62 protein-coding genes and 1 other annotated feature (1 of these 63 running past the window's edge) are annotated in these 57,671 nt (G+C 41.9%); of the genes, 44 read left to right on the top strand and 18 right to left on the bottom strand.

Features of this window, described 5'->3' with window-relative positions; translation table 11 throughout:
* The 9 genes from NST09_RS11235 to NST09_RS11195 form a co-directional block, all read left to right on the top strand.
* Positions 1–149 carry the final stretch of a sigma-54-dependent Fis family transcriptional regulator gene (locus NST09_RS11235; RefSeq protein ID WP_342493012.1) on the top strand. The gene continues 1,924 nt to the left of window position 1, outside the view, so 149 of the gene's 2,073 nt are visible here — the last part of the coding sequence; its start codon lies off the left edge, out of view; the stop codon is at positions 147–149.
* A gap of 125 nt (positions 150–274) precedes the next feature.
* Positions 275–1,168 (top strand): phosphate butyryltransferase, encoded by an 894-nt coding sequence (yqiS, locus tag NST09_RS11230; protein ID WP_008342231.1) that lies wholly within the window; start codon positions 275–277, stop codon positions 1,166–1,168.
* Positions 1,169–1,193: 25 nt separating this feature from the next.
* The gene (gene bcd / locus NST09_RS11225) at positions 1,194–2,288 is read left to right on the top strand and encodes a branched-chain amino acid dehydrogenase (RefSeq protein ID WP_007501155.1); all 1,095 of its coding nucleotides are present in this window, start codon (positions 1,194–1,196) and stop codon (positions 2,286–2,288) included.
* A 27-nt stretch (positions 2,289–2,315) separates the two neighbouring features.
* Positions 2,316–3,443, top strand: a complete 1,128-nt coding sequence (gene buk, locus NST09_RS11220) for a butyrate kinase (protein ID WP_026050108.1) — start codon at positions 2,316–2,318, stop codon at positions 3,441–3,443.
* Positions 3,433–4,857, top strand: coding sequence for a dihydrolipoyl dehydrogenase (gene lpdA, locus NST09_RS11215; protein WP_017357957.1), 1,425 nt, complete (start codon positions 3,433–3,435; stop codon positions 4,855–4,857). The genes buk and lpdA overlap by 11 nt, the downstream gene beginning before the upstream one ends.
* A gap of 17 nt (positions 4,858–4,874) precedes the next feature.
* On the top strand, positions 4,875–5,867 hold the full coding sequence (locus NST09_RS11210) for a thiamine pyrophosphate-dependent dehydrogenase E1 component subunit alpha (RefSeq protein ID WP_017367570.1): 993 nt from the start codon (positions 4,875–4,877) through the stop codon (positions 5,865–5,867).
* Between the two features lie 12 nt (positions 5,868–5,879).
* Positions 5,880–6,863 (top strand): alpha-ketoacid dehydrogenase subunit beta, encoded by a 984-nt coding sequence (locus NST09_RS11205; RefSeq protein WP_007501148.1) that lies wholly within the window; start codon positions 5,880–5,882, stop codon positions 6,861–6,863.
* A 19-nt stretch (positions 6,864–6,882) separates the two neighbouring features.
* Positions 6,883–8,139, top strand: a complete 1,257-nt coding sequence (locus NST09_RS11200; RefSeq protein WP_342493011.1) for a dihydrolipoamide acetyltransferase family protein — start codon at positions 6,883–6,885, stop codon at positions 8,137–8,139.
* A gap of 68 nt (positions 8,140–8,207) precedes the next feature.
* Positions 8,208–8,501, top strand: coding sequence for a YesK-like family protein (locus tag NST09_RS11195; protein WP_008342236.1), 294 nt, complete (start codon positions 8,208–8,210; stop codon positions 8,499–8,501).
* Positions 8,502–8,515: 14 nt separating this feature from the next.
* On the opposite strand, the gene NST09_RS11190 is transcribed toward NST09_RS11195, so the two are convergent.
* Positions 8,516–9,409, bottom strand: a complete 894-nt coding sequence (locus tag NST09_RS11190) for a YegS/Rv2252/BmrU family lipid kinase (protein ID WP_217815925.1) — start codon at positions 9,407–9,409, stop codon at positions 8,516–8,518.
* Positions 9,410–9,576: 167 nt separating this feature from the next.
* Between NST09_RS11190 and NST09_RS11185 the strand changes: the two genes are divergently transcribed.
* The 6 genes from NST09_RS11185 to NST09_RS11160 all read left to right on the top strand — a co-directional run bounded on the left by NST09_RS11185 (position 9,577) and on the right by NST09_RS11160 (position 14,096).
* Positions 9,577–10,014, top strand: coding sequence for a BrxA/BrxB family bacilliredoxin (locus tag NST09_RS11185; RefSeq protein WP_342493010.1), 438 nt, complete (start codon positions 9,577–9,579; stop codon positions 10,012–10,014).
* A gap of 196 nt (positions 10,015–10,210) precedes the next feature.
* The gene (locus tag NST09_RS11180) at positions 10,211–10,975 is read left to right on the top strand and encodes a transporter substrate-binding domain-containing protein (RefSeq protein WP_025207597.1); all 765 of its coding nucleotides are present in this window, start codon (positions 10,211–10,213) and stop codon (positions 10,973–10,975) included.
* A 119-nt stretch (positions 10,976–11,094) separates the two neighbouring features.
* Positions 11,095–11,754, top strand: a complete 660-nt coding sequence (locus tag NST09_RS11175) for an amino acid ABC transporter permease (protein ID WP_024718895.1) — start codon at positions 11,095–11,097, stop codon at positions 11,752–11,754.
* Positions 11,747–12,469 carry an amino acid ABC transporter ATP-binding protein gene (locus NST09_RS11170; RefSeq protein ID WP_017357952.1) on the top strand — a complete coding sequence of 241 codons (723 nt, stop codon included), beginning with the start codon at positions 11,747–11,749 and terminating at the stop codon, positions 12,467–12,469. The genes NST09_RS11175 and NST09_RS11170 overlap by 8 nt, the downstream gene beginning before the upstream one ends.
* 111 nt (positions 12,470–12,580) lie before the next feature.
* Positions 12,581–13,534, top strand: coding sequence for an aromatic acid exporter family protein (locus NST09_RS11165; RefSeq protein WP_007501130.1), 954 nt, complete (start codon positions 12,581–12,583; stop codon positions 13,532–13,534).
* Positions 13,535–13,586: 52 nt separating this feature from the next.
* Positions 13,587–14,096: a L,D-transpeptidase gene (locus NST09_RS11160; RefSeq protein ID WP_008342241.1), complete on the top strand. Its 510-nt coding sequence runs from the start codon at positions 13,587–13,589 to the stop codon at positions 14,094–14,096.
* Positions 14,097–14,135: 39 nt separating this feature from the next.
* On the opposite strand, the gene prli42 is transcribed toward NST09_RS11160, so the two are convergent.
* The gene (prli42, locus tag NST09_RS11155) at positions 14,136–14,228 is read right to left on the bottom strand and encodes a stressosome-associated protein Prli42 (protein ID WP_017357951.1); all 93 of its coding nucleotides are present in this window, start codon (positions 14,226–14,228) and stop codon (positions 14,136–14,138) included.
* 101 nt (positions 14,229–14,329) lie between these two features.
* Between prli42 and mce the strand changes: the two genes are divergently transcribed.
* The 4 genes from mce to NST09_RS11135 are packed head-to-tail and all read left to right on the top strand — an operon-like array spanning position 14,330 to position 17,825.
* Positions 14,330–14,752: a methylmalonyl-CoA epimerase gene (gene mce / locus NST09_RS11150; RefSeq protein ID WP_019743377.1), complete on the top strand. Its 423-nt coding sequence runs from the start codon at positions 14,330–14,332 to the stop codon at positions 14,750–14,752.
* On the top strand, positions 14,745–16,208 hold the full coding sequence (locus NST09_RS11145) for an acyl-CoA carboxylase subunit beta (protein WP_046343931.1): 1,464 nt from the start codon (positions 14,745–14,747) through the stop codon (positions 16,206–16,208). Before mce ends, NST09_RS11145 begins: the two co-directional genes overlap by 8 nt.
* A 16-nt stretch (positions 16,209–16,224) precedes the next feature.
* The gene (locus tag NST09_RS11140) at positions 16,225–17,346 is read left to right on the top strand and encodes a tripeptidase T (protein ID WP_342493009.1); all 1,122 of its coding nucleotides are present in this window, start codon (positions 16,225–16,227) and stop codon (positions 17,344–17,346) included.
* A 14-nt stretch (positions 17,347–17,360) separates the two neighbouring features.
* Positions 17,361–17,825 carry a chemotaxis protein CheW gene (locus NST09_RS11135; protein WP_008342245.1) on the top strand — a complete coding sequence of 155 codons (465 nt, stop codon included), beginning with the start codon at positions 17,361–17,363 and terminating at the stop codon, positions 17,823–17,825.
* Between the two features lie 129 nt (positions 17,826–17,954).
* On the opposite strand, the gene NST09_RS11130 is transcribed toward NST09_RS11135, so the two are convergent.
* Positions 17,955–18,734 (bottom strand): membrane protein insertase YidC, encoded by a 780-nt coding sequence (locus NST09_RS11130; protein WP_045034397.1) that lies wholly within the window; start codon positions 18,732–18,734, stop codon positions 17,955–17,957.
* Between the two features lie 64 nt (positions 18,735–18,798).
* Entirely contained in the window at positions 18,799–19,080 is a 282-nt protein-coding gene (locus tag NST09_RS11125) for a hypothetical protein (RefSeq protein ID WP_008342247.1), read from the bottom strand.
* A gap of 120 nt (positions 19,081–19,200) precedes the next feature.
* Between NST09_RS11125 and NST09_RS11120 the strand changes: the two genes are divergently transcribed.
* The 4 genes from NST09_RS11120 to NST09_RS11105 all read left to right on the top strand — a co-directional run bounded on the left by NST09_RS11120 (position 19,201) and on the right by NST09_RS11105 (position 23,925).
* On the top strand, positions 19,201–20,457 hold the full coding sequence (locus NST09_RS11120; protein WP_342493008.1) for a DNA polymerase IV: 1,257 nt from the start codon (positions 19,201–19,203) through the stop codon (positions 20,455–20,457).
* Positions 20,458–20,555: 98 nt separating this feature from the next.
* Positions 20,556–21,965 (top strand): NADP-dependent phosphogluconate dehydrogenase, encoded by a 1,410-nt coding sequence (gene gndA / locus NST09_RS11115; RefSeq protein WP_017357947.1) that lies wholly within the window; start codon positions 20,556–20,558, stop codon positions 21,963–21,965.
* Positions 21,966–22,281: 316 nt separating this feature from the next.
* Entirely contained in the window at positions 22,282–23,127 is an 846-nt protein-coding gene (locus NST09_RS11110; RefSeq protein WP_342493550.1) for a GRP family sugar transporter, read from the top strand.
* 12 nt (positions 23,128–23,139) lie between these two features.
* Positions 23,140–23,925 carry an SDR family oxidoreductase gene (locus NST09_RS11105; RefSeq protein ID WP_008342255.1) on the top strand — a complete coding sequence of 262 codons (786 nt, stop codon included), beginning with the start codon at positions 23,140–23,142 and terminating at the stop codon, positions 23,923–23,925.
* A 122-nt stretch (positions 23,926–24,047) separates the two neighbouring features.
* On the opposite strand, the gene NST09_RS11100 is transcribed toward NST09_RS11105, so the two are convergent.
* Positions 24,048–25,037 carry a hypothetical protein gene (locus NST09_RS11100; protein ID WP_342493007.1) on the bottom strand — a complete coding sequence of 330 codons (990 nt, stop codon included), beginning with the start codon at positions 25,035–25,037 and terminating at the stop codon, positions 24,048–24,050.
* A gap of 437 nt (positions 25,038–25,474) precedes the next feature.
* On the opposite strand from NST09_RS11100, the gene NST09_RS11095 reads away from it, so the two are divergent.
* The 5 genes from NST09_RS11095 (at position 25,475) to NST09_RS11075 (ending at position 29,783) form a co-directional block, all read left to right on the top strand.
* Positions 25,475–25,786: a PTS sugar transporter subunit IIB gene (locus NST09_RS11095; protein WP_008342261.1), complete on the top strand. Its 312-nt coding sequence runs from the start codon at positions 25,475–25,477 to the stop codon at positions 25,784–25,786.
* 3 nt (positions 25,787–25,789) lie between these two features.
* Positions 25,790–26,122, top strand: coding sequence for a PTS lactose/cellobiose transporter subunit IIA (locus NST09_RS11090; RefSeq protein ID WP_017357943.1), 333 nt, complete (start codon positions 25,790–25,792; stop codon positions 26,120–26,122).
* Between the two features lie 25 nt (positions 26,123–26,147).
* Positions 26,148–27,494 carry a PTS cellobiose transporter subunit IIC gene (celB, locus tag NST09_RS11085; protein ID WP_007501108.1) on the top strand — a complete coding sequence of 449 codons (1,347 nt, stop codon included), beginning with the start codon at positions 26,148–26,150 and terminating at the stop codon, positions 27,492–27,494.
* On the top strand, positions 27,478–28,884 hold the full coding sequence (locus tag NST09_RS11080) for a glycoside hydrolase family 1 protein (RefSeq protein ID WP_342493006.1): 1,407 nt from the start codon (positions 27,478–27,480) through the stop codon (positions 28,882–28,884). Before celB ends, NST09_RS11080 begins: the two co-directional genes overlap by 17 nt.
* Before the next feature lie 176 nt (positions 28,885–29,060).
* On the top strand, positions 29,061–29,783 hold the full coding sequence (locus NST09_RS11075) for a GntR family transcriptional regulator (RefSeq protein ID WP_017357941.1): 723 nt from the start codon (positions 29,061–29,063) through the stop codon (positions 29,781–29,783).
* A gap of 50 nt (positions 29,784–29,833) precedes the next feature.
* Here the strand turns inward: NST09_RS11075 and zwf are convergent, their stop codons facing one another.
* Positions 29,834–31,309 carry a glucose-6-phosphate dehydrogenase gene (gene zwf, locus NST09_RS11070; RefSeq protein ID WP_249668907.1) on the bottom strand — a complete coding sequence of 492 codons (1,476 nt, stop codon included), beginning with the start codon at positions 31,307–31,309 and terminating at the stop codon, positions 29,834–29,836.
* 222 nt (positions 31,310–31,531) lie between these two features.
* On the opposite strand from zwf, the gene rnz reads away from it, so the two are divergent.
* Positions 31,532–32,461, top strand: a complete 930-nt coding sequence (gene rnz / locus NST09_RS11065; RefSeq protein WP_035702824.1) for a ribonuclease Z — start codon at positions 31,532–31,534, stop codon at positions 32,459–32,461.
* A 139-nt stretch (positions 32,462–32,600) separates the two neighbouring features.
* Positions 32,601–33,908 carry an aminotransferase class I/II-fold pyridoxal phosphate-dependent enzyme gene (locus tag NST09_RS11060; RefSeq protein WP_035702826.1) on the top strand — a complete coding sequence of 436 codons (1,308 nt, stop codon included), beginning with the start codon at positions 32,601–32,603 and terminating at the stop codon, positions 33,906–33,908.
* A 44-nt stretch (positions 33,909–33,952) separates the two neighbouring features.
* Here NST09_RS11060 and NST09_RS11055 read toward each other — a convergent pair whose 3' ends face one another.
* Together NST09_RS11055 and namA are read right to left on the bottom strand one after the other, a co-directional pair.
* Positions 33,953–34,717: an alpha/beta hydrolase gene (locus tag NST09_RS11055; protein WP_046343924.1), complete on the bottom strand. Its 765-nt coding sequence runs from the start codon at positions 34,715–34,717 to the stop codon at positions 33,953–33,955.
* 119 nt (positions 34,718–34,836) lie between these two features.
* Positions 34,837–35,853 carry an NADPH dehydrogenase NamA gene (gene namA, locus NST09_RS11050; RefSeq protein ID WP_035390757.1) on the bottom strand — a complete coding sequence of 339 codons (1,017 nt, stop codon included), beginning with the start codon at positions 35,851–35,853 and terminating at the stop codon, positions 34,837–34,839.
* Positions 35,854–35,993: 140 nt separating this feature from the next.
* On the opposite strand from namA, the gene NST09_RS11045 reads away from it, so the two are divergent.
* Positions 35,994–37,607: a M20/M25/M40 family metallo-hydrolase gene (locus tag NST09_RS11045; protein ID WP_046343922.1), complete on the top strand. Its 1,614-nt coding sequence runs from the start codon at positions 35,994–35,996 to the stop codon at positions 37,605–37,607.
* Between the two features lie 117 nt (positions 37,608–37,724).
* A complete protein-coding gene (locus tag NST09_RS11040) occupies positions 37,725–38,216 on the top strand; it encodes a DinB family protein (protein ID WP_008342284.1) in 492 nt (163 codons plus the stop codon).
* 35 nt (positions 38,217–38,251) lie between these two features.
* Here NST09_RS11040 and proC read toward each other — a convergent pair whose 3' ends face one another.
* The gene (gene proC / locus NST09_RS11035) at positions 38,252–39,079 is read right to left on the bottom strand and encodes a pyrroline-5-carboxylate reductase (protein ID WP_008342285.1); all 828 of its coding nucleotides are present in this window, start codon (positions 39,077–39,079) and stop codon (positions 38,252–38,254) included.
* A 41-nt stretch (positions 39,080–39,120) separates the two neighbouring features.
* Positions 39,121–39,332 (bottom strand) — a binding site (T-box leader).
* A gap of 168 nt (positions 39,333–39,500) precedes the next feature.
* On the opposite strand from proC, the gene NST09_RS11030 reads away from it, so the two are divergent.
* Both NST09_RS11030 and NST09_RS11025 read left to right on the top strand, forming a co-directional pair.
* On the top strand, positions 39,501–40,463 hold the full coding sequence (locus tag NST09_RS11030) for an MBL fold metallo-hydrolase (protein WP_035390752.1): 963 nt from the start codon (positions 39,501–39,503) through the stop codon (positions 40,461–40,463).
* Positions 40,464–41,240, top strand: coding sequence for an SDR family oxidoreductase (locus tag NST09_RS11025; protein WP_025207582.1), 777 nt, complete (start codon positions 40,464–40,466; stop codon positions 41,238–41,240).
* A gap of 16 nt (positions 41,241–41,256) precedes the next feature.
* On the opposite strand, the gene NST09_RS11020 is transcribed toward NST09_RS11025, so the two are convergent.
* Together NST09_RS11020 and NST09_RS11015 are read right to left on the bottom strand one after the other, a co-directional pair.
* Positions 41,257–41,679 carry a VOC family protein gene (locus NST09_RS11020; protein ID WP_342493005.1) on the bottom strand — a complete coding sequence of 141 codons (423 nt, stop codon included), beginning with the start codon at positions 41,677–41,679 and terminating at the stop codon, positions 41,257–41,259.
* A gap of 8 nt (positions 41,680–41,687) precedes the next feature.
* On the bottom strand, positions 41,688–43,016 hold the full coding sequence (locus NST09_RS11015; RefSeq protein WP_035390747.1) for a CoA-disulfide reductase: 1,329 nt from the start codon (positions 43,014–43,016) through the stop codon (positions 41,688–41,690).
* Between the two features lie 188 nt (positions 43,017–43,204).
* Here NST09_RS11015 and coaA point away from each other — a divergent pair, with 188 nt between their 5' ends.
* Entirely contained in the window at positions 43,205–44,164 is a 960-nt protein-coding gene (gene coaA / locus NST09_RS11010) for a type I pantothenate kinase (RefSeq protein WP_039963997.1), read from the top strand.
* A gap of 228 nt (positions 44,165–44,392) precedes the next feature.
* Here coaA and NST09_RS11005 read toward each other — a convergent pair whose 3' ends face one another.
* The 4 genes from NST09_RS11005 to NST09_RS10990 form a co-directional block, all read right to left on the bottom strand.
* Entirely contained in the window at positions 44,393–45,628 is a 1,236-nt protein-coding gene (locus tag NST09_RS11005; protein WP_008343828.1) for an MFS transporter, read from the bottom strand.
* 231 nt (positions 45,629–45,859) lie between these two features.
* The gene (locus NST09_RS11000; RefSeq protein WP_017367544.1) at positions 45,860–46,204 is read right to left on the bottom strand and encodes a YolD-like family protein; all 345 of its coding nucleotides are present in this window, start codon (positions 46,202–46,204) and stop codon (positions 45,860–45,862) included.
* Between the two features lie 15 nt (positions 46,205–46,219).
* The gene (locus NST09_RS10995; RefSeq protein WP_342493004.1) at positions 46,220–47,452 is read right to left on the bottom strand and encodes a DNA polymerase IV; all 1,233 of its coding nucleotides are present in this window, start codon (positions 47,450–47,452) and stop codon (positions 46,220–46,222) included.
* A 141-nt stretch (positions 47,453–47,593) separates the two neighbouring features.
* Positions 47,594–48,043 (bottom strand): YfmQ family protein, encoded by a 450-nt coding sequence (locus NST09_RS10990; protein WP_024718948.1) that lies wholly within the window; start codon positions 48,041–48,043, stop codon positions 47,594–47,596.
* Positions 48,044–48,270: 227 nt separating this feature from the next.
* Here NST09_RS10990 and NST09_RS10985 point away from each other — a divergent pair, with 227 nt between their 5' ends.
* Together NST09_RS10985 and NST09_RS10980 are read left to right on the top strand one after the other, a co-directional pair.
* Positions 48,271–48,804 carry a GNAT family N-acetyltransferase gene (locus NST09_RS10985; protein ID WP_342493003.1) on the top strand — a complete coding sequence of 178 codons (534 nt, stop codon included), beginning with the start codon at positions 48,271–48,273 and terminating at the stop codon, positions 48,802–48,804.
* The gene (locus NST09_RS10980) at positions 48,801–49,775 is read left to right on the top strand and encodes a GNAT family N-acetyltransferase (RefSeq protein ID WP_342493002.1); all 975 of its coding nucleotides are present in this window, start codon (positions 48,801–48,803) and stop codon (positions 49,773–49,775) included. Before NST09_RS10985 ends, NST09_RS10980 begins: the two co-directional genes overlap by 4 nt.
* A gap of 17 nt (positions 49,776–49,792) precedes the next feature.
* Here the strand turns inward: NST09_RS10980 and NST09_RS10975 are convergent, their stop codons facing one another.
* Positions 49,793–50,500, bottom strand: a complete 708-nt coding sequence (locus NST09_RS10975; protein WP_035390737.1) for an expansin EXLX1 family cellulose-binding protein — start codon at positions 50,498–50,500, stop codon at positions 49,793–49,795.
* 213 nt (positions 50,501–50,713) lie between these two features.
* Here NST09_RS10975 and NST09_RS10970 point away from each other — a divergent pair, with 213 nt between their 5' ends.
* The 3 genes from NST09_RS10970 (at position 50,714) to NST09_RS10960 (ending at position 52,856) form a co-directional block, all read left to right on the top strand.
* Positions 50,714–51,040 carry an iron-sulfur cluster biosynthesis family protein gene (locus NST09_RS10970; protein ID WP_024718944.1) on the top strand — a complete coding sequence of 109 codons (327 nt, stop codon included), beginning with the start codon at positions 50,714–50,716 and terminating at the stop codon, positions 51,038–51,040.
* 12 nt (positions 51,041–51,052) lie between these two features.
* On the top strand, positions 51,053–51,292 hold the full coding sequence (locus NST09_RS10965; protein WP_008343836.1) for a YqkC family protein: 240 nt from the start codon (positions 51,053–51,055) through the stop codon (positions 51,290–51,292).
* 301 nt (positions 51,293–51,593) lie between these two features.
* On the top strand, positions 51,594–52,856 hold the full coding sequence (locus NST09_RS10960) for a tetratricopeptide repeat protein (protein ID WP_024718943.1): 1,263 nt from the start codon (positions 51,594–51,596) through the stop codon (positions 52,854–52,856).
* Positions 52,857–52,880: 24 nt separating this feature from the next.
* On the opposite strand, the gene NST09_RS10955 is transcribed toward NST09_RS10960, so the two are convergent.
* Entirely contained in the window at positions 52,881–53,810 is a 930-nt protein-coding gene (locus tag NST09_RS10955; RefSeq protein ID WP_079919587.1) for an alpha/beta fold hydrolase, read from the bottom strand.
* A gap of 119 nt (positions 53,811–53,929) precedes the next feature.
* On the opposite strand from NST09_RS10955, the gene NST09_RS10950 reads away from it, so the two are divergent.
* Positions 53,930–54,154 (top strand): YqkE family protein, encoded by a 225-nt coding sequence (locus tag NST09_RS10950; protein WP_008343840.1) that lies wholly within the window; start codon positions 53,930–53,932, stop codon positions 54,152–54,154.
* A 174-nt stretch (positions 54,155–54,328) separates the two neighbouring features.
* On the opposite strand, the gene NST09_RS10945 is transcribed toward NST09_RS10950, so the two are convergent.
* Complete coding sequence (locus tag NST09_RS10945) at positions 54,329–55,255, bottom strand: aldo/keto reductase (protein WP_065460652.1); 927 nt, start codon at positions 55,253–55,255, stop codon at positions 54,329–54,331.
* Positions 55,256–55,423: 168 nt separating this feature from the next.
* Here NST09_RS10945 and NST09_RS10940 point away from each other — a divergent pair, with 168 nt between their 5' ends.
* The 3 genes from NST09_RS10940 to NST09_RS10930 are packed head-to-tail and all read left to right on the top strand — an operon-like array spanning position 55,424 to position 57,598.
* Positions 55,424–55,981 (top strand): NUDIX hydrolase, encoded by a 558-nt coding sequence (locus NST09_RS10940; RefSeq protein ID WP_017367536.1) that lies wholly within the window; start codon positions 55,424–55,426, stop codon positions 55,979–55,981.
* Entirely contained in the window at positions 55,978–57,159 is a 1,182-nt protein-coding gene (locus NST09_RS10935) for a TIGR00375 family protein (RefSeq protein ID WP_035390730.1), read from the top strand. Before NST09_RS10940 ends, NST09_RS10935 begins: the two co-directional genes overlap by 4 nt.
* A complete protein-coding gene (locus tag NST09_RS10930; protein ID WP_008343848.1) occupies positions 57,146–57,598 on the top strand; it encodes a GNAT family N-acetyltransferase in 453 nt (150 codons plus the stop codon). Before NST09_RS10935 ends, NST09_RS10930 begins: the two co-directional genes overlap by 14 nt.
* The last annotated feature ends 73 nt before the right edge of the window (positions 57,599–57,671 follow it).

Raw genomic sequence — 57,671 nt, 5'->3', positions numbered from 1 at the left:
TAGAAGCATTTGAAGCGCAGTTGATCAAACAAACCCTTGAAAAACATCAATTCAATCGCACAAAAACAGCGAAAACGTTAGGGATCAGCATTCGAAATCTTTACTATAAAATGGATAAGTATCAGCTTGCAAAAGATAGCATGCAGTAACATGCACGTAACCTGCAAGAAATTGCATAATTTCTTTGCGGAAAGGCTTATTTTTCACACATTTCAAGCTGGCACGGAACTTGCATATAAAAAGAGGAACCGAGCACAAGGAAAGGTGGGCAAGTATGAAGCTTGACGATCTGATTATCAAAGCCTCGCAGCTGCAGAATAAAACAGCGGCTGTGGCTCATGCAGAAGACGAAGAAGTGCTTCATGCCATCAAAATGGCAATCGAACGAAAAGTCGCTCGCTTCCTGCTGGTTGGAAACAAACGCAACCTAAAGGAGCTAGTCAAACAGCATGAGATTAATGAAGACTGGATAGATATTATTCATTCAGATTCACCCGAAGAATCTGCCAAAATTGCCGTTCAGGCAGTAAGTGAAAATCATGCAGATATTCTCATGAAGGGGCATGTCCCGACAGCCGTACTGTTAAAAGCTGTCCTAAATAAAGAATATGGGCTTCGGACAGCGAGTGTCCTTTCACATGTTGCAGCCTTCGAAGTACCGGGCTTTGACCGTTTTATCTATGTGACGGACTCTGCGATGAACATTGCGCCTGATTTAAATATGCTGAAAGAAATTACGGTGAATTCCGTTCAAGTCGCACAAGCTGTCGGAAATGATATGCCCAAAGTGGCGGTATTATCAGCGGTAGAAGTCGTAAACCCAGCGATGGATTCGACGCTCACAGCTGCAAGTCTTGCGCAAATGAATCGAAGAGGTCAAATTTCTGGCTGCCTGATTGATGGGCCGCTTGCTTTAGATAATGCCATTTCTCAAACGGCAGCTTCTCATAAAAATATTACGAGTGATGTGGCTGGTCATGCAGATATTTTGCTTGTGCCGACCATTGAAGCAGGCAACATTCTTTATAAATCTCTCATCTACTTTGCTCATGCAAAAGTGGGAGCTGTGGTGGCAGGAGCGAAAGCACCGATTGCTTTAACAAGCCGGTCTGATTCAGCTGAAAGCAAGCTCTATTCAATTGCACTTGCCATCTGTACATCAAATTAAGTGAAAGTATTAGGAGGAATAGAAAATGGAACTTTTTAAATATATGGAACGATACGATTATGAACAGCTTGTATTTTGTCAGGATGAACAGTCTGGTTTAAAAGCCATCATTGCCATTCATGATACAACACTTGGGCCAGCACTCGGCGGAACAAGAATGTGGACATATGAAAATGAAGAAGCAGCGATCGAAGATGCCTTGCGTCTTGCAAGAGGTATGACTTATAAAAATGCGGCGGCAGGGCTTAACCTTGGCGGCGGTAAAACGGTCATCATTGGTGATCCGAGAAAAGACAAGAATGAAGAAATGTTCCGTGCTTTTGGCCGTTACATTCAAGGATTAAATGGCCGTTATATCACCGCTGAAGATGTCGGTACAACGGTAGAAGATATGGATCTTATCCATGAAGAAACAGACTTTGTCACAGGCATCTCTCCTGCATTTGGTTCTTCAGGAAACCCATCTCCAGTGACTGCTTACGGTGTATATAAAGGGATGAAAGCAGCTGCAAAAGCAGCATTCGGTACAGATTCATTAGAAGGAAAAACAATTGCCGTTCAAGGTGTTGGAAACGTGGCTTACAACCTATGTAAACACCTGCATGAAGAAGGCGCACAGCTTATCGTCACTGATATCAACAAAGACTCAGTTCAGCGAGCTGTAGAAGACTTCGGTGCAAAAGCGGTAGACCCTGATGATATTTATGATCAAGAATGTGATATTTACGCGCCATGTGCACTCGGTGCAACCATTAACGATGTGACGATTCCTAAATTAAAGGCAAAAGTCATTGCAGGTGCAGCGAATAACCAGCTGAGAGAAACACATCATGGAGATCTTATTCATGAAATGGGCATTGTGTACGCACCGGATTATGTGATCAATGCAGGCGGTGTGATTAACGTTGCAGATGAGCTTTATGGCTATAATGCCGATCGTGCAATGAAAAAAGTAGAAGGCATTTACCAAAACATTGAGCGAGTGATTGAAATCTCTAACCGTGATGCCATTCCAACTTATAAAGCGGCAGACCGATTGGCTGAAGAGCGAATTGAAAGAATGCGCAAATCAAGAAGCCAATTCCTGCAAAATGGTCAACATATTTTAAGTCGTCGCTAAATGGATGAATGAGTTGAAACGGAGGTTTTGTTTTTGCTGACAAAAGAATGGCGTATTCTCACGATTAATCCTGGCTCTACCTCAACAAAAATCGGTGTGTTTCATAATGAACGATCTATTTTTGAAACGACATTAAGACATACAGATGAGGAAATCAAGCAGTTTCCTCATATCATTGATCAATTTTCATTCCGTAAAGAAACCATTTTGAAAACACTGCATGAACAGGGGATGAACATCTCAAAGTTTGATGCAGTTTGCGCACGCGGTGGTCTTCTTCGTCCGATTGAAGGTGGCACATATGAAGTAAATGAGCAAATGGTTGAAGATCTAAAAGAAGGGTATGCTGGCCAGCACGCCTCTAATCTAGGCGGAATTATTGCCCGAGAAATTGCACTTGGCCTTAACATCCCAGCTTTTATTGTTGATCCCGTAGTCGTAGATGAACTACAGCCAATTGCTCGTATTTCAGGACTGCCAACAATTGAGCGGAAAAGCATTTTTCATGCGTTAAATCAAAAAGCAGTCGCAAGAAAAACGGCTGCTTCGTTTGGAAAGCGTTACGAAGATTTGAACATGATCATTACCCATATGGGCGGCGGAATTACGATTGGTGTACATCAAAAAGGAAAAGTCATTGATGTGAATAACGGTCTTCATGGCGAGGGTCCTTTCAGCCCAGAGCGGGCAGGAACTCTTCCAACAGGTGACCTTGTTAATTTATGCTTTTCTGGTGAATATTCGCAAGAGGAAATGCTCAAACGCATTATTGGCGAAGGCGGTCTTGCAGGCTATCTTGGTACGACAGATGCAGTAAAAGTAGAGCGCATGATCGAAGCAGGTGATGAGCGTGCGGCGCTTATTTATGAAGCGATGTGCTATCAAATTGCCAAAGAAATCGGTGCGGCTAGTGCGGTCTTAAAAGGAGCTGTAGACGTCATTGTGTTAACAGGCGGCCTTGCCTACAGCAAACAAATTACGTCAAGCATTAGAGGATACATTGACTGGATTTCAGATGTTGTTGTGTACCCAGGTGAAAATGAATTGCAATCCTTAGCAGAAGGGGCGCTTCGCATCTTAAAAGAAGAAGAATCACCAAAAGAATACCCAAATGATCAAAAGGCGGAGAAAGGAGTGACAAGTCATGGCAACTGAATATGACCTCGTCATTCTTGGTGGAGGCACAGGCGGCTATGTAGCGGCCATTCGTGCCTCTCAACTTGGATTGAAAACAGCAGTCGTAGAAAAATCAAAGCTCGGTGGAACATGTCTTCATAAAGGCTGTATCCCATCTAAAGCGCTGCTTAGAAGTGCAGAAGTCTATCAAACGGTCAAACGTGCCGCTGATTTTGGCGTTGAAGCAAGCGGAATTGCCTTACAATTTGCAAGCGTACAAAAAAGAAAAACAGAGATTGTCGACAAATTAGCAGGCGGCGTCAAACACTTAATGAAACAAGGAAAAATTGATGTATACGAAGGAATAGGCCGTATCCTAGGCCCTTCAATCTTTTCGCCAATGCCAGGCACCATCTCGGTAGAAATGGCGAATGGCGATGAAAATGAAATGCTGATTCCTAAGCAGGTCATCATTGCGACTGGATCAAGACCGCGCGTCCTGCCCGGACTTGAAGCGGATGGAACACACATCCTTACATCAGACGAAGCACTTGAACTGCAAGAACTCCCTCAGTCCATGCTGATTGTCGGCGGAGGCGTGATTGGGATCGAATGGGCTTCCATGCTTAACGATTTTGGCGTAAAAGTCACAGTGATCGAATTTGCAGATCGCATTTTGCCAACAGAGGATCAAGATATTTCTAAAGAAATGGAAAAGCTTTTAACGAAAAAGGGCATCACCTTAGTGACAAATGCGAAGGTTCTGCCAGATACTGCCGAAAAGCATGAGAATCTGGTCAAGATCCAAGTGGAACAAGGTGGAGACACTCAGTCGTTTGAAGCAGAGAAACTGCTTCTTTCAGTTGGCCGAGTGCCAAACGTGGAAGGCATAGGTCTTGAAAACACGGACATCCAGACAGAAAATCATGGCATTGTCGTGAATGAGCATTACCAAACGAAAGAGTCGCATATTTACGCAATAGGTGATGTCATTGGCGGTCTTCAGCTGGCGCATGTCGCATCACATGAAGGCATGATTGCAGTAGAACATATGGCTGGTCAAGATCCAAAGCCGCTTGATGAAACGCTCGTGTCTAAATGTGTTTACTCTCACCCAGAAACCGCTAGTGTTGGACTGACTGAACAGGCGGCAAAAGAGCAAGGCTACGAAGTCAAGATTGGGAAGTTTCCCTTTATGGCCATCGGAAAAGCGCTTGTATTTGGAGAGTCTGATGGATTTGTCAAAATCATTGCTGACCAAAAGACAGATGATATCTTAGGGATTCATATGATTGGTCCTCATGTAACAGATATGATATCTGAAGCTGGATTAGCCAAAGTATTAGATGCAACTCCGTGGGAAGTGGCGCAGACGATCCACCCGCACCCAACCTTGTCAGAAGCAATTGGCGAGGCAGCACTGGCTGTTGACGGAAAGGCGATCCATTTTTAATCAAGGAGGGAAACATGATGAGTAACATGCGTCATCAGGAATTAGGATTATCAGATGAACAAGCGATTGACATATATAGAACCATGCTTTTAGCAAGAAAAATTGATGAACGGATGTGGCTGTTAAACCGTTCTGGAAAAATTCCATTCGTCATCTCTTGTCAAGGACAGGAAGCGCAGCAAGTCGGTGCCGCTTTTGCCCTCAATAGGGAAGAGGATTACGTTTTACCTTATTACCGTGATATGGGGGTTGTCCTTGCATTCGGGATGACGGCGAAAGATTTAATGATGTCTGGTTTTGCGAAAAAAGACGATCCAAACTCAGGCGGGAGACAGATGCCAGGTCATTTTGGGCAAAGATCAAACCGAATTGTGACTGGATCATCGCCTGTGACAACACAGGTTCCTCATGCGGTTGGCATCGCACTTGCCGGGCGTCTAGAGCAAAAGAATTTTGTTAGCTTTGTGACGTTCGGTGAAGGCTCTTCAAACCAAGGAGACTTTCACGAAGGCGCCAACTTTGCTGCGGTGCATAAGCTGCCTGTTATTTTCATGTGTGAAAACAATAAGTATGCGATTTCTGTCCCGTATGACAAACAAGTGGCATGTGAGCGTATTTCAGATCGTGCAATAGGGTACGGAATGCCGGGTGTGACGGTTGATGGAAATGATCCGCTTGAAGTGTATGCAGCGGTCAAAGAAGCGAGAGATCGTGCGGCAAGAGGCGAAGGCCCAACATTGATCGAAACCATTTCTTACCGGTTAACTGCGCATTCAAGTGATGACGATGATTCTAGCTATCGAGAAAAAGAAGAAGTGCTCGAAGCAAGAAAGAAAGATCCGCTCATTCAATATGAAACGTACTTAATCGAAGGAAATGTCATGACTTCTGAAATGAAAGAAGAGATGACAAAAGAAATCATGCAAATCGTAAACGAAGCCACTGATGAAGCGGAAAACGCAGCTTATGCCGATGCAGAAAGCGCACTTCGTTACGTGTATGCGGAGTAAGGGGGAAGAAAAATGCCTGTTATGTCATATATAGACGCTATTACACTAGCGATGAAAGAAGAAATGGAGCGAGATCCGAAAGTGTTTGTGCTCGGAGAGGATGTCGGGAAAAAAGGCGGCGTATTTAAAGCAACAGCGGGTCTTTACGAGCAATTTGGAGAAGCGCGCGTCATGGATACACCTCTTGCCGAATCAGCGATTGCAGGTGTAGGTATTGGGGCTGCTATGTATGGAATGCGTCCGATCGCGGAGATGCAATTTGCGGATTTTATTATGCCAGCCATCAACCAAATCATTTCAGAGGCTGCAAAAATTAGATATCGTTCCAATAATGATTGGAGCTGCCCAATGGTCATTCGTGCTCCTTACGGGGGCGGCGTACACGGGGCGCTTTATCATTCACAATCTGTCGAAGCCATTTTTGCCAATCAGCCAGGCTTAAAGATTGTGATGCCTTCTACACCTTATGATGTCAAAGGGTTGTTAAAAGCCGCAGTGCGTGATCCAGATCCTGTATTGTTCTTTGAACACAAACGTGCATACCGTCTCATTAAAGGAGAAGTGCCTGAAGAGGATTATACGCTCCCTATTGGAAAAGCGGATGTGAAACGAGAAGGCGATGACATTACGGTCATTACATATGGCCTTTGTGTTCATTTTGCCCTCCAAGCAGCAGAGCGCCTTGCGAAGGACGGAATTTCTGCTCATATTCTCGATTTACGTACAGTGTACCCGCTTGATCAAGAAGCGATTATTGAAGCGGCATCAAAAACAGGGAAAGTACTCTTGTTAACAGAAGATACAAAAGAAGGAAGCATCATGAGTGAAGTAGCTGCCATCATTTCAGAGCACTGCTTGTTTGATTTAGATGCGCCAATTAAACGTCTAGCAGGACCTGATATCCCTGCAATGCCTTATGCACCGACAATGGAGAAATTCTTCATGGTTAATCCGGATAAGGTAGAAGCTGAAATGAGAGAACTAGCGGCGTTTTAAGAAAGAGGAGGGTTTCAAAGTGGCAACTGAACAAATGAAAATGCCTCAGCTTGGTGAAAGTGTAACAGAAGGAACCATTAGCAAATGGCTCGTTTCACCTGGCGATCATGTGAATAAATACGATCCGATTGCGGAAGTCATGACAGATAAAGTAAATGCAGAGGTTCCATCATCCTTTACAGGAACAATCACTAAACTAGCGGCTGCTGAGGGTGAAACACTTCAAGTAGGAGAAGTGTTTTGTGAAATTGAAGTAGAAGGCAGTGCGCAGCAGAGTGCGAAAATAGAAGAGACGCCTGCGCAAGATGAAGCACCAGAACCTGACCAAACAAATGTGGATCAGAGTCAAAAGAAACGATACTCTCCGGCAGTCCTGCGTTTAGCAGATGAGCACGGAATTGATTTAGCGACTGTTCAAGGAACGGGAGCTGGCGGCAGAATCACAAGAAAAGATTTGCTGAAGCTTATCGAAAGTGGAGGCGCACAAGAAACGGCAGCACCTGTGAGTGAAGGTACGGGTCAAACAGAACCTGCGAAGCCGTCACAAGCAAAAGCGGCTCCTTCCATCTCTTCAATGCCTGGAGATGTTGAACTGCCGGTCACTCCGATTAGACAGGCGATTGCCGCAAACATGCTAAGAAGCAAGCATGAAATTCCACATGCCTGGACGATGATGGAAGTGGATGTGACAAACCTTGTGACAAGAAGAAATCAGCTAAAAGATCAATTCAAAGCAAAAGAAGGCTTTAATTTGACGTTCTTTGCATTCTTTGTCAAAGCAGTGGCTCAGGCCTTAAAGGAATTCCCTGAAATGAACAGCATGTGGGCTGGTGATAAAATTGTTCAAAAGAAAGCGATCAATGTCTCCATTGCTGTTGCGACAGATGACGCTCTTTTTGTCCCAGTGATTAAAGATGCGGATGAGAAAACGATTAAGGGAATCGCCAAAGAAATTCATGAACTTGCTTTCAAGGTCAGACAAGGCAAACTGAAGCAAAGTGACATGGAAGGCGGCACTTTCACTGTGAACAACACAGGATCATTTGGTTCGGTTCAATCAATGGGGATTATTAACTATCCGCAAGCAGCCATTTTACAAGTAGAATCTATTGTAAAGCGCCCGATGATTGTAAATGGTATGATTGCCGCAAGAGATATGGTGAATCTTTGTCTTTCATTAGATCATAGAGTACTCGATGGTCTTGTATGCGGTAGATTCCTGCAAAGAATCAAACAAATTCTTGAAGGCATTGACGAAGAGACGTCCGTCTATTAAGCTCATTTATATGTCCCCTTCTCACAATGAGAGGGGGATTTCCACATCAATCAGAAAGGAGCGATGAGATGTCTGGACTAGATTTTTTTGCTTTTCTTACGATCGGTCTGATGTTTATCACAGCCATTGCGTTCGCTTTTCTTCGGTATATTTCCAAATCACGCAATCATCCTGAACGCTTACTGCTCATCATATCAATCGTTTCAATCATTCAAATCGCCTATTGCTTGTTGATGATAGGAGGATTTAAAGGAGTCGCCAATAGTTTATTAGGCATTTCCCTTCTGATAGGTACACTGCTAGGGTATGCACTTGAATATTTATACAGACGTTATATCAAAAAAACGCCCGCATCGAAATGATGCAGGCGTTTTCTTTATTCTGCTGGAACGATAAAGGTCAAATGCTGTTTTAATACTTCAAGGGAAGAAGGAGCAGTCATGTATACTTCTCCATCTGTATCTGCATCCATTTCCTCTTTAGTATGAATATGAATGCGGGATGCTTGTATAAGAGACAAGTCACCTTTAAAATCCTCTAGCTCTTCGCGGTTCATTGAAAAAATCTCTTTTAAAGCAGAGAAACTCGTATTTCTGCAAATTAAAATTTCGGCTTTTCCATCATCAATTGAAGCATTTGGCAGATCTATTTTATTTGTACCGATAAAGTGCCCATTCATGACAAGGACAATCACAGCTTCTTCTTCCCAGTTTTCCTCTTCCGTTTCAATGTGTACGTAGAAAGGTTCTGTCTGCTGAAGGGTTCGAAGAGCGCTCGTGAAGTAGCTGATTTTTCCGAGGACAGCTTTTTCTTTATCATTAATATTGTTTGAGGTATCTGCGATGAGACCAATCCCCCAAAAATTTAAAAGGTATCGATCCTCTGCTTTGATTAAATCGACCTTTTTTTCAGTGCCATCTATCACCATTTGAGCGGCCTTTGGCATCTGCTGAGGGATGCCCAGCGTTCTAGAAAAGTCATTGCACGTCCCGCCAGGTAAGATCGCTACAGTCGGCCTTTTTTCTAAACCGCCAATTCCATTCATACATTCATGGACGGTTCCGTCTCCACCTAGTATAATCAGCAATTCAACCGACTCATCCATCTCACGGCAGAAATGATAGGCATCATTCGGCTGTTTTGTAGGCTTAAGGATGAGTTCATCAATATGTAAAGAAAGAAGAGGCACTGTTTGACCTAGTGTTTTTTCCATGTTTTTTTGTCCAGCATTTCCGTTATAAATGAGTATCGCTTTTTTGAATTGTGCCATCACGCAGTTCTCCCTTTCATCACTTTATTATCACTTTTCCCCAATTCCACAGGTCATAAACGACGTTTGAAAAAAGTGAAGGGGGCGAAACAAGACATTTGCCCGCCGGCGTTTTCCTTGATATGATGTAGTTAAAATGGTTTGGTACGTAGAAGGAGTGGACGGTTATGAATATTGATTTTAATTTATTTATGAATGATATTGTGAAACAAGCACGAGAAGAGATTAAACAGGCAGGTTATACGGAACTGACAACAGCTGAAGAAGTCGATGAAGCGCTGACGAAAAAAGGAACGACACTTGTCATGGTGAATTCAGTGTGCGGCTGTGCAGGCGGTATTGCTAGACCAGCGGCTGGTTATTCTGTTCATTACGATAAGCGTCCAGATCAATTGCTCACAGTGTTTGCTGGACAGGACAAAGAAGCAACCGCAAAAGCACGTGAATACTTTGAAGGCTTCCCGCCATCTTCACCATCGTTTGCTCTATTAAAAGACGGGAAAATCATTAAAATGGTCGAACGTCACGAAATCGAAGGACATGAACCGATGGAAGTGGTGTCAAAACTTCAAGCCGCTTTCGATGAGTATTGCGAAGAAGTGTAACATGTTACTTTTGAATGAATCATTTAGAGGCAGTCCGGTCTTTTGATCGGTCTGTTTTTTTGTTTTATATGACATAAGAATCAAAAAAATTTTAGCAAAATACTATTGCATATCAAAAAGAAAGTGTTTAAAATACATTATAGTGAATAAATATTCAAATCTACTCATGATTTTAAATACTAGGAGGCATTATCATATGAAAAAGTGGTTATTATTACTTATGACAGCTGGTCTTGCAACTGCATTAGCAGCATGCGGAACTTCTTCTAATAATTCAAACGCATCAGGAGACGACAAAACACTCATTATGGCGACTTCAGCAGATTATCCGCCATTTGAATCAAAAGACGGTGATAAAATTATCGGTTTTGATGTCGACCTTGCTACAGCTCTAGCGAAAAAGAACGGCTACAAGCTAGAAATTCAAGATATGGACTTTGCAAGCCTCGTGTCAGCTCTTAAAACAAATAAAGCTGATATTGTGCTTGCAGGCATGACACCTACTGAAAAACGTAAAAAACAAGTTGATTTCTCAGATGTTTACTACAATGCTGAAAACTTGGTTGTATCAAAAAAATCTAGCGGTATGAAAACAGAGAAAGATTTAAAAGACAAAACGGTTGGCGTTCAATTAGGTTCTATCCAGCAAGATGAAGCAAACGGATTGCAAAAGAAATATAACTTAACAGTTGAAGATCGTAATAAAATTTCTGATATCATTCAAGAAATTAAAGCAGGCCGTTTTGATGCAGCTATTATTGAAGATAAAGTAGCGGCTGGCTACTTGAAAAAGGAAAAAGATTTCCAAGCATTTGGATTGAATAGCTCAAACGAAGGTTCAGCCATTGCATTCAAAAAAAATAGCGACTTAACAGCGAAATTCAATAAATCTTTAAAAGAAATGAAGGATAATGGCGAACTTGATAAACTCATTAAAAAATGGTTTGCTGATGAAAAGTAAGTCAGGAAAAGGATCAGCGTCATTCATGAAAATCAAGTAGAAAGCGCTGAAAAGTTCAACATGTGTTGAACTTTTTTCCTGTTTATTCTTTGATTTTATCTGATGGAAAAAAGGAGAATATCATGATGGATTTTAAAGATGTCATACCTCAGATGCCCTTTATTTTAGAAGGTCTTAAAGTAACGCTTTCTATTGTTGTGGTATCACTGTTTCTTGGTTTTATTTTAGGAATCTTATTAACGCTCTGTAAAATTAGTGTATTTAAGCCACTTATCTGGCTAGCCGATTTTTATACGTCAATCTTCCGAGGCACACCGCTTGTGCTTCAGCTTTTGATTATTTATTTTGGTCTTCCTCAGCTGCTCGGCTTTCAAATTGATCAATACTGGGCAGCTGTAGCCGCCTTTTCACTAAACTCGGCGGCGTACGTATCTGAAATCATTCGTGCAGGAATCAATGCCATTGATAAAGGGCAAAAAGAAGCGGCCGTTGCTTTAGGTATCCCGTATGCTAAAATGATGAAGGACTTATTGCTTCCGCAAGCATTCAAAAATATTTCACCAGCACTTGTGAACGAAACGATTACACTGACAAAAGAATCAGCGATTGTCACAGTCATTGGACTGGGCGATGTCATGAGACGAGCCTATCAAGCAGGTGCCGTCACCTATAACTATCTTGAACCGCTTATTTTTGCGGGTCTCATCTATTATGTCATCGTGCTTATTCTTACCTTCGTCGGCAAATCGGTGGAAAGGAAGTTAAAATCAAATGATTAAAATAGAGAAACTCACAAAATCTTTCGGTAAAAATGAAGTGTTGAAAGGGATTGATACCACAATTAAAGAAGGCGAAGTGGTAGCTGTCATCGGGCCATCTGGTTCAGGAAAATCAACATTTCTTCGCTGTATTAACTTACTTGAAAAACCGACTTCTGGAGTGATTACGATTCAGGGGACGGAAATTACCAATCCAAAAACAAATGCACTAAAAGTGCGCGAGAATATTGGTATGGTGTTTCAACATTTCCACTTATTCCCGCACAAAACAGTGCTAGAAAATATTACGTATGCGCCAATGAATGTAAAGAACCAATCGAAGGAAGACAGCATCAAGCAGGCAGAGGAGCTTTTAAAAAAGGTTGGACTTTTAGAGAAAAAAGATGATTATCCGAACCGGCTGTCAGGTGGTCAAAAGCAGCGTGTCGCCATTGCACGTGCCCTTGCGATGACACCAGACATCATGCTTTTTGACGAGCCGACGTCTGCTCTTGATCCAGAAATGGTAAAGGAAGTATTAGAGGTCATGAAAGAGCTCGCTCAATCTGGGATGACGCTGATGATCGTCACACATGAAATGGGCTTTGCAAAAGAAGTAGCAGACCGTGTGATCTTTATGGATGATGGGAAAATTGTAGAGGATGCCAATCCTGTAGAATTCTTTGAATCTCCGTCTTCACAGCGTGCTCAAGATTTCTTACAAAAAATATTATAATGAAAAAAACGAGGAGGAGACTTAACATCTCCTTCTTTTTTTGATTATAATGGGGAAAGTAAAAAAAGTTCATCATTTCACAAAAGTAGACAGAAAAGAGTGAATCACATCATGTTTAAAATCGGCTACCGAACGCTGAAAACAGCATTAGGAACAGCTCTAGCCATTTACATTGCACAAATGCTCGGTCTGCAAAACTATTCAGCTGCCGGCATTATTACGATTCTTTGTATTCAGGTGACGAAAAAAAGGTCACTCCTCGCATCTGGGGCCCGCTTTGCCGCATGCAGTCTTGCCATCTTATTTTCTTATTTATTTTTTGATCTGATTGGGTATCATCCTTTTGTCATTGGACTGATGCTGCTCGTCTTTATTCCAACAACGGTCTTGCTTCGGATTAAAGAAGGGATTGTCACAAGTTCAGTGATTATCCTTCATTTGTATATGTCTGGAGGCATTACGCTTCATCTCATCTGGAATGAGCTTTTACTCATCACCATTGGTGTAGGGGTCGCACTCATTATGAACCTGTATATGCCTAGCGTTGATAAAAAGCTGAAACAATACAGTGAACAAATTGAAGCGAATTTTGCGAAAATCTTTGAAGAAATCGAGCAATATTTAATGACCGGAAAACAAGACTGGACAGGAAAAGAAATTCCAGAGACGCATCAATTGATTAAAGAAGCGAAGGCTCTTGCATACCGTGATGTTGAAAACCATGTCTTAAGACATGAAAATCTGTATTATCATTATTTCAACATGAGACAAAAGCAATTTGAAATCATTGAGCGTGTGCTTCCGAAAATTACGTCCATTTCTGTTACAACGGAGCATGGGCAAATCATTGCAGAATATATTAGAGATTTACGAGAACATATTCACCCAGGGAACACGGCGCATAAGTTCTTAAGACGCCTGATTGATATGAAAGAAGAGTTTGATGCACTGCCGCTTCCGCAAACACGTGAAGAATTTGAAGCTAGAGCCGCACTCTTTCATTTTCTCGGGGAAATGGAACAATATTTGGTGCTGAAAAGTTATTTTAAAGGGATGAAAGAATAAAGACGCATGAGTTCCTCCTTCATTGGTCAATCTAATGAAAAAGGAGGAGCCTATGCGTCTTTTATTTTATACTGTGCTGACCATGTCCCTTTCACCCATCTGGCCGCTTGGGCAAAACCCGCTTCCAGGAGACCCGTATGTCATTATTAATAAACAAACAAACGAGCTTGCGTATATTGATCATGGGAAAATTCAAAAAGTCTACCCGGCTTCTACTGGCAAAACAGCTGATTTAACGCCAGAAGGTGAATTTACGATTATGATCAAAGCGAAAGATCCTTATTACAGAAGAAAAAATATTGAAGGCGGCGCAAAGAATAACCCACTTGGCCGAAGGTGGATTGGATTTGATGCGCGAGGAACCGACGGGAGAACCTATGGCATTCATGGAACAAGTGATGAGACATCGATAGGGAAATTTATTACGGCAGGCTGTGTACGTCTTCATAATCAAGATGTAGAACGGCTATTTGATCAGCTTCCAGTTGGTACAAAGGTATGGATCACGACATCAAGCGATGCATTTGAAAAACTGGCCAAAGACAAACAGGCCATTCGTTAAAAAACGAATCACCTGCTTGTCTGCTTTTTTATCAACACTTTATAAAAAGGCTGCCGCTCCTGCTAAAAGTGAAGAAATTAACAGTAAGCTAATCATGAGCAATACCATAAATTTCATGAATTTCTGAGACATATCGCACCCCTATAATCAAATGTTTTTGCGACGAGCGCACCTTTCTTTATTCTAGCTCGTTTTTACGCAGGCGACAAGTGATGTACAAAGGAAGTGAACGGATGAATCAAATCGATCATATAGCCATTGCCGTTTTTTCAATTCAAAAAACAGCACGTACGTTCTCCAGGCTGTTTAACTGGGAATTTTCAGACATAGAAGTACTTCCAAATCAAGGGGTCAAAGTATCTTTTGCTTCCCTAGGTGATCTGCACATTGAGTTGATTGAACCGATGTCGGATCACAGCACATTACATACCTTTTTAACAAAAAGAGGAGAGGGGCTTCATCATATTGCATTAAAGTCAGGTGACATTCAGGCTAATCTCAGTCAACTTGACAAGCTCGGCATGCAACTCATTCAAAAGGGCGCACAAAATGGTGCGAACGGAAAGCGCATTGCGTTTATTTCACCAAAAGAAACGTCAGGTGTGCTAATTGAATTGTGTGAGCCTTTGAAAGGAGAGAAACAGGAAGATGCATGAATCGTTCAATGACTTGTCTGAATGGCGCGAGAAAGCTTTAAGGGGCGGCGGTGAAAAACGAGCAGCGGCTCACCGAAACAAAGGAAAGCTGACTGTTCGGCAGCGGCTTCATGAACTTCTTGATGAAGGCAGCTTTATGGAAATTCAGTCATTTGCTAAAGGCTGCCGCTCAGAGCATTTAGGGGATGGCGTTGTCACTGGGACGGGACTGATTCATGGGAGACAAGTAGGTGTTTATGCACAAGATGCGACCGTGTACGGGGGTTCGCTAGGGGACATGCATGCGAAAAAAATAGCGGCTTTAATGGATTTGGCTGCTAAAAATCAAATGCCTGTTATCGGTCTAAAAGACTCAGGTGGTGCGAGAATTCAAGAGGGTGTGGTATCATTAGAGGGATACGGTCAGATTTTTAAACGGAATGTGCTGTACTCTGGTCAAATTCCGCAAATATCCGTTATTTTAGGCTCCTGTGCGGGAGGTGCAGTTTATTCACCTGCACTGACGGATTTTGTATTCATGACGGAGCAAACAGCTCATATGTTTTTAACTGGACCGAAAGTGATAGAAAAAGCAACAGGAGAGACGGTCTGTCCTGACCGGCTTGGAGGTGCAGCAGTTCAGCATCAAACAAGCGGGAATGTGCACTATACAGGGAAAGATGAGAGAGACGTGTTAAAAGCAGTTCGAACGCTTTTAACGTACATACCAACGAAACGACGGCCTGTCATTCATCGTAAGGTGCAAAAGCATGATGCGAGCGATCTTGGGAACATCTTGCCAAAGGAGCCATCACGTACTTATGATGTCAAACAAGTGGTGACAGCGATCACCGACCACGGCTCATTTTTTGAAACGCAGCGTTGTTTCTCCAAAAATATCGTCACAGGTTTTGCCAGATTACAAGGGTCTTCCATTGGTCTTGTAGCCAATCAGCCTAAGGTGCTGGCAGGAAGCCTTGACCTCGATGCTGCTGATAAAGCGGCTCGTTTTATTCGATTTTGCGATGCATTTCATATTCCCATTTTAACCCTTGTGGACGTTCCTGGATTTTTGCCAGGGGAGAAAGCCGAGCATGCAGGCATTATCCGCCACGGCGCAAAGCTTCTGTATGCGTATGCTGAGGCGACCGTTCCAAAAATCACTGTGATTTTGCGAAAGGCATTTGGCGGTGCATACGTTGCGATGAATAGTAAGGGCTTAGGTGCTGACTTTGTGTATGCATGGCCAGAGGCAGAAATTGATGTCATGGGAAAATCGTTTGCAGACGAAATTGTTCATCCTGCTTTGCGTGAGGTGGACAATGAACCTAGTGTCATGAAGGCAGCACAATTAGGATTAATCGACGATATTTTAATGCCAGATGAAACGAGAGAGCGGCTCATTCGCTCATTTGACCTGCTTCGCAGTAAGGAAGAAGATAGACCGTTAAAAAAGCATGGAAACATGCCGCTATAAGAGGAGGAGCTTCATCATGATCAATGAGAAACGCTTATTAGACGAATTTTTAGAACTTGTTCAAATCGATTCAGAAACAAAACATGAAGAAAAAATTGTTGAAGTCCTAAAAGAGAAATTTACTGATTTAGGGCTTAATGTAGTTGAAGATGATTCAAAAGAGACAACCGGCCACGGAGCAGGCAATCTTATTTGCACACTTGAAGGGAATCAAGAGGCAGATACGATTTATTTTACTTCTCATATGGATACAGTTGTACCAGGTAATGGTGTTAAGCCAGTCATTGAAGACGGCTATGTCAAGACAGATGGCACAACCATTCTTGGTGCTGACGATAAAACAGGGCTTGCTGCAATGTTTGAAGCGATCCGTGTCCTAAAAGAGAAAAATGTACCGCATGGCAAGATTGAATTTGTCATTACAGCTGGTGAAGAATCAGGACTTGTAGGAGCAAAAGCGTTAGATCCGAAACTGATGACAGCAAAATATGGTTATGCGCTTGATTCAGATGGCAAGGTCGGTACCATCATCGTGGCTGCGCCAACACAGGCGAAAGTACGTGCAACCATTTACGGAAAAACAGCTCACGCAGGTGTGGCACCTGAAAAAGGCGTCTCTGCGATTACGATTGCATCAAAAGCGATCGCCAGCATGCCGCTTGGCCGTATTGATGAAGAAACAACGGCGAATATTGGCCGCTTTGAAGGCGGAACACAAACGAATATTGTCTGTGATCAAGTGGATATTTTGGCAGAGGCACGTTCTTTAGAACCGGCAAAAATGGAAGCGCAAGTAGCGAAAATGAAAGAAGCCTTTGAAAAAACCGCTAAAGAAATGGGCGGAAGTGCCGATGTACAAATTGACATCATGTATCCAGGCTTTAAATTCTCACACGGCGATCAAGTCGTTGAAGTGGCGAAAAAAGCGGCTGTGAAAATTGGCCGTCCTTCAGAACTACAGACAAGCGGGGGAGGCAGTGATGCAAACGTCATTGCTGGAAATGGCATCCCGACCGTCAACCTAGCTGTTGGATATGAAGATATTCATACGAAAAATGAGAAAATGCCGATTGAAGAATTAGTCAAGACAGCTGAAATGGTTCTCGCCATTATCGAAGAAACGACAAATCCATCGTAAAGGCAGGAGACTCTGTGAGCACGCAAAAGATCATTATTTTCCAAGTGGGACAAGAGGATTTTGGTATCAGCGTAGAGCATATACGCTCGATTGAGAAGGTCCCTTATTTACAAGAAGTATCGAACCTTCCAAAAGAGATTAAAGGACTCATGTCGTTAAGAGGAGAGGTCATTCCAGTCAGTGACACAGGTGTCATGTTGCACGGAAAACCTCTGGATGTAACCGAACAGTCTAAGGTTCTACTATTTGAATTAAACGATCAAATGATTGGCTGCCTTGTTTCTGATGCAAAAGATATCATTGATATCGAGCTAAGTGAGATCAAGCCATTTCATATGAACACAAAAGCATCTGAATATTTCTTCGGCGTCGTTGAGAGAGAGAACAAGATGATTTTACAAGTGGACCCTAATAAGTTTCTAGGGAAAATTGAGGATCTTGATCAATTGCCTGAGCGATTGAAAGAGGAATTGGCATAAACAAAGGCCCCTTATCCATGGATAAGGGGTCATTTTGCGTGCCGGAGCTCACGTTGTTGCGCTCTACGTTCACGCTGAATAGAAGACAAATAAAGCCCCCTTATCATGTTTAGGTAAGGGGGCTATAATTTATTCAGCTGCTGGGTTAATTGAATCGTTTGCCGCAGCTTTTGTTTTTGATTTTTGGTACATCACATTTAAAATAATCGTTTGAATGGTGAGTAAAAGTCCACTTGTCATCCAATATAAAGGAAGAGCAGCGGGAGCATTAATTGATAGAAACAGCATCATGACTGGGAAAATCATGCCCATGATTTTTGCTTGTTTCAGTGCAGCTTCTGTTTGGGTGCCTGATTGCTTTGCGAATTTTTGTGTGACGTAAAATTGTAAGAAATACATGGCCCCTGCAAAGATCGCCACCAAAAGATCAGTTTGTCCTAAGTTAAACCATAAGAACGAATGTGTTGCGATCTCAGGTGTTGAGCGGATTGCTGAGTAAAAGCCAAGAACAATTGGGATTTGAATCAGCATCGGCAGACAGCCCATTGCCAGCGGGTTCACATTGTTGTCTTTATATACTTTCATCATTTCCATTTGCAGTTCTTTTTGTTTTTCAGGTTCTTTCGTTTTTTTCAATTTGCTTTGTATTTGGTCAATCTGAGGTTTAACGAGTGCCATTTTCTCTTGCATCACTCTTTGCTTTTTAAATTGGTTTGCAAAAAGCGGGAAAATAAGCAGCCGGACAATCAATGTCACGAACATAATAGATAAACCGTAGTCATCATGGAAAAAGTTCGCAAGCCAGATAATCAACTCAGAAAAAGGCTGAACAAAATAATGATGGAAAAACCCATCAGAGCTTGTATTTGTTTGCGCACTGGCAGCAAATGCCGGTGACGCTACCATCATAAAAAATAAAGTCGTACAAATAGTCAATAAACGTTTCAATTCATTTCCTCCTCAATAATAAAATCTAATAAGAGAGAGGAAGCGAATGGTCTTCATCATCATTTGATGATCTTTTCATTCGAATGACTTTACTAATCCAAGTTGTAATGCGATCATATATGATAAACAGAAAGTCTGTTCGATTCAAACAAGATGCATCCAACTCTTCTAAACGATGTCCTCCGAGGTGCTCGTTCATTCGGCAGTCTTTTAATAAGAAAGCAATACCGATGGCGGTCAGCGCTGGAAGAATAATCGTAAAGAATTCAACAAGGAAAAAGACTTCATTGAATGTATCAATAATCATGATTATCACATCCATTTCATTACTCACAGTGTACTATACACCATATGAAATGTCTAATGGAACAAACAGGTGAAATCACGGTGAAGTGAAGGAAAGTAGATCACCTAAGGAGGCAAGCAAATGGCTGATTCTCAAAAGAAGGGGCGAATCATTTTTCATATTGATATGAATAGTTTTTATGCATCGGTAGAAATGGCGTATGATCCTTCTTTGAGAGGGAAACCTTTAGCCATTAGCGGAAATGCAAAAGAGCGCAAAGGGATAGTTGTGACCTGCAGCTACGAGGCAAGAGCACTCGGGGTGAAGCCGCCGATGCCACTCTGGGAAGCGAAGCGGCTATGTCCGGGACTGATTGTGCGTACACCCAACTTCGACCGGTACCGCAGCTCCTCACAAGAAATGTTTACTATACTAAGAGAATATAGTGACTTAGTTGAACCCGTTTCAATTGATGAAGGCTATATTGATTTAACCGATACACCTTATGCTGAGCATGCCGTGAAAACCGCTCATGATATTCAAACGAGGCTCGTAGAAGAGCTCATGCTTCCATCGAGTATTGGCATTGCACCAAATAAATTTCTAGCGAAGATGGCGTCTAATTGGAAAAAGCCAATGGGCATTACCATTTTGCGTAAACGAGATGTCCCGACAATGCTCTGGCCGCTCCCTGCAGGTGACATGCATGGGGTTGGACAGAAAACGGCAGATAAGCTGAAAACCATCGGAATTCATACAATTGAAGATTTAGCGAAAGCGAATGAATATGCGCTGAAAGAGTTATTAGGCATCAATGGACCGAGGTTAAAGCAAAAGGCAAACGGAGAGCACGACGGCATTGTCGATCCAGAAAGAATATACGAATTTAAATCTGTCGGCAATTCTTCCACTCTTCCTCACGATTCTGATGATACAGATGAACTCGTCTCATTAATAGAGAAACTGTCGCAATCGGTGAGTGCCAGATTACGAAGAAAAGAAGTGATGGCAAACCGGCTGCTCATTATGATTCGGTATGCAAGCTGGAAAAATATCACACGGAGCGTCACACTCACGAATCCAACTGATCGAAAGGAAGATCTATTTGAGGCGGCAAAGCAGCTATTCCTAAAGCATTGGAATGACCAGCCAGTAAGACTTTTAGGCGTGACGGGGACCGATCTTGTGGAACGAAAATCAGCCGTCAAGCAGCTTGATTTATTCTCTTATACAGAAGATGCAAAAGACGAACCGCTCCAATCTCTTTTAGACGGACTGAAAGAAAAATACGGTAAACCACTTATTCAAAGAGGAGTGACCATTAAGGAAAAAGAGAGCAAAACAAGTGGTACAAGTTTTAATAAAGACTTTTTTCAGGACGTAAGAGGAAATGACTAGTCTGAAAACTTGATAAAAGAGGTGATGTTGTGGTAATTTCAAAGGGTACATCATTTCAGCAGTAATCAATATAGTGTGTTAGAAGGGACGTCAGAATTATGTCAAAACAACAAATCGGTGTCGTTGGACTAGCCGTTATGGGGAAAAATCTTGCCCTAAATATTGAAAGCCGCGGTTTCTCCGTGTCCGTTTATAACAGATCTAGCAGCAAAACAGAAGAGTTTCTTCAAGAATCACAAGGGAAAAACGTTGTAGGCACATACAGCATTGAAGAATTTGTTCAATCGCTTGAAACGCCGCGTAAAATTCTTTTAATGGTAAAAGCGGGTGCAGCAACAGATGCAACCATTCAATCATTATTGCCTCACCTAGAGAAAGGTGACATTTTAATTGATGGTGGAAATACATATTACAAGGATACACAAAGACGTAACCAAGAGCTTGCGGAAAGTGGTATTCACTTCATTGGTACAGGTGTTTCTGGCGGTGAAGAAGGCGCACTTAAAGGTCCTTCTATCATGCCTGGCGGTCAAAAAGAAGCGCACGAGCTAGTGAAACCAATTTTAGAAGCCATCTCTGCGAAAGTAGATGGTGAGCCTTGTACAACGTATATCGGTCCAGATGGAGCAGGACATTATGTCAAAATGGTTCATAACGGTATCGAGTACGGAGACATGCAATTGATCTCTGAATCATACTTTATCTTGAAGCATGTGGCAGGATTGTCAGCAGAGGAGCTTCATGAAGTATTCTCAGAGTGGAATAAAGGCGAGCTTGACAGCTATTTAATTGAAATTACAGCTGACATTTTCACAAAAGTGGATGAAGAAACAAATCAGCCGCTTGTGGATGTGATCTTAGATAAAGCTGGACAAAAAGGAACTGGGAAATGGACGAGCCAAAGCTCTCTTGATCTAGGTGTTCCGCTTCCAATCATTACTGAATCTGTTTTCGCGCGTTACATTTCAGCAATGAAAGATGAGCGTGTTGAAGCAAGTCAATTAATTGAAGGTCCTAAGCCAGCGCAATCAGCAGAGAATAAACAAGAGCTGATCGAAGCGGTTAGAAAAGCCCTATTCATGAGTAAAATCTGCTCATATGCACAAGGTTTTGCGCAAATGAAAGCAGCGTCTGATGAGTATAACTGGGATTTGAAATACGGTGAAATTGCGATGATCTTCCGCGGTGGATGTATCATTCGTGCAGCCTTCCTGCAGCAAATCAAAGAAGCATATGACCGTAACCCTGAATTGAAAAACCTATTGCTTGATCCTTACTTCAAGGATATCGTAGAAAGCTACCAATCATCACTTCGTAAAGTGATTTCACTTGCAGTAGAACAAGGTGTTCCTGTTCCTTCATTCTCAAGTGCACTAGCTTACTTTGATAGCTATCGTACAGCTGTCCTTCCAGCTAACTTAATTCAAGCACAGCGTGACTACTTCGGCGCACATACGTACGAGCGCACAGATAAAGAAGGCGTCTTCCATACTGAATGGATGAAATAAGTATACAACCTCAAAAGACCTTACCTTTGGTAAGGTCTTAGATTGTTGACAAAGGGCTAAAATGAACTTGATTTTAGCCCTTTGTCTTCTTTTTAGCGTGATAGAAAACCTTTGCAGGCTAGGAAGGCCGAGTACTGGAGCGGAGCGAATTTGACATTCGTGAGCACCAGCACGCAGGACTGACACCGAATGCGAGGGTTTGTCTACACGCTGTGACCTTACCTTTGGTAAGGTCTTTTTTGTGTTTACATCTATTCGGCTAAAAATCCGAAAAAGAGGGATGCTAAGTAAAAAAGAACAGAAAGTAGGGATAGAAGTGGGCATTTTATATGCACTTCTCCCAGCGATATTTTGGGGAAGTATTGTTCTCATCAGTGTCAAACTTGGCGGGAATGCCTATCAGCAAACACTCGGCATTACCCTCGGCGCTTTTTTGTTTTCAATCGGCGCCTATTTGATCAAAATGCCGGAACTGACACCGCTTATTTTTGCGGTTTCCGTTATCTCTGGGATCTTTTGGAGTATAGGGCAAATGAATCAGCTTTCAAGTGTCGCCTTTCTAGGGGTGTCAAAGGCTGTTCCTTTATCAACGGGTATGCAGCTTGTGAGCACGACATTATTTGGTGTCATCGTCTTCAAAGAATGGCAAACCATGACGGTCATACTTATTGGTTCTTGTGCCATTTTATTTATTATTGCTGGCGTTGTCATGACATCACTTGGTCAAAAAAAGAGTGGCGGTAACGAAGGCGGCAATTTTAAAAAGGGAATCATCATTTTGCTCATCTCAACCGTAGGCTACGTCGGATATGTCGTCATTTTAAGATGGTTTCATATAAATGGTTGGTCTGCGCTCGTTCCGCAATCTGTCGGCATGCTGCTTTCAGCGTTAGCGATTAGTCTAAAGCAAGACCCGTTTAGTAAATATACATTCAGAAATATCATTGCTGGTCTTGTGTGGTCGACAGGAAATCTAGGGCTTCTTTTGGCGATTCCACTCATTGGCGTAGCAGTAAGTTTTTCCATGTCTCAAACAGGAATTGTCATCTCGACTTTAGGCGGTATTTATTTATTAAAAGAGAAAGCATCTAAAACAAGCTTTGTTATTGCAGGCTGCTTGATGATTATCGCAGGTGGTGTGCTGCTAGGTTTTACAAAATAGGAGGTTAAACGAATGTATCCAGATTTGGAAGGAAAAACAGTTCTCATCACAGGAGCAGGTACAGGGATAGGTCAGGCGATGGCGCGCCGGTTTGGACAAGAAAAAGCCAATGTAGTGATCAATTATTTCTCCGATAAAGAAAACCCGGACGACACGATTGCTGAGATTCAAAAAAGTGGCGGACAGGCTGTCAAAATTCAAGGGGATGTATCAAAAGAAGAGGATATGAAGGCGATGATTGATCAAGCTGTTGATACATATGGCAGTCTTGATGTCATGATCAATAATGCAGGAATTGAAAATGAAGTTCCTTCAACTGAAATGACGCTAGATAATTGGAACAAAGTGATGTCTACCAATTTAACAGGTATGTTTTTAGGCTGCCGTGATGCATTAAAGTATATGACAGAACATGGGATCGAGGGGTCGATTATTAATATGTCATCGGTCCATCAGCAAATTCCGTGGCCTCATTTCGTCCATTATGCAGCAAGTAAAGGAGGCGCCAAGCTTTTGACAGAAACGCTGGCACTAGAATATGCCCCTAAAAAAATTCGCGTAAACAGCATTGCACCAGGTGCAATTGATACCCCCATCAATGCCGAAAAATTTGATGATCCAGCATTGAAAAAGGGCGTCATTGAGCTGATACCAATTGGCTATATCGGAAAGCCTGAAGAAGTGGCAGCATGTGCTGTCTGGCTTGCATCAAAAGAGGCGAGCTATGTGACAGGGTTGACGTTATATGTAGACGGCGGTATGACCAAGTACCCGGGATTCCAAGCAGGAAAAGGATAATCGTGATGAACACGGGCTGGGCTCAGAGGATAACACAACATCAAATTATGATCTAGTATGTTGTCATGCTAGTGAAAAGCGTGAGCATAAACATTGCACACGCTTTTATCCATTTAATCGGCTTATTCAAATATGGCTTCTTTGTTCTTCACGATGATGCCTACTTTCGTTTTGACACGAGGAACGCCATCTTTTTGAAGATAATCATATAAAATGGGTTCTATTTCATTGATATCTGTACGAAGTATTTTAGGTGATAACTCCTCGATAAATGGATCGTTTTTAACTGCTAGACAGTTCGCCATTGTATCGAGTGCAATTAAACTGAAAGGTCTTCCTTTGTTTAGCCAAGATTTCATTCTGAGCCATGTTGGAAAGCATGCTGATGCCAACCTGCCCCAACTGTCGTTAAAAGAGGAGCAATGAGACTCCATCCAATCAAGTATGTGATGTGAACGGAAACGATATAGGCTGGAGAGAGCCATCATTGGCAATTCCTTTTCACTTACACATTTCAATTGATCAAAAATACGTCTCATTCCTTCCTCGGCTGGTAAACTACTGGCTGCTGCCCAAGAAAGCGGATGAAAAAATTTATCGGCATCATTCTCCCAAAGCTCTCTTACCCAATCCGAAGCTGCAGTACCTAAAACATCAGCTGCGATCTCCAGCATTCTTGATTTGACTTCATGATTTTCCGTTCCATAAAATCTAGCTTTTACAGACATCAACATTTTTTGTGTATCGTGTTTTTTCAGGGCATTGATGACATCGTATTGAAGAAACCATCTTGTGATTGAGAAATCTAATAAAGACTCCAAATCATGTTGAACCGCTTGTAATGTGGGTATTTTCTCTTCTGCTGTGACCAATACATCTTCTTCTGGCTGACAAGCCTCTCCGTCTTCTTCATAAAAATCATCGTGCAATAAAAATTTCTTTGGAGAGTGGATGATCGCTAAGTGATACCATTCAATTGGCCGTAAAGAATAGGTTAAGAGCCGCCTGTGACAATCATTGCATAATCGATAAGGCTGAGCTGGTTCATCAGAAATTTTTACAACATCAATCTTGTTTCTTTTACAGGCTTCACACAAATGAGTGACTGCCATGATATCCACTCCTTTTGATTGCAAAGATATGAATAGATTCGAAAAGTAGCAGCAAAAGACGTTTACCTATCCATCAAATTGAGTGGGAATAGAATCTGTTTCCATCTCTGGGCAGTTACTTCTCATGATTTATGGGATGAAAAATTGGGTTTTTGAATGAGCTAAGTCATTAGCACTTATTTTAACAAAGTTCTCAAAGACTGTCTTCTGAAGAAGAAGCTACTTTATGGTTCATTCGGAGAGTATTTTTTAAAAGAAAAGGGGTCTCGTTCATATCTGGATGAGATCTTTTTTGTTCTGAAAGCTTGTTGTGAGTATTGATACGGTCATTTTTAAAATAAAATACAGACATATATAATTAAATGTCTAGACATTTAAAAATAAAAATATATAATATTAACTGGAAGCGCTTTTATTACAACAATGGGGTGAGAGAAATGAAACGTATTTTATTAGCATGCAGTTCAGGTATGTCTACGAGTTTACTAGTCACAAAGATGAAGGCACATGCTGAGTCTATAGGGGAAGAAGCAGAGATTTGGGCAGTCGGACAAGACCAAGCGAGAAAAGAAATGGCACATGCCGATGTTGTATTAATTGGACCGCAAATGAGCTTTTTAAAAGGGGATCTTCAAAAAGAAGCTCAAAAATATGGGATTGAAGTAGAGGTCATCGATATGCAGGCGTATGGGCTAGCAGATGGACAAAAAGCGTATGAACAAGCGGTTTCATTGATGGGGGAATCTTAAAGGATGGAAAAGAAAACACTCGAAGGACTCACGGAAGAACAAATCAGTTTTCAATTGATCTTACACAGCGGAAATGCACGAAGCAAATTGCTTCAATCTCTTAAACAATTTAGAGAAGGTCATGAAACAGTAGCATCTGACCTTCTCAAAGAAGCGGAAGATGACTTGCGGAATGCACATGATATCCATTTTCAAATGGTACAGCAAGAGGCAAGCGGAGAAACGATTTCATTCTCCTTGCTGCTCATGCATGCCGAAGATCATTTCATGTCAACGATGACGATAAAAGAGCTTGTGGGAGAGCTCTTACCGATATTGCAATCACTGAAACAATAAAGGGTGTAAACAAGGGGGGAAACCAATGTTTGATAAAATAAGTGCGATTTTGGTTCCGATTGCTGGGAGATTGAACAACAATCGCTATCTAGGGGTATTAAGGGATGCCTTTATGCTTGCGTTCCCATTAACGATTTTTGGTTCCATCATGGTCGTATTAATGAATCTGCCATTTTTAGATAAGATCATGAGTCAAACAGCACTGGAAGGTGTTCAGTCTGCACTGAATATTGCACCTAGTGCGACCATCAGCATTATGAGTGTGTTTGTTGTATTTGGGATTGGCTACTATTTATCGAAAAGCTATGATGTGGAAGCTGTCTTTGGCGGTGTGATCGCTTTAGCCTCTTTTCTGCTCCTTACGCCATTTTTACTAGAACAAGAGGGCGGTGCATCCATTGCAGGCGTCATCCCAGTCGATCGTTTGGGCGCAAAGGGAATGTTCCTTGGAATGATCACAGGCTTTTTGTCTGCTGAAATTTATCGCTATTTTGTCCAAAAGAAATTTGTCATCAATATGCCGCAAGGGGTTCCGCCAGCTGTTTCTAAGTCTTTTGCTGCACTCATCCCGGCTACTTTGACACTCACAACCTTTTTACTGATTAATATCATCATTACACAAGGGTTCAAAACCAACATGCATGACTTGATTTACAATGCGATTCAGGCGCCGCTTGTCGGACTTGGAAGCGGTATCATTCCGACCTTGATCGCTATTTTCTTTATACAAATTCTTTGGTTCTTTGGGCTCCACGGCCAAATTATTATCAACTCTGTCATGGACCCGATTTGGAATACATTGTCCATTCAAAATCTAGAAAGCTACACAAAAACAGGTGAGGTTCCGAACATCATCAGCAAGCAGTTTATCGAAATCTATACAGTGGGTATGGGTGGAACCGGTATGACGCTAGCTGTTGTGTTTACGATTTTAATTTTTCTTAAAAGTAAGCAATTGAAACAAGTAGCAAAGCTCGGCTTAGGACCAGGTTTATTTAACGTCAATGAACCCATTATCTTCGGTTTACCGATTGTGATGAACCCGCTTATTCTCATTCCATGGATTTTGGCGCCAATGGTGATTACTTGTATTTCTTATTTTGCGATGGCCGCAGGTATTGTGCCGCCTCCGACAGGCGTGAATATTCCATGGACAGTACCGATCTTTATTAGCGGAGTCATGGCAACAAATTCATTAGCGGGCGGTCTGCTTCAGCTGTTTAATTTAATGATTGTGTTTGTCATTTGGTTCCCGTTCCTAAAATTTATTGATCGTATGAATGTGAAAAATGAAAAAATAGTCACGACAGAAAAAACGAAACAAACAAACATCAAAGGTGAAGGAGACTCAATACATGTCGATGGAAACTAACAGTCAATCATATACATTTCCAGAAGGTTTCTGGTGGGGATCTTCTGCCTCTGCTACGCAAACAGAAGGCAGTTATCCAGGAGATGGAAAGGGACCGAACATTTGGGATCACTGGTTTGAAAAAGAGCCGAATCGTTTTTTTCAGGGCGTCGGTCCAGGTGTGACCTCGCAATTTTATCGTAAATACAAAGAGGATATCCGCCTCATGAAGGAGATTGGGCACAACTCGTTTCGTCTATCTATTTCATGGTCACGCCTTTTACCTGAGGGAAAAGGGGCCGTTAATGAAGAAGCTGTGGCTTTTTACAATGATGTGATCAATGAACTGATAGCGAGTGACATTGAACCGTTTGTGAACTTGTATCATTTTGATATGCCAATGGCGCTTCAGGAGACGGGAGGATGGGTAAACAGGCAGGTCGTAGACGATTATGTCAGCTATGCGACATTGTGTTTTCAGCTATTTGGCGACCGGGTGAAAAAATGGTTTACCCATAACGAGCCGATTGTTCCTGTAGAGGGTGGATATATGTATAGCTTCCATTATCCAAACGAAGTTGATTTCCAAAAGGCAGTGCAAGTTGGATATCATGAGATTTTATCAAATGCTAAGGCCATTGCGGCTTATAAAGAGATGAAGCAGGATGGGAAAATAGGCATTATCCTGAACCTTACTCCTTCGTATCCGCGAAGCCAGAATCCGCGGGATGTCGAAGCAGCTGAGATGGCTGACGCCTTCTTTAACCGGTCCTTCCTAGATCCAGCTGTGAAAGGACATTTCCCTGAAAAGCTAGTGGAAGTGTTAAAGAAAGAAGGATTGATGCCGGCTATGGAGGAAGGAGACCTTGAACTCATTCAAGAGAACACGATCGACCTTCTCGGCATCAACTATTATCAGCCAAGAAGAGTGAAAGCAAAGGAACACATGCCTCACCCTGATGCACCATTTATGCCAGATCATTATTTCGATTCTTTTGAAATGCCGGGCAGAAAAATGAATGTGTACCGCGGCTGGGAAATCTATGAAAAGGGTATTTACGATATATTGAAAAAAGTCCAGAAAGACTATAGGAATATTGAATGCTTTATTTCTGAAAATGGAATGGGTGTTGAAGGAGAAGAGCGGTTTCAGGATGAAGAAGGAATGATTCATGACGATTACCGCATTGATTTTATTTCTGAGCATCTTAAATGGGTGCATCAAGCCATCCAAGAAGGAAGTCAAGTAAAAGGCTATCATCTGTGGACGTTTATGGATAATTGGTCATGGTCGAATGCCTATAAAAATCGCTATGGATTTGTCTCAGTGGACCTTAAGGAAGACGGGAAACGTACCATCAAAAAAAGTGGCTACTGGTTTCAATCGGTTTCAGAGAATAATGGTTTCTAATCAAGATACTTGCTCTTTCCTTGAAAAGGGCAAGTATTTTTCTTATGTAAAGATGAAAAGGGTTGAAATGAAAGTGGCTCGAACCTTTTAAGCGCACTAGGCTTAGTGTAGAATGAGAGGAAGGCTAGAAAGCGCTATAATAGGATATGAAAAAACAAGTCAGTTGGTGGTGTGAGATGACAAAGTACGAACTCATTTCAGAAGAAATTAGAAAAAGAATAGGAACAGCATATTATCCAGAAGATCAACCCATTCCAGATGAAAACTCGCTTGCCGCTGAATTTAAATGCAGCAGAATGACGATGAAGCGTGCGCTCGATCTTTTAGTGGCGGAAGGGCTGCTCTTTAGAAAAAGAGGTCATGGCACATTTATTGTGAAGGCAGCGCTAAATCAAGGTGCGATCAACGTATCAGGTCATGAAAATAAAGGGTTCACGAAAGTGATGGCAGATAAAAACGTGACGAGCCAAATCATTCGCTTTGATGTGCATTTTCCAAGTGAAGAGGTGGCAGCTCATTTATCCATTGACTCAAGCACACCCGTCTATGACATTATTCGGCTCCGTTTGGTGGAAGAAGAGCCATATGTATTAGAAAAAACCTTTATGCCTGTCAATGTCATTAAGGGAATAGATGAAGAGGTTTTATTGGGGTCTATCTATAGCTACATTACAAACACACTTCATTTAAAAGTGGCAGGAGCGCACAAAAAAATTAGAGCGGCTAAATCAGATCAGCTTGATCAGCAATATTTAGGCTGTGACCCTACGGATCCGGTGCTAGAAGTGGAGCAGGTGGCTTATTTAAACACAGGCCGGCCGTTTGAATATTCCTTTAGCCATCATCGCTATGATAAATTTGATTTTTCAACGGTTGAAATTACGAAAACACGACTTTAAAAAAAGAGCAGAACCCCCTCAATCGGGAGACTGCTCTTTTTTCGTTGATTTTATATATTCCACCAGTGATATCCATCTTTTTCAAGAAGCTGATCTGCTTCTTTTGGTCCCATAGAACCAGCAGGGTAATTTGGTTTTAACGTTTTGGTTTCAGCCCATTTTTCTGAAATTGGATCAACAAAGTTCCAAGACAGTGCCACTTCATCCCAGTGGGCAAAGTTTGTTGCGTCACCTAGCAAACAGTCATAAATCAGCTTTTCATACGCTTCTGGTGTATTCATGATGTCGTTGTAATTTGTTTGATAGTCCAGCTTAATTGGTTTAGCATACGTTCCGCCATCAAGCTTGCGAGCATTCAGGTGAAGGGTAATGCCTTCGTCTGGCTGAATGTGAATCACAAGTAAGTTTGGATGCATGGAATTCCCGTTTCCATAGTACAGGTTCATCGGAATGTCTTTAAATTGCACCACGATTTGAGTGGATTTCTTTTCTAGACGTTTTCCTGTACGAATGTAAAATGGTACCCCGGCCCATCTAAAGTTATCGATGAGAAGTTTTCCTGCAACGAATGTTTCTGTGTTGGAGTTTGGGTCCACATTTTGCTCTTCAAGATAGGAAGGAACCATATTGCCATCAATCGTTCCTGCATCATACTGTCCGCGGACAAAGAATTGATCCACTTCATCTTTCGAGAAAGGACGAAGCGCACGCAATGCTTTCCGTTTTTCGCTACGGATTTCCTCTGTATTGAGCTTAATCGGCGGCTCCATGGCTAGTAGTGCAACCATTTGAAGCATATGGTTTTGGACCATATCTCTCAGTGCACCAGAACTCTCGTAATATCTCGCACGGTCTTCGACGCCTAATGATTCACTCGATGTGATTTGAATGTTTGAAATATAGCGGTTTGTCCAAAGCGGTTCAAAGATCGCATTCGCAAAACGAATCACCTCAATGTTTTGCACCATCTGTTTACCAAGATAGTGGTCAATACGATAAATTTGATCCTCTGTAAATGCATCTCGGATCTCTTCATTTAATGTTTTGGCACTAGGGAGGTCATGACCAAACGGTTTTTCAATGACAAGTCGAGACCATCCAGTCGTTTCTGATACGCCTTCACTTTTTAAAAACTTCGCAATGGTTCCGAAGAATTCCGGTGCCATCGCTAAATAGAACATCCGGTTATTTGGGATACTGTATGTATCTTCAAGACCAGAAAGAAGTGTGTTCAGTGCTTGATAGGAAGCAGGGCTTGAGACATCAAAGTCATGGTAATAGAAATGAGAAATAAATTCCTCTGCTTTTGCTTCTGCATCATCAGAAGAGACCGATTCTTTTACCACAGCTCTTAGGTCTTCATGAGACCAAGGACGACGTCCAACACCTACAACAGCGAATTGATCTCCAAGCTTTCCGCTATGATAAAGTCTATGTATAGAAGGGTAGAGCTTGCGTTTTGCAAGGTCTCCTGTTGCGCCAAAGATGACAATGACTGCTTTTGGATAGTTAGTTTCTGTATTCACGAAAAGTACCTCACTTTATTCGTAGCATTGTTGTAAAAACCGAGAATGTATGTACATTTTCTTTATTTTAAAGGTTCATTGTTCGTAAAGCAAACATTTGATTCGACTTTTTCTGCCCAAGTTTGACTTTTTTCAAAAATTCCGCTGAATTCACATTTATCCTGTCTTCATGTATTCTATATGAATGAAGAGATTGTATACCGGCTGTAGGAGGAAATCGTAATGGAACTGCTCTTTTTAGGAACAGGTGCAGGCATTCCTGCAAAAACAAGAAACGTCACTTGCACTGCGCTGAAGCTTTTAGAAGAGAGAAAAGCCGTGTGGCTTTTTGATTGCGGAGAAGCGACGCAGCATCAAATATTACATACAACGATTAAACCAAGAAAAATTGAGAAGATCTTTATCACGCATATGCACGGTGATCATGTATATGGTCTCCCAGGTCTGCTTGGCAGCAGGTCCTTTCAAGGCGGAGAGGATAAATTGACGATATATGGTCCAAGCGGCATTAAAGCTTTTGTAAACGCGGCACTTTCAGCGACGCAAACGCATTTGACTTATCCGCTGCATATCATAGAAATAGAGGAAGGGATCGTTTTTGAAGATGATACCTTTCAAGTAGAAGCAAAACGAGTGTCTCATGGGATCCCAGCTTACGGTTATCGGGTCGTGGAAAAAGATGTACCCGGTGCACTAAAAGCCGAAGACCTAAAAAAAATCGGTGTAAAACCTGGACCTTTGTATCAGAAGTTGAAAAATGGGGAAACCGTTACACTCGAAGATGGAAGAATGATTGATGGAACCGATTATTTGGAACCCCCTAAAAAAGGGAGAATCGTTGCATTTTCAGGAGATACCCGTTTGTGCGAGAATATAACAAGGCTTGCCAAGAATGCGGATGTGTTAGTCCATGAAGCAACATTTGGGAAAGAAGATGCAGAACTAGCCTATAATTATTATCACAGTACGACAGAACAGGCAGCAAAAACAGCGCAGGAAGCAGGCGCAAAAAGACTGATTTTGACTCATATTAGTGCACGGTACCAAGGGGAAGAGTCAATGAAACAATTACTCAAAGAAGCCCGCGATATATTCCCGCTGACTGAAGCTGCACATGATTTCTTTTCTTTTCCTATTGACCGTACCCTGTAAAAATTGGATGAATCGTCAAAAATAGTTGTGTGATTTTTTTGATATTTATGATGACGCTCTTTTTCAGGTAGTGGTAAAATGGTGAAGAAAAAACAAATGACGAATTACACTATGAAGAATACGGGAGGCACAATCAAAGATGAGCGGTTTTACAGCGTTAAGTGAAGCAGAATTAAATGACCTATATGCAGCACGACAAAAAGAGTATGAAACGTACAAAAGTAAAAACTTACACTTAGACATGTCTAGAGGGAAACCTTCACCAAAACAGCTCGATTTATCTATGGGCATGCTCGATGTCGTGACATCAAAGGATGCAATGACAGCTGAGGATGGTACAGATGTGCGAAACTATGGCGGCTTGACAGGCCTTCCTGAAACAAAGAATTTTTTTGCAAGTGTGCTCAATCTGAAGCCAGAACAAATCATCATTGGCGGTAATTCTAGCCTAAATATGATGCATGACACAATTGCCCGTGCCATGACTCACGGCGTATATGGCAGCAAAACACCTTGGGGCAAGCTTCCAAAGGTAAAATTCCTAGCACCAAGCCCAGGGTATGATCGTCATTTTGCCATTTGTGAGCATTTTAACATAGAGATGATTACGGTAGATATGAAGTCGGATGGACCTGACATGGATCAGGTAGAAAAATTGGTTGCAGAAGATGAAGCCATCAAAGGGATTTGGTGTGTACCGAAATATAGCAACCCTGACGGCATTACGTATTCAGATGAGGTTGTCGACCGTCTTGCTTCCATGCAGACAAAAGCAGACGACTTCCGTATTTTTTGGGATGATGCCTATGCAGTCCACCATCTAACAGATACGCCTGATACGTTAAAAGATATTTTTCAAGCAGTAGACAAAGCAGGACATGCAAACCGTGTGTTTATGTTCGCCTCTACTTCTAAAATTACGTTCCCAGGCTCGGGTGTTGCACTGATGGCATCTAGTCAGGACAACGTCAGCTTTATTCAAAAACAGTTATCAGTTCAAACCATTGGGCCAGATAAAATCAATCAATTAAGACACCTTCGTTTCTTCAAGAATCCAGAAGGATTGAAGGAACATATGAAAAAGCATGCAGCGATTATTAAGCCGAAATTTGACCTCGTTCTTTCGATCCTTGATGAAAAGCTTGGTGGAACAGGCATCGCTGAGTGGCACAAACCAAATGGCGGATATTTTATTAGCTTAAATACACTCGATCATTGTGCAAAAGCTGTTGTGCAAAAAGCGAAAGAAGCCGGTGTGACACTAACAGGTGCAGGGGCGACATATCCTTATGGAAACGACCCGCTTGATCGTAACATCCGTATTGCGCCAACGTTCCCAACGCTTGAAGAACTAGAGCAGGCGATTGACATCTTTACGTTATGCGTTCAGCTTGTCAGCATTGAAAAGCTGCTGTCTGAGAAAAGTCAATCAGCACCAACGGTATAATGAAAAAACTCCTTGACTGATGTCCGGTCAAGGAGTTTTTGTTTTTAGTTGGCTGTTTGATAATAAGTGGCAGGCTGTTTTGCTGCACACCATACATCATAAATCGCAAGCTGCACAATATGTGGTTCATCGTGATGAATATAGTGCGAGCTGTTCTGCGCCTGAATCCATCCGCTTTGGGATGACAATGTGAGCATTCGTTTATGAAGCCTGAGCCAAGCTTCATGTGCTGGATGAAACAAGCGGCTTTTGCCTGATGAAATGACAAGAAGGGGCATCATCCCATAATGCGTTTGCTCCTCTTTGGTCGTACGCAGCATTTGCTCAAAGTCCTCATGTGTACATTCTGCTGTGAACTGCGTCATATATGAAGTGCGTTCTTCCTTTGATAAGAGCGGCAGAATGACCTGCTCTTGCTCCTCACTTGCTGGGTCTAGAAGGACCATACCGATAACATCTTCTTTTCTGCGGCTTGCCCATAAGCGGCTGACAAGAGAGCCAAATGAGTGCGCCACAATGAGAAATGGCGGCTGAATATTGGCTTGATGTAAGAGTGTATCTAAATCATCCGCAAGATCATGCAAAGTTCTTCCTTCTTTGCTTTCGCTGCTTTTTCCATTGCCTAAACGGTCATATAAGAAAACACCAAGCTCTGGGTCAATATCACGAGCGATATTCGCCCACGTATCGCCTGAAATTCCATATCCTGCTTCAAAAATAATGGTGGCTTCCTTTTTCCCTTGACGATGCCTTGTATAAAAGTGATGTCCATCTATATGATACGTTCTTTCAATCAATGCCGAGTTCATTCTTCCATCTCCTCTAAGTGGTTCTTTAGCTAAAAGACGGCACAAAAGGCAAAGATGTTTCTCTTAAAAACAAAAAAGATGCCTATTTCAAAAAATAGACACCTTTTTGCTTAGAGATGTTACCAAGCACGATCGTATTGGCGCGGGCTTTCGATGGATGTACGAAGCTCTTTAGCGGCTGTTTTTGGGAAATACGGATCCCGTAAAAATTCTCTGCCGATAAAGATCAAGTCAGCACGCTGATTTTGTAAAATTTCTTCGGCCTGTATACCAGATGTGATCATACCGACAGCGGCTGTTTGGATGCCGGCACCTTCTCTTATTTTCTCAGCAAAGGTGACTTGGTAGCCGGGGAATGTGTTAATACTGGCTTGCACCACAGCGCCTGAGCTCACATCAATTAGATCGACTCCTTGCTCTTTCAGCCATGCGGCAATGCCAATATAATCTGCAATATCTAGTCCCTTTGTTGTGTAATCAGAAGCGGATACACGGACAAATAATGGTCCATCCCACACTTCATTGACTGCATCAACCACTTCTCTCAAGAAGCGATAACGATTTTCTGGTGAACCGCCATATTCATCTGTCCGGTGATTGGCAAGCGGTGAGAGAAATTCGTTAATCAAATAGCCATGCGCACCATGAATCTCAATGATGTCAAATCCAGCTTTCTTGGCGCGGACAGCGGCATCTTGAAACGCCTGAACGGTGTCTTTTATTTGATCGATAGACATCTCAAGAGGTGTTTTAGATTGCTCGTCAAATGGAATGCTGGATGGAGCAAGAATGTCACCATCTAGCTCAGCCTTGCGTCCTGCATGGGCTAGCTGGATGGCGGTTTTTGTTCCGTACGCTTTGATTTGTTCGTTTAATGAGGCAAACCCTTCAATGTGCTCATCACTCCAAATTCCGAGGTCCTGATCACTAATTCTTCCCTCAGGTGAAACAGCACTTGCCTCGACCATAATTAATCCGGCCTGACCTTGCGCGCGGGAAACATAATGTGCAAAGTGGAAAGGCTGTAATTTTCCATCACGGTCATAGGATGAATACATACACATCGGGGACATGACGATGCGGTTTTTGAGTGTGACACCTTTTAATGTCCAAGGTGAAAAAAGCTTTGTTTCCAATTAACTTCGCCTCCTCATAGAATGGTATAGCCGATTATAACAGTCATTCAAACATTCGTCATAAAAGGTGCTCAAACCATATAGCTTTTGAACATGATTTTGTATAATGAAAGATATGGACATCAAAGGGGGATAAACGGATGAAATGGCAAACGGAAAGTGAACTAAAGGAGCTACTCACAGCTCTGATGCAGTATGAAAGCATATCTGGTACAACGGGAGAAGTCGCATTAGCGGAATATTTATATTACTTGCTGAGGGAGCGGCCATATTTTGAGCAGCATCCTGATCACTTGGCTTTGCATCCAATGAAAGATGGCCGATATTTTTTAACGGCACTTGTCAAACGAAGTACGCTGCCACATACTGTTTTACTCCTCAGCCATTTTGATGTCGTCGATACAGAGGATTACGGAGAATTTCAAAATATGGCGTGTAAGCCCGAAGAGTTAATGGCGTCCTTTTCTCAAAAAAGTGCACTTCTTCCAAAAAGGGCAAGAGAGGATTTAGCTTCAGGTGACTGGCTGTTTGGACGAGGGTCCATGGATATGAAAGCAGGCCTGACTGTCCAGCTTTCCATGCTGGAAAGAGCGATGGCGGGGAGGTTTGAAGGAAATATTCTGCTCGTCACAGTGCCAGATGAAGAAGTGAATTCACAGGGGATGCTGGAGGCTGTTCCGAAACTAAAGGAGCTCAAGCAGAAGTATGACCTTGAGTATACCGCTTGTTTAAACAGTGAGCCGATGTTTGAAAAGTATCCCGGGGATGCGCACCAATACATCTATACAGGTAGTATAGGGAAGGTACTTGCGGGATTTTTCTGCAAAGGAATTGAAACACATGTAGGTGAGCCCTTCTCAGGATTAAATGCAAATTTTATGGTATCTGAATTAAACAGGCTGTTAGAACTGAATAGTGATTATTGTGAGGAAGTAGATGGTGAAGTGACACCGCCTCCGACCAATTTGATGCAAAAGGATTTGAAAGAAGCTTACTCTGTTCAAACGCCTCACACGGCTGTTTCTTTATTTAATGTGCTGATGATGAACCGCTCTAGTGAAGAGCTTCACGGGCTCCTCTATGAAACTGCGAAACAAGCAGCAGCTCAAATTGAAGCCAATCTCAAACAGAAAACCGCTGCATTTCAACGATTTAAACATTTTACACCCATTGATACAAACATCACGGTGTTAACGTATCATGAGCTGTACGAAAAAGCTGCTGAACGATCCGGAAAGCAGGAGGTCGAGCGAATTGTCAACTACGCCTTTGCCAACCGGGGTGAGCTTGGGGATCGTGATTTTTCAACCAAAATTGTATCAGAACTGACGACCCTTTGTAAGGAAGATGGAGCACTGATTGTGTTGTTTTATAGTCCACCATTTTACCCATCTGTTTCTTCAACAAACGATCTGCATATTCAAACGACCTTAAAGAAGATTCAAAGAGAAGCAAAAGAGATCTATGGAATCGAAGTAGAAGAAGTCAAATATTTTCCTGGTTTATCTGATTTAAGCTACTTACAGCTTGAAAATCAAGATATAGAGGATTATACAGCCAACATGCCGCTATACCAAAAAGGTTACTCGTTACCACAAGGAGAAAAAGAAGCTCTTAACGTTCCTGTCATCAACGTTGGTCCATTAGGAAAGGATGCGCACAAATGGACAGAACGGCTGCATGTCCCATTCACTTTTGGCGTTTTGCCGTCGCTCTTACAATCAACAATTCATGCTTTATTAGAAAAGAATTAAGTGAAAGCTCTATCATCATGATAGGGCTTTTCTTTTTGATATCCATCACCTTCTGTCTAAAGAAATAGAGTATGATATAGAATAATACTTACATATATTTGAAGGGGGATTGTGAGAGTGAAAACAGGAGTACTAACAAAAACAGAGATCATGACATCACTTCATGAGAGTTTGCGTAAGCTTGAGGAGTTAGTATGGACATGTGATGAGGCTACATTAGATGAATCTTTTGGGGAAGGCAAGTGGTCGATTAAACAAATTGTTGGACATTTGTATGATACAGAAGAAGTCTGGTCAGAGCGGATAGAGCAGGCAATATCAAATGAGCACACGCTTTTCGCATCATATGATCCAGAGATATATGTGAAGGGAAGAGCTTATGAAACGTATACCGCACAAGAGGTCAGTGCATTGATCGAACGCTTAAAAGAGAGCAGAAACAAAACACTACAACGATTAGAAAAGGATACATGGGATTTTTCAGGTCTCCATCCTGAAGAAGGGATGATGACAGTCCAAATATTAGCTGAAACCATTGCTTTACATGAAATTCATCACCTCGATCAAATCAAAGCCATTATGTCCATGAGAGCATCGAGTGATAGATGAAAAGCACCTGTCATCAAGGCAGGTGCTTTGCTCTCTTACTTATACGTACTCGCTGAAAACATATCGTTTAATTCTGCTGCACGTTTTGTCGCTGTTTTCACACAATCGACAATCGCTTCTTCAAATTGATAGGAAGCAAGGGTATTAAGTCCTGCTTCTGTCGTTCCGCCTTCGCTCGTAATTTCTTTGCGCAGTTCAGCAGGTTCCTTACCGCTATCCTGAAGCATATTTGCAGCGCCTGCAATCATTTGACAAATGAGCAATTTCGCTGTCTCTTGGTCCATCCCAAGTTCCGATGCACCTCGCTCCATTCCTTCAATCAAATGATAAATAAAGGCAGGACCGCTGCCGGCAATGGCTGTGACCGCATTCAGCTGTGATTCATCTAAAACCGTCACATGACCGATCGTTTCAAACAGCTGAACTGCTTTTTCCTTTTGCGCCTCTGTGACTTCATCACTGACAGCAATGCCAGTAGCTGATTGTTGTATGGCTGCTGATGTATTTGGCATCGCACGAACCACCGCCGTTTTTGCGCCAGCATAATGCTGAATGGTTTCAATAGAAATGCCCGCTAAAATAGAAATAATCAGCTGTCCATTTAAATGGGGCCTTACTTCAGAAATGCCACTTTCCGCATCTTTTGGTTTTAAAGCAAACACCAGCATATCGGCTTCTTCATAAATAAAGGAACGCGCGAAATCTGTTTTGACTCCATAACGTGCATGTAATTCTTCTAATCGTTTTTCATTTGTTTTATTTGTGACAATGATATCTTCATTTGACATAATGCCGCTCTTTAAAAGACCTTTAATCATAGACTCGGCCATTGAGCCTGCACCAATAAATCCAATTTTACTCATAAGCTGCTCCTCCTTGTAGAAAATAAAAAAACCTCTCGTCTGCAAAGGACGAAAGGTTTTTCGCGGTACCACCCTCAATTAGCATGCAATCATACATACTCAGCTCTAGTCCCTTAACGCGGGAAACGTTTAGGTTTGCCTAACAGCTCAAAGGGCAGGTTCAGCAAATAAGAGGATGGTGAAGTCTTACAGCCGGCGGACCTCACTCTCTTACATCGTTATTTTGCTTACTAATCCTTGTCATCGCGCATCTTATATTTGTTGTTCATTATGCAACGATGGACAAGTTTGTGTCAATAGGGAAAGATAAAAAAATGACCATCTAAACCGCATGACAGTCTGCCCTTTGCAAGATACAATGAATAAAGAAGAGGAAGTTCAGATGATCTATGAGTCAAAAAGCAGGAGATGACGTATAAAAGTGAAAGAAGAAATGATTCAATTATCCATCCCTACACCGTTTGCGGTGGGGGATGTCCATGCATATGTATTAAAAGGCGATGCCGTGACCTTAGTTGATTCCGGACCGATGACACAAGAGGCGCAGCATGCCTTTGTCACGCAATTAAAGGAACATCATTTATCAATAGATGATATTGATCAAGTGGTTTTGACACATCATCATGCAGATCATGTCGGTCTTTTAGATCTGATGAAACCCCATGTCCGTGTCATCGGACACGAGTTAAATGAGCCCTATATTAGTCAGGATGCAGCGTTTAAACAGCGTCAAATCCATTTTATGAATGATTTTTTTCAGCAGTTAGGTGTGCCGCTTCGTCAAGGTGAGTGTGAAAGAATGGTGAGGCAGTCCTATACATATTCTTGTACGGCACATGTCGATGACGTCATAAAAGAAGGCGATCGTTTGAAGGGACATGAGCATTTCCAAGTGCTGGAGACCCCGGGACATGCACAATCTCATCTCTCTTTTTTAGATGAAACAACAGGGAATTTCATCGGCGGTGATCTGCTGCTTACAACCATTTCTTCCAATCCGTTAATGGAAGCGCCAATGAAAGGAACAGAACGTCAAAAATCGCTGCTTCAATATAAAGCATCACTCGAGCGTTTATTGCATTTGCCCATTCAGGCGATTTATCCAGGGCATGGCCAGCTCATTACCTCTCATCACGAATTGATCGAAGAAAGATTTAAAAAACAGGAAAAACGGGCAAATACGATGTATCAGCTGCTTCAACGAAAGGAAATGACCGCCTTTCATCTTTGCCGCACCTTATTTCCGGGCCTGTATGAAGAAGCATTATTTCTGACAATGTCTGAGACAGTCGGCCAGCTTGATGTGCTTTTAGCGGCTGGACAAATTGAAGAAGTGCAAAAAGACGGAACCCTCTACTATCGAGCAACTGAAGGAGTGAAATAAATGGGGCGACTAACAGGAAAGAGAATATGGATTACAGGTGCTTCAGGCGGTATTGGTGAAAAGATGGCGTACTTGGCAGCAGCCGAAGGAGCAGAAATCATTGTGTCGGCAAGACGAATTGAAAAGCTCGCAGGTGTAAAAGAAAAGATTATAAGTGCTGGCGGCGTATGTCACATCGTTCAGCTTGATGTCAGTCAGCTTGAGGACATTGATCAAGCCTATCAACAAGTGGGTGCTGTTGATATTTTGGTGAACAATGCCGGCTTTGGTGTGTTCGATCTCGTCGAAGACGCATCCATTGAAGAAATGGTGTCGATGTTTGAGGTCAATGTCTTTGGTTTAATTGCCTGCACAAAAAAGGTCCTTCCTGAGATGAAACAAAGAGGGAAGGGGCATATTATCAATATTGCGTCACAGGCAGGCAAAATTGCCACCCCTAAATCCGCCATCTATTCCGCATCAAAACATGCGGTTCTCGGATTTTCAAACAGCCTCAGAATGGAGCTGGCAGACAGCGGAATTCATGTCACAACCGTCAATCCAGGACCGATTGCCACAGACTTCTTTACCATTGCAGACCGCAGTGGTGAATATGTTAAAAATGTTGATTTTATGATGCTCAGTGCTGACAAGGTAGCAGGGAAGGTCGTATCCGCCATGATGACGAAAAAAAGAGAGATTAATTTACCAGGATGGATGAATGCTGGCAGTAAGTTGTATCAATTATTCCCGTTTTTATTTGAAAAAGCAGCACGTAAAGCGATGATGAAAAAATAACAAAAAAAGAAACCGGTCACAGGCTGGTTTCTTTTTTTGTTTGATGGGGCTTAATATTGGTGACGCCAAAGACATTGCCATCAACATCTTCGAAGCTAAAACCGCCTAAGTCTGGGTCAGCTAATATTTGAATATCCGATACGGTGACGTTATGCTCGCTTAAATACTGGTGAAATTTTTTTAAATTCTTCACAAATAAATCAATCATACTATGCCGAACTCCTGTAAAAGAGTTCATAAAGTAGATTCGTTTCTCGTGTTTTGTTTTGACGAGATAAAAAGAAGGTCCCTCGCCATGAGTAAAAGTGAGCATAGCGGCTTCTTCTGATTGATGTAGAACGATCATCTCTAAAATCTGGTCATACCAAGAGACAGCCCGGGGGATATCAGTCACAGGAATTTCAATAGTAGCAATTTGTTGAATGGTCAATGGCTTCACTCCTTTTTCTATATCCGCCTTGCCGCTTGCTGAAGTGGATCCCATACACTGTTAAAAGGGGGGGCATAGCTAATATCTAAATCTTCAAGGTCTGTCACAGTCAGCCCTTGATAAAGAGCCGTTGCCATGACATCAATTCGTTTATCAACACCTTCTTTACCGATGATTTGTGCGCCAAGCAAGGTGTGATCATCGCTTCTGTAAATCAGTTTCACTTTCATTTTCTCTGCATCTGGGTAATATCCAGCGTGGTCAGTGCTGTCGATGGTGATGGTGGAGAAAGGAAGGCCCGCGTCTTTTGCTTCTTTCTCTGATAAACCCGTTCGCCCTGCTGTCACGTCCATAAATTTCATCACCGCTGTGCCGGTGACGCCTTGAAACGCGCGGTTTGTTCCTGTCATATGAAAGCCTGCGATTCTTCCTTGTTTATTTGCTGTCGTGCCGAGCGGAATATAGTCCAGTTCTTTTTTGATACGGTGATAGGTCGCTGCGCAGTCCCCCGCCGCATAGATATCTTGTACATTCGTCTGCATGTATTCATTCACAACGACTGCACCATTTTGAAGTCGCTGAATTCCTGTGCTGTCTAAAAAGGATGTTTGCGGAGTGACGCCAACGGCAATGATGACCATATCTGTTTCAATGGTCTGTTTGTCTGTTTGAACAGCTGTTACATGTGTCTTGCCCTTTAATTTTTGCACTGTTTCACCAAGTACCACGTGAATGCTTTGATTGTCCGCTTCTTCTTTCAGATATTTTGCCATATCGGGATCAAAGCCTGGCCCAAGTGTTGCACCCCGCTGAATGATATGAACGTCTTTGCCTAGCGCTTTTAAATTTTCTGCCATTTCTAAACCGATATATCCTCCGCCGATGATCGTGATATGTGTGACGTCTTTTTTGAGATTGTCTAAAATAGACAGCGCATGCGGGATTGTTTTTAATACGTGGACACCTTCTAATGAATGACTGTCTAGATCAAGTGTGACGGGGCTTGCTCCTGTCGCAATTAACAGACGGTCATACGTTTCTGTAAAGGGCTCTTTTGTTTTAGAATGAATACCCGATACTGTTTTTTGCTCTGGATCAATTGAGGTCACTTCGTGTAAGCATCTGGCATCAATTCCGTATTTGTCACGAAAGGTGTCAGCGCTGCGTGCGATGAGTTTTCTGTGATGATCAATGAGACCGCCGATCAAGTAGGGGAGTCCGCACTGTCCATATGAGAAAATCTCTCCTTTTTCAAAAGCTACAATTTGCGCGTCTGGATCCTCCCTATATATTTGCATAGCGCAGCTCATTCCTGCTGCATCTCCGCCAATCATCACATATTTCATTTGGTGTGCTCCCTTCTATCTATCAAACTGAATACTCTTATTTACCCTCATTTTCCTTTATTTAATGCTTTTTTTTCGCAAAAGAAGCAAACTTTCGTTGAAAAATAAAGACAGCGCCTTCATTTTAAGCTACAATCGGATTATCGTCTTTTTGGTTATGAGTTTAGTTTAGATTGGTGGGAAAGACTTTGGGTGACGAACGACTAGATTTTAATACACTATATACACGCCATACGAGAGAGGCATGGGCCGCTCTTGGAGAATATATGCCGGTATCTGTTTCAGAAGAAGAAGTGAGAGCACTTCAAGGATTAAACGACTACTTATCGCTAGAAGAAGTTCGAGATATTTACATACCGCTTATTCGTTTTCTGACATTACATGTCTTTGCAGAAAAACAAAAAAATCAGCATGTCAATGCTTTTTTAAACTACCCGCATCATGCGAAAATCCCCTTTTTAATCGGGATTGCAGGAAGTGTGGCCGTCGGAAAAAGCACGACAGCACGTATCATTGAAACACTTTTATCAAGGCTTGGAGATGGGCTGAAGGTGAGTCTCGTGACAACAGACGGCTTTTTGTATCCACAAAAAGAGTTAAAAGATCGAGGGCTGATGGAAAAGAAAGGCTTCCCGGAAAGCTATGATGTTAAAGCGCTTCTTTCGTTTTTAAATGAATTGAAATCAGGGAAACAAACTGTGCATGCACCTGTATATTCACATCTTACCTATGACCGGCTTGAAGGGGTGTATGAGACAGTAGAAGATGCAGATATTGTGATCATTGAAGGGATCAATGTGTTGCAATCACCGGCACTGGATGATCTGAAGGATGAGCCGCGCGTGTTTGTATCAGATTACTTCGATTTTTCGATTTATGTAGATGCCGCTGAGACGCAAATTCAATGCTGGTATAAAGAACGGTTCCGTTTGCTGCGGGAAACAGCCTTCCAAGATCCTGAATCCTTCTTTCATCAATACAAAGATTTGTCGGATGAAGAAGCAGATCAGATGGCAAGCACGATTTGGAATACAGTGAACCGGCCAAATTTATATGAAAATATTTTGCCGACAAAATATAGAGCCGATTTGATTTTAAAAAAAGGCGATCAGCATAAGGTGGAAGAGATCGCCATCCGCAGGGTATAAAGAAAACCGCTCAATTGAGAGCGGTTTTAGATTGTTGACAAAGGGCTAAAATGAACTTTATTTTAGCCCTTTGTCTTCTTTTGAGCGTGATAGAAAACCTTTGAAGTCTAGGAAGGACAGCTACTTTTACGGAGCGAATTTGACATTCGTGAGTACTAGCGCGCAGGACTGACAAAGAATGCGAGGGTTTGTCTACACGCTGAAACCGCTCAAATTGAGAGCGGTTTTTTAATGACCTCCACTTACTTTCACAGCCACGGCAGCCGCCGTTCGTTTTTTTAGGCGGTAGTATCCGATAAGTAAAAACGGAACGCCTGCAGCGGTGACAATCGCCAAGACTGAAAAAATAGAAAGGGGATGGGCTGCGCCAAATAAGTCAATACACAATCCTCCGACAAACGGTCCGACGACGCTACCGAGCTGAGAAAACCCCATTGCGCCGAAGTATGATCCTTTCACTTCAGGTTTTGCAATATTGTCTACAAACAGATCCATCATCGCAAAGAGCAGCACTTCACCAATCGTAAACACGACAATGATGAAAGCAAGCGTACCGAGACTTTGTGAAAAAGCAATGGCAAACAAACTGCCTGCTAGAAGCACGTTCCCAGTCGTTAATGACAAAATCGTTGAATAGCGCTTAGCGATCATAATCAGCGGGTACTGAACGACAATGACAACCACTGCGTTTAAGGATAAAAGATACCCAAACAGTTTAGGGCCATCCTCAATCATAGGGGATGCCGATAAATATTGAGGCAGTGTTGAGCTTAGGTGTGAATAGCCAAATGAACATAAAGTAACGCCAATGAGGATGATGCTAAAGACCGTATCTTTCTGAATAATGGAAAGAGCTTTTTTGACGCCGATTTGTTTGGTGCTTTCTGGAGCAGCCACTGGATGCTTTTGAAATTGCCATGCCAGCGTTAACCCATACAACAAGTAAATGAGGGCAGCGACGAGAAATGGAAAAGTCGTTTTTGATGACCCGAGATATAAGCCAAGCAGCGGGCCGAAAATGACACCAATGTTAATGGCCGTATACCGTAAGTTAAAGACAAACAACCGAATGCTCGATGGGGTGACATCGGATAAGAGTGCTTTAGACGTTGGTTCAAACAGCGCCCGGCACAGTCCATTTAAAGCATTCATAAAAAAGAAGACCCAAATGGCATCTGCAAATGCGAAGCCAACAAAGACAAGTGTCCAGCCAAAGATGGATAAAAGCATGACCTTTTTTCTGCCGATTCGGTCGGAAACATAGCCGCCGTAAAAACTCGCAACAATCCCAATAAGAGAGCTGACGGCAATGATCAATCCAGCTGAAGAGGCTGAGGCGCCTTTGACTTGTGTCAAATAAACGGCTAAAAAGGGAATGCTCATGGATGTCGCCATTCGGCCAAATATCGTGCCGATGATGATCGTCCAACTAAGTGGATGTAAAGTGCGTAAGTTATTTTTCATGCTGTGTCTCCCCTGAGTTTGTAAGATGTTCCAATCATACATGAAAAATTGTGCAAATTAAATACACAATTTGATGGAGGAGTCATCCGTCAAATGACAGAGAAGCTTGAACTGTTCCGTTCATTCGAAGAGCATATGCCTCGTTTTCAAGGTTTTAAGCCTTGATGGATCATAATTTTTTCAGAAAAACGAAGCGGGTTTTTCAATGATCATGTTTTCGTTTTGCGAAAATCAATTGAGATCGATGGCAATAATTTGATGTAAGGAAAGGTTTAGAACATCTTCGTCATTCACGATTTTCATTTGGCGTGTTTCATAATGAATGGCTTTCACCCAGCCCCAAAACTGTGCTTTCATGCCTGATGAGACATATGTCACGCAAATCGCTTGATCCTCGGTAATCGACTGTGTGATCAAAACATTCATTTCCTCTAGCTGATCGGAGCTGAGCGGTAGAGGTGTATATTCTTTTTTCTTTCGTTTTTGAGCAAGTAGTTGCTCCCGGTGCTCTGGTAGCATCATTCGGCTTGATTCCCACATGATGTTGTATCCAGGTGTTAATTTATTGGGATTCATGCTTGTTCGCCTCCGTTATTTGTAATGCCCGCCAATTTTTTCGGCGCGGTGATATACCTGCCCTGCGCTTGTCAGTGACGAAGCATGCAATAATGCCGCAGGTCCATATTTCAGATGGATTTCATCAAATACTTTGCTGAGTTGATCTTTCTTCAAATGATGATCAAATAAAGTCAGCTGATAGTGGCTGTCAGGCTGCAGCTGTGAGAGGGTAATGCCTACACTGCGAATGGGCTGGCCATCCCAGTGCTGCTGGCATAGCTGAATCGCTGCCTCTGCAATATCTGAGCCATACTGTGTCGGTGAATGAAGCTTCATTTGTCGATGAAAGCCTGTTGGATGTGAAAAATCAGCCCCTCTTACACCAACAGACACCGTTTGACCGAGATAATGCTTAAAACGTGCCCGCCTAGCGACTTCCTCACTCAATTCAAGAAGAGCGACTTTGATCTCCTCAAAAGATGCGTAATCACGGGGAAGGGTCATATGATGCCCAACGGCTTTTTGTTGATCATGTGTGTGAATAGTGACTGGGGAGGGATCGTGTCCTAAAGCTGTTCGCTGCAGAAGCTCCCCATTGATTCCCCAGCGTTTTTTTAATCGGTCTAACGGATAAGTAGCAAGTGTGCCAATGGTACTGATACCCATTCGTTTCAAATGATGCTCCATTCGTTTGCCGACGCCAAATAATTTTCCAATTGGAAGCGGCCATAAATCAGCAGCAACCCGGTCGGCACTCAGTTCGTAGATGCCGGATGTGTTTTTTTTGGCAAAATGGTCACAGGCCATTTTAGCGAGCACTTTATTAGGGCCGATGCCCACACGTGCGTAAATGCCAGTCTGATTCATAATCGTTGTTTGTATATGTTGAGCGATCTCATGTGGAGAGCCGAATAGTGTAAGACTGCCTGTAATATCAAGAAACTGTTCATCAATGGAATATGGCTCGACAAGGTCTGTGTATTGTTCAAGCAGTTCTGTAATCATGACAGAGACATCGAGATAGCGCTGCATACGTGGACGTACAACCACTGCTTCAGGACATTTCTCCTGTGCTTCCCATAACCTTGATGCATTTTGTACGCCACGTTTCTTCGCGAGAGGGCAGGCTGCCAGGACGACTCCGCTTCTTCGTTCTGGATCTCCAGAGACAATGAGCGGCACATTCTCCCAATGAGGCGCCTCCACCTTCTCAACTGATGCATAAAATGACTGCATATCCACAAGTAGAATGGTTCGTTCATTCATTGTACTTCACCTCTTAGAACGTATGTTCTGTATCTATTGTAAACAACATGAGGTGAAATTCATACTGGTAAATCATTCAAAAGCTGTCCATACAAAAAAGACGAAGTGGTGAACACTTCGTCTCGTCTGCTGCAACGATTGTTAGGCATGTGCCATGTTGTGGAATGTTTGGAGCGGTTCAGAACGCAGACGATAAGCCATCAGCTTTTTCTTTGGCTTATGTGTAAACTGCCGAACCACATCCACATGGTCATCATAATGGAACAGATAAAGGGTGACATCATGTTTCCCATGCTTTGTTTGCATAGTAAGCGGCGCTGGCCCTTCATTCGGATGAAGAAAGCGTTCTTCATCACCAGGGTAAATATAATAGCGTTCAATAAAGATCGCATCATTAAAATGTTGAATGATTTCAGATGCTCGCTGCTCATCAAGCGAACGACCTTGAAAAGTAATATTTGTTTGCTCACTTGTTACTTTAGCATGTACGGCGTAGCGGCTAAAAAGGCGCTCAACAACACCAGAAGGCAAAGAGGTGACAAGCAGCTTTAAAAGACTAAATACAACAAGCGAAATAACAACCCAAACCAATCTCATCATCTCCAATAAACATTTGTACCTTTTCCTATATGAACCATCTTAACATAACAAATGAATGAAACTTTCGCACAAAAAGTGAACTTTTTGAAATAAGTGTGAAGATTTAAAAGGAGATGGCGGCTGAAAGACGAAGAACCAACAAGTGAACATGAAAAAGACGGGCATACTGTCTTTACAACCATTTGATCAGACAGTAGACTATTGAAACAATCGCATTTTTGAGAAAAAACGCATCAAAGGAAAGCCAAAATGGAAAAAGGGGCGAGGCCATCATGATACGTCAAGTGAAACCGTCAGATTTTTACGCAGTCACATCCGTCATTCAAAGCTGGTGGGGAGGCAGAGATTTGCGTGCAAAATTGCCAAAGCTCTTTTTTGAACATTTCCAGCAAACAAGTTTTGTTGTCGTTGAAAAGGGAGAGCTGATCGGCTTTTTGGTTGGCTTTTTATCGCAATCTCATTCGGATGAAGCCTATATTCACTTTGTTGGCGTCCACCCAGATCACCGTAAATTAAAGATAGGCAAAATCCTCTATCAAGCTTTTTATGAAGCGGCTGAAAAGGAAGGAAGAACAACCATTAAAGCTGTCACAGCTCCTATCAATAAAGTCTCCATTGCTTACCATACAAAACTCGGGTTTCAGATAGAAAAGGGAGATAAAACAGTAGATGGCATCTCAGTCTTTTCAGATTACGATGGCATTCATGAAGACCGTGTGTTATTTGTGAAGAAGCTGGAGGCAATGAAATGATTGTTCATTTAGATCACACAATAAGTGATGTAGCAAAGCAGATCTTACATATTCAACTAGCTGCATACCAACAAGAAGCTGAACAAATTGGCTATGCTGATCTTCCGCCATTAAAAGAGACCATTCAAGATGTCATGAAAGCAAAAGAGCAATTTATTGGTTTTGAGCAAGATGATCTCTTATTAGGTGTAGTCTCCTATGAAGAGCTGAAAGATTGTTTGATCATTAGTCGATTGGCTGTGCATCCAAAAGCGCTAAAGCAGGGTATTGGAACAAGACTTATGTCCACAATCATGGAAAAGAATGTCCCGATAGAGCTGACCACAGGGCAAGAAAACACCCCTGCAAAAAGGCTATATGAAAAATTAGGTTTTTTTGAAACAAATGTGATTCATGTGGCAAAAGAGCTCACCCTATCAAAAATGAAATGGACACTGCGACGCAAGGTTGAGGTTGTCGAATTCAAAAAAGAATGGCATGAAGAATTCCGTCAAGAAAAGCAGCGACTCAAGCAAATCATTCAAAAGAGCTGGATAGAAGGATACCATATTGGCAGCACGTCAGTTACAGGACTTGTTGCCAAACCAATTATAGATATATTAATAGAAGTAAGCGATATAGAAGAGATTGATAGGAAAAAAGAGAGATTTGAACACCTTGGATACGAAGTGCTCGGTGAAAATGGTATAAAAGGGAGACGTTTTTTTCAAAAGGGTGGCTTGAATCGTACGCATCATGTCCATGTGTATGAAAGGAATCATCCTGATGTGAAAAGACATTTATTGTTTCGAGATTACTTAAGAGTCCACCCAGAACGAGCTGTAGAGTATGCGTCTGTCAAGGAACAATTAGCAAATCAGTATCCGGAAGATATACAAAGCTATATGGCGGGAAAGAATGAAATCATAAAAGAAATAGAAAATGAGGCATATCGCTGGGATAAAGAAGGAAGAGAGGGAGCTCTTAAATAAGCTGCCTCTTCATCTCGTTAATTAGGAAACTGAACATTGCCTTTTACAATATAGGCCTGTGAAGCAGCAGTAGATGGAAGAGCGGGTAATTGATCCTTTACTATGACCCCGCGAATATCTGTGATTCGAACAGGAAGAGATGTAGACCCCATATGAAAGCCAAGGAAATGGTTGTAGTCTGTCTTTTCCATGTTCACCCATTTTCCATCTTTGTAATATTCCATTTTCATAACCGGATATTTATGATTGCGCACTTGAATCGCAGCCCACCACTCACTGCTACCTTCTTTTATTCTGTAAGCTACATTTCCGCTAATCGGTGCTTTTATAATTTTCCAACTAATCGGGATTTTCCCATCTTCCATATTGCCAATTTTGGTAAAGGCATTAGGAGAAAGATCAAGAGCTCCTTTTGCTCCTTCTGGATATTTATCGGTTACATACACAACGGTTTTTCCTTTTGGCCCCGTTACTTCAAGGTAAGCCCCTGCAAGTGCCGCATTTACCCCTTTATAGTTATAGTCATGGGGATTTAAAGCTGTAATTTTCATGTCAGAGGGAATAGGATCTAATAAAGCGGCGCCCCCTGAGTAACCAGATCCCGTATAAGTCGCATAGCTTTCTCGTACTTCATCAAGGATAGATGCCGCTTTCATGTTTGGCATAGTGAAACTCAACATCAATATCAGCGCCCCGATAAAGCAGAGAGATAATCTTTTTTTCACGATCTAAAACCTCCTGTTTCTTCTTTTTAAAATTGATAGCGTCATCAGTATAATTCTAAAAAACAGGATGCAGAAAGAGCCAATAGATAGATATAATCCTAGTGAGAAGAGCGTGTATTTCAAAGAGTATGACTTTCGGATTTAGTCGTGTGTCATGTTTTATGGTGTTTTATGTGTTACAATGTAAGCATCAATTTAAAAAGGATGTTCGCCATGTATATTCACATCACAGAACTGGCTAAAACATATATAGAAAAACAGCAAACAGGAAACGAGACGAAGGAGTTACTGCTTCGCTACGATTCAGAAGGTTGTGGCTGTGCAGTGAGTGGCGTACCAATGCTTTGGTTAACAAGTGAAAGAACAGGTGAATGGGAACCACTTAAAAATAGCCAACATTTAAAACTATATATACACACAGCACAAAAGGTGTTTTTTGACGAGGAAATGACGATTGATTTTAATGAAAAAGCCAATACACTTATGTTGAAAAGTCCTCAACAAATACTCAGCCCGAGAATGGGTATACTTGTAAAGTAAGGTGGAAACGTAGTGGATCAAAAGCTGAAAGTGATACAAAATACGGCACAAAATAAAACGTGGGTGTCGTTTTTAAATAATAATCATCCATATAGCCTTTTGCACTGGTCAATCGGTGGAATGGATTCAGTAAAAAAGGACGTCTGGCTTCTCCAAGATGAAGTCACATTTGAAACGGAAGAATTTCCAACGCTTGAATTAGCAGTCAGTTGGATAAAAGAGAATATGGAACACGTAACAGATGTGTTATAAGCCCTTTGCTGAAGAGGGCTTTTTTTTGTGCCATCATCATCTCATCAAACAGGAGAACTGTCTAATTTGAAAAATGAGATTTTTCAACGATAAAAAGTCATTTTTAACAAACATTTCGACAAAATGAGAAAAGTAGAAAGAGAAAAATAGAGACTGTAAATGCCGAAAAATCGGCAATGGAAGCGGTTATTGCGGGATACCGAAAACTTTACGAAAAACGACATTTCATATTTCTTCCATTCGAGGAAATATGATAGAATACAACATGTATCGTACATGAGGAGGGAGGTGCTAAGGTGAATTGAAGCTCAAGCTGTCATCGCCTCAGGTTGGAATCAAAATAAACGAATGGTATAGGCAGATTTGCGGATTTCATGTCATGAAAGCAGAGAAGCTAAAGGCCGAGATCGAGCAGGAAATCCTTGAGATGGAGCAAGATCAGAACTTGCTGCTTTTTTACCAGCTGATGGATTTTCGACATAAGGTCATGCTTGAATATTTTGAACCGGCAAAAAAAGCCTCGAATGATGAGGAGATTAAGAAGCTTCTAGAAACGATTGAACATTCGCAGACCAAATTAACGGATATGCTTGAATACTATGTTCATTTTTTTACAGGAATGTTTGAATTTGAACAGAGAAACTATTTGAGCGCCATTGCTTATTACCGTTCCGCAGAAAAAAAGCTCAATCTCATATCAGATGATATAGAAAGAGCAGAATTTTATTTTAAATTAGCAGAAATATACTACCACATGAAACAAACCCACTTTTCGATGCACTATGCTTTGCAAGCGTTAGATACGTACTCTGCCTACAGAACGTACACGCTGAGAATCATCCACTGTGAATTTGTCATCGGTGCAAACTATGATGATTTGAAATGCTATGAACATGCATTGCCCTACTTTAAAAATGCTCTAAAGCGAGCACGCTCAATTGGAAACCCTCGAGTCATAGGTTCGGCCCTTTTCAACTTAGGTAACTGCTATTACCAAATGAACGATCTTGCTACAGCAAGTCGCTATCTCAAAGACTCTCTTGAAGTGTTTGAAAAGGAGAATTTAACCCATCTGAATCGCTCTCTAGACCCACTATTTATGCTGACCCAAATCCTGTTTAAACAAAAACAAATAGAAGAGTCGTTAACCCTCTATCAACAAGGTATTATGAAAGCCTGTGAATTAGAAGATGAAATTTACATCTGCAAGTTTCAGTTTTTAAAAGCATTATACGTTGATGCAGAAATAAAAATCATAGACGATACATTAGATTTGTTGGAGGACAAGCGTTTATACCCAGATATTGAGGAACTGGCACTTGATGCGGCTCATTATTATAATGAGCTTGGATTATTTGAAGTTTCTACCCGGTATTACGAAAGGAAAATTCAAGCCATATCAAAAATTCAAAATGGAGGTCATTTATATGAAAATGAGTTTGATAGTTCTTTTATTGGCAGCAACTGCAGGGTTATCGGTCATGAGTCAGCAGCAATCGGAAGAGAGCCATATGGAGCTGGCGGGCAGACACCATACAACAGTGGTGACTATCGTATAAGTTAGCAAAAAGAGGAGACGAACGGCTGTTCATTCTCCTCTTTCATTTTGATTGAATTGAAATGCTTCCAGAAATGCTTCGACCTCTTGTTCATAGACTTCCTTATTGTCACTATAAGACATCGCATGCGCACCATGTGGCGCAATAAATAGCCGTTTATCACCTTTTTTGCGTGCGTATAACTGCTCGCTTTGCTCACAAGGGATATAGTCATCATGGAGGCTATGAATAAAAAGGATAGGTTCTTTCACCTGGTCGATTACATCAAGTGGAGAAACTTGTCGAATGCTGTATCCGTCCCGCCATTTCAACACTTGATCACTTAGTGGAAGAATCCACTGTCCTGAAAGACGAAAATCTGTTTTTAATCGATACAGAAGCTGATCCTCAAAAGAAGCAAAAGGACAATCAGCGATGTAAAAATTAGCGTTTGCATCCGGTTTTGCAGCATATAATAAAGTTGTGACTGCGCCCATCGATTCTCCGTGTATCCCAATGATTGCTTTTTCCCCAAGCTTTTTTCTCAGCCACTTGACGACTTGAGCCAAATCTTCTTTTTCATAATATCCATAGCTCGTTGTTTTTCCGCCGCTCATCCCATGTCTTCTATGATCATAAAGCAGCACATTCCATCCAAGCTTTTGGAATAATTTCATATACTTCACGGAATTGATCAAACTGACGGTAACCCCGTGACAAAGAACGATGGTGCGTGTTGTATGAGGGAGCGGTACAAAATAGCCATGAAGATCGTAACCAAATGCTGAAGGAATACAAACTTTCTCTTTTTGCAGCTGTTGAAACTCCTCGTGATGATAGTGCCCTTCATCTGATTCTCGTTTGATGAGCTCTTCATCCGTTAATTTTCGTATATACATCATTTTATTGGTAAAAAAAATGCCGATTGCAGCGAGTGGAAATAATACCAAGGCGAGTATAGCGAGCCATTTCTTCTTCAAGCTGATTCTTCCTTTCCGAAGGGTTTCTATGAAGATCATACCACATGTTGGGAGTTTGGCGTGACTCTTGCTGAGCAACTAAAACGGATGATACACTAAAGCAAAAGGAGAGAGGCAAAGTGAAAAAGACCAATCAAGATCAAGCAAAGCTAAAGGACGGCATAAAGGATGATGTGAAACAGCAGCTCCTTCAAATGAAGCAGAACCTGGCCGCCGAGACAGAAAAAAGAGAAGAACAAAAACGACAAGACCTCCTTCGGCAACAGAAAGAAAAAGAAAAAAATAAAAGCTTCTCAGAGCTGCTAGATGAAAGTCATTTAGACTGGAGAAAGTATAAAAGTTAAAAAAGGGAGCTGCGATGCTCCCTTTTTTATGTTATATCATTGAGATGAATACATACTACATGAGCCTGAGAAAACACGTCTGACTCCCTCGTATCACTTCATTTCATAATCGCACCAATAGGGTTGTACATTCAAAATAAAACATAAGTGACAAGCTGTTCTTCCATTTGTCTTCTATTGATTCAAACGATGCGTCTCATACACAGACTGTTTTGTGAAATATGACAAAGCTTTAACTTCTTGGTCGCTTAATGAACGTGCATTTGCCGCTGCCACATTTTCTTTTAACTGTTTCACCGAGCTTGCGCCAAAAACAACAGAGCTGACTGCAGAATGCTTAAGCAAGTATTGAATGGACAGCTCTGTCAGTGATAGGTCATAAGCGACTTTCTTTAACGAAGGAATGATTTGCTGAAGCTCTTCAAATGAATAGTCAAGATACCCGTTCTTTTGAATCGCCGCACTTGCTTGCGAAAGGGATTTTTCAGTTAATAATCCTTTTGCTAAAGGACCTCTTGCCACGACACTAATGCTTTGTTCTTCAAGAAGAGAAAACCATTCTTCTGGGCGGCGGTCGAGTAAACTATATTGCATCATCACACTCACGATGTTTGATTTTTTGGCGTATTCTTTAATGACATTTGGACGGATCGACGATATGCCGTAATAGCGAATGACACCTTCTTCAACCAATTCTTCAAATGCCTCGATGGTTTCGTCAATTGGATCGTCAATTGTGCCGCCATGCAATTGATATAAATCAATATAATCTGTTTGAAGTCGTTTCAGGCTTTGTTTCACTGCCTCTTTTATATATGCTTTTGAAGGATCCCAGTCCCAGCCAGGTTTGCCTTTTTCAAAGCGGTTGCCGCCTTTTGTGGCCAAAATCAAATCTTGGCGTCTGTTCTTAATGGCTTCCCCGACGATTTCCTCATTTGTTCCAAAATCATATAAATCAGCTGTATCCAAATAGTTAATCCCAAGATCAATGGCTTCATCTAATAAAGAGAGCGCTTTTTCTTTTTCAGTCCCAAGGGACATACATCCTAGTGCCGCCTCACTAACCAAGAGATCAGAGGTGCCAATTCGTCTTTTTTTCAATTCAATCACACTCCTATCCTTTCACATTAAGTGAAACAATTCTGGAATTCAAGCTAGGTGATTTCAAAAGGCGCATTGAAGCAGGCATCCGCATTTTGGCTTCTCTTAAAACATCTATGTTAAAATGAATGAAGTAAAAAGTGAAAGTAGAACGAGGAGCTGACAAAATTGAAGGACTTTGAAGAAAAAACATTATCGTCAAAAACATTATATAACGGAAAAATCATTGACTTGGTTCTTGAAGATGTAGAATTGCCGAACGGAAAACCAGGCAAACGCGAAATCATTAAACATCCAGGTGCAGTAGCAGTCATTGCACGTACAGACGAAAATAAAATCATTTTGGTCAAGCAATACCGTAAAGCACTGGAGAGAGCCATCGTTGAGATTCCGGCTGGAAAATTAGAAAAAGGAGAAGAGCCGGCACATACAGCACTGAGAGAATTAGAAGAAGAAACAGGTTATACAACTCAGGCGCTCCAAAAGCTGACCGCCTTTTATACATCACCAGGGTTTGCGGATGAAATTGTTCATATCTACCTTGCTGATCAGCTGGTCCCGCTTGAAGAAAAACGAGAGCTGGATGAGGATGAATTTGTCGAAGTGATGGAAGTCTCACTAGAAGAAGCACTGCAACTCATCGAAAAACAACATATTTATGATGCAAAAACAGCCTATGCCATTCAATACTTACAATTGCAAGAGGTACTTAAGTCTACAAAATGAGGGAATTCTTTGCAGATATCCATATTCATATTGGTCGAACAAGAACAGGCAGGGCTGTCAAAATTACAGGTGCAAGGTCACTGACCATTGACCAAATTCTCATTGAAGCGTCTCAAAGTAAAGGGATGGGGATGATTGGTGTGATTGATGCACAATCTCCTGAAGTCCTAGAAGAATTGATAGAAGGTGTAGAGGAAGGCACGTACACTGAACTAAGCGATGGCGGTTTATCATTTGGAAAGACCGTTTTGCTTTTAGGCAGTGAGCTAGAAATCAATGATGACCAATCAAAAGGTCCGATTCATGTGCTTGCCTTTATGCCCACGCTTCGTAAAATGTCTGAGTTTTCCGCATGGCTTTCTCTTCATATGAAAAATGTGCATTTGAGTTCACAGCGGTTATATGTGGATGGGAGAACGCTTCAGCATAAGGTGAAGGAACTAGGGGGATTATTTATTCCTGCCCATATTTTTACGCCGCATAAAAGTTTATACGGTAAAGGGGTCAATACGTCTTTAACCGAAGTATTCGATCCAGAACTCATTGATGCTGTTGAGCTTGGCCTTAGCTGTGATACATCTATGGCTTCCCAGCTAAGTGAGCTAAACCGCTATCCTTTTTTAACAAATTCAGATGCCCATTCTTTAGGGAAAATTGCGCGAGAATATACGAAGATCCGAATGGATCATGCCTCCTTTGCTGAATTTGAGCTAGCGCTTCAAGGAAAAGATGGCAGAAACATCACTGGAAATTATGGGCTCGCTCCGCGGCTCGGAAAGTATTATCATACGACCTGTGAGAAATGCGGGGTAAGACCTGACAGTCAGGAGCAAGAAAAGTGCCAAGCATGCGGCCATACCCGAATGACAAAAGGGGTGAGTGAGCGGTTAAAGGAGCTTGCTGACCAAGAAAGTGACAAAGGAATAAGGCCTCCTTATGTTCACCAGCTTCCCCTTCATTTTATTCCTGGTGTTGGAGCCAAAACGTTAGAAAAGTTAAAAGCTGTCTTTCATACAGAGATGAATATTCTTCATCAAGCAACAGAACAAGAATTAAAAGCGGTCCTGCCTGAGAAAACAGCCGATTACATCATCAAAGCAAGAAGAGGTGAAGTTGGACTGATCGCTGGCGGAGGCGGGGTCTACGGTAAGGTGGATATCAATCATGAATCAACTTAAATGGACATGTCACACATTTGAACAACTGTCTAAAGAGGACCTTTACTTGATTTTAATGGAAAGGGTAAATGTGTTTGTTGTAGAACAAACATGTCCTTATCCTGAAATTGATCATCGTGATCAAGAGGCGCTGCATGTCATCGCCAAAGAGAACGGCACGATTGTCGCTTATTGCCGCATTTTCCAAAGCGGGATCATGTACAAAGAGGCATCCATTGGCCGTGTCCTTGTGACGAAGACCGGCCGGAAAAAAGGTTACGGGAAGATCCTGCTCGATCAGGCGATAAAAAAGCTCAGTGAATTAGGCGAAACAAAGATTAAAATCCAAGCACAGGCTTATTTGAAATCGTTCTACGAATCGTTTGGCTTTGAAGCTGTCTCAGATTGTTATGATGAGGATGGAATTCCGCATCTTGATATGGTGAGAAAAGAAAGATAGGCGTGTATACGTCTATCTCAGCGTGTAGACAAACCCTCGCATTCTTTGTCAGTCCTGCGCTCCGGTGCTCACG

This window comes from Bacillus sp. FSL W7-1346, from assembly GCF_038593335.1.
Taxonomy (GTDB): Bacteria; Bacillota; Bacilli; order Bacillales; family Bacillaceae; genus Bacillus; species Bacillus altitudinis.
The sequence above is the reverse complement of the archived record's forward strand: the minus strand, read 5'-3'. Positions and strand labels throughout refer to the sequence as shown.

Coding starts and splice junctions, on each gene's coding strand:
- yqiS (WP_008342231.1), top strand. CDS start 275: ATGAAGCTTGACGATCTGATTATCAAAGCCTCGCAGCTGCAGAATAAA.
- bcd (WP_007501155.1), top strand. CDS start 1,194: ATGGAACTTTTTAAATATATGGAACGATACGATTATGAACAGCTTGTA.
- lpdA (WP_017357957.1), top strand. CDS start 3,433: ATGGCAACTGAATATGACCTCGTCATTCTTGGTGGAGGCACAGGCGGC.
- NST09_RS11210 (WP_017367570.1), top strand. CDS start 4,875: ATGAGTAACATGCGTCATCAGGAATTAGGATTATCAGATGAACAAGCG.
- NST09_RS11205 (WP_007501148.1), top strand. CDS start 5,880: ATGCCTGTTATGTCATATATAGACGCTATTACACTAGCGATGAAAGAA.
- NST09_RS11195 (WP_008342236.1), top strand. CDS start 8,208: ATGTCTGGACTAGATTTTTTTGCTTTTCTTACGATCGGTCTGATGTTT.
- NST09_RS11190 (WP_217815925.1), bottom strand. CDS start 9,409: ATGGCACAATTCAAAAAAGCGATACTCATTTATAACGGAAATGCTGGA.
- NST09_RS11185 (WP_342493010.1), top strand. CDS start 9,577: ATGAATATTGATTTTAATTTATTTATGAATGATATTGTGAAACAAGCA.
- NST09_RS11180 (WP_025207597.1), top strand. CDS start 10,211: ATGAAAAAGTGGTTATTATTACTTATGACAGCTGGTCTTGCAACTGCA.
- NST09_RS11170 (WP_017357952.1), top strand. CDS start 11,747: ATGATTAAAATAGAGAAACTCACAAAATCTTTCGGTAAAAATGAAGTG.
- NST09_RS11165 (WP_007501130.1), top strand. CDS start 12,581: ATGTTTAAAATCGGCTACCGAACGCTGAAAACAGCATTAGGAACAGCT.
- NST09_RS11160 (WP_008342241.1), top strand. CDS start 13,587: ATGCGTCTTTTATTTTATACTGTGCTGACCATGTCCCTTTCACCCATC.
- prli42 (WP_017357951.1), bottom strand. CDS start 14,228: ATGTCTCAGAAATTCATGAAATTTATGGTATTGCTCATGATTAGCTTA.
- mce (WP_019743377.1), top strand. CDS start 14,330: ATGAATCAAATCGATCATATAGCCATTGCCGTTTTTTCAATTCAAAAA.
- NST09_RS11145 (WP_046343931.1), top strand. CDS start 14,745: ATGCATGAATCGTTCAATGACTTGTCTGAATGGCGCGAGAAAGCTTTA.
- NST09_RS11140 (WP_342493009.1), top strand. CDS start 16,225: ATGATCAATGAGAAACGCTTATTAGACGAATTTTTAGAACTTGTTCAA.
- NST09_RS11130 (WP_045034397.1), bottom strand. CDS start 18,734: ATGATGGTAGCGTCACCGGCATTTGCTGCCAGTGCGCAAACAAATACA.
- NST09_RS11125 (WP_008342247.1), bottom strand. CDS start 19,080: ATGATTATTGATACATTCAATGAAGTCTTTTTCCTTGTTGAATTCTTT.
- NST09_RS11120 (WP_342493008.1), top strand. CDS start 19,201: ATGGCTGATTCTCAAAAGAAGGGGCGAATCATTTTTCATATTGATATG.
- gndA (WP_017357947.1), top strand. CDS start 20,556: ATGTCAAAACAACAAATCGGTGTCGTTGGACTAGCCGTTATGGGGAAA.
- NST09_RS11105 (WP_008342255.1), top strand. CDS start 23,140: ATGTATCCAGATTTGGAAGGAAAAACAGTTCTCATCACAGGAGCAGGT.
- NST09_RS11100 (WP_342493007.1), bottom strand. CDS start 25,037: ATGGCAGTCACTCATTTGTGTGAAGCCTGTAAAAGAAACAAGATTGAT.
- NST09_RS11095 (WP_008342261.1), top strand. CDS start 25,475: ATGAAACGTATTTTATTAGCATGCAGTTCAGGTATGTCTACGAGTTTA.
- NST09_RS11090 (WP_017357943.1), top strand. CDS start 25,790: ATGGAAAAGAAAACACTCGAAGGACTCACGGAAGAACAAATCAGTTTT.
- celB (WP_007501108.1), top strand. CDS start 26,148: ATGTTTGATAAAATAAGTGCGATTTTGGTTCCGATTGCTGGGAGATTG.
- NST09_RS11080 (WP_342493006.1), top strand. CDS start 27,478: ATGTCGATGGAAACTAACAGTCAATCATATACATTTCCAGAAGGTTTC.
- NST09_RS11075 (WP_017357941.1), top strand. CDS start 29,061: ATGACAAAGTACGAACTCATTTCAGAAGAAATTAGAAAAAGAATAGGA.
- rnz (WP_035702824.1), top strand. CDS start 31,532: ATGGAACTGCTCTTTTTAGGAACAGGTGCAGGCATTCCTGCAAAAACA.
- NST09_RS11060 (WP_035702826.1), top strand. CDS start 32,601: ATGAGCGGTTTTACAGCGTTAAGTGAAGCAGAATTAAATGACCTATAT.
- NST09_RS11055 (WP_046343924.1), bottom strand. CDS start 34,717: ATGAACTCGGCATTGATTGAAAGAACGTATCATATAGATGGACATCAC.
- NST09_RS11045 (WP_046343922.1), top strand. CDS start 35,994: ATGAAATGGCAAACGGAAAGTGAACTAAAGGAGCTACTCACAGCTCTG.
- proC (WP_008342285.1), bottom strand. CDS start 39,079: ATGAGTAAAATTGGATTTATTGGTGCAGGCTCAATGGCCGAGTCTATG.
- NST09_RS11025 (WP_025207582.1), top strand. CDS start 40,464: ATGGGGCGACTAACAGGAAAGAGAATATGGATTACAGGTGCTTCAGGC.
- NST09_RS11015 (WP_035390747.1), bottom strand. CDS start 43,016: ATGAAATATGTGATGATTGGCGGAGATGCAGCAGGAATGAGCTGCGCT.
- NST09_RS11005 (WP_008343828.1), bottom strand. CDS start 45,628: ATGAAAAATAACTTACGCACTTTACATCCACTTAGTTGGACGATCATC.
- NST09_RS11000 (WP_017367544.1), bottom strand. CDS start 46,204: ATGAATCCCAATAAATTAACACCTGGATACAACATCATGTGGGAATCA.
- NST09_RS10995 (WP_342493004.1), bottom strand. CDS start 47,452: ATGAATGAACGAACCATTCTACTTGTGGATATGCAGTCATTTTATGCA.
- NST09_RS10980 (WP_342493002.1), top strand. CDS start 48,801: ATGATTGTTCATTTAGATCACACAATAAGTGATGTAGCAAAGCAGATC.
- NST09_RS10970 (WP_024718944.1), top strand. CDS start 50,714: ATGTATATTCACATCACAGAACTGGCTAAAACATATATAGAAAAACAG.
- NST09_RS10935 (WP_035390730.1), top strand. CDS start 55,978: ATGAGGGAATTCTTTGCAGATATCCATATTCATATTGGTCGAACAAGA.
- NST09_RS10930 (WP_008343848.1), top strand. CDS start 57,146: ATGAATCAACTTAAATGGACATGTCACACATTTGAACAACTGTCTAAA.